Here is a 57,671-nt window from a genome sequence, read left to right on the forward strand (position 1 = left end):
AATTTATAAATCTGCCTTCCAAGGTGCCGGCGAGACCTTATATGTCCGTAAAGGCTATAGCCAACCTGCGAAAATTGATGAAAAAGCGCAAACGTTACAGTTAGCCGATGATGCCACTGCAGAAGGGGTTACCGATGACGCAGTGGGCGATATCATCGAGCATGTCATGCATAATGGGGGTGAGGTGGTATTCTTGCCTGAAGACATAATGGGTGATGACCAGCCAATCGCGCTAGTGACTCGCTACTAATAGATGGCTATTGATAAGATAAATGGTCACTAACAAATAGCCGTTAGCGTTTGTCTACGGAGGCGGTGGTGCAAAGTTTGCGACGGATCAAGCCAAGCTTTCGCCACACCTCTTGCTAGAAAAAGCATTGGTTCCTTGTGAGCCAATGCTTTTTTGTTTTCACACCTTTAGGTAATCTCTATCTTTATTTATTTAGTTAGTCATTGATAATTCTGGAGCTGTAATGATTTCACTACCTAAGCTTGGCACTATTGGCCATCATGTCAAAAGCCTGCAAGCCTTGACCACCACCATTTTGCGCGGCGGTCGCGGTAATATGGGGCCGGCACACCCTATCATACCCGAGAAGATGCTGGTGCTCTATGAGCATGAAGCCTGCCCTTATTGCCGGCGGGTGCGCGAAGTGATGACCCATCTGAATTTAGACTATGAAAGTCGTCCTAGCCCGCATAAAGGCCATGTCTATCGCGATGAGCTCAAAGCGATGACCGGTAAGACCCAGGTGCCGTATTTGATCGATGAGAATACCGGCACTCAGTTGCTTGAGTCGCAAGACATTATTGATCACTTGTATGCCCATTACTCTCCACAGGGCAGCACCCCTAAGCGTTATCGCGTAGCCAATGGCGATGGCGCTAGTTTAAGTAATAAGCTCGCGAGCGTGGCTTCGATGCTGCGCGGGGTCAAGGCGGCGCATCCTAAAAAGAATAAAGCCCGCGGCAAACCTGAGCAACTATTGCAGCTCTATAGCTTTGAGGCCAGCCCTTATAGTCGCCTAGTACGCGAAAAATTAAGTCAATTGGAAGTCGGTTTTATCAATCGTAATGTAGCGCGAGAGCGTCTGCAAGATAATGGGCTACCAGGGCTACACTTGACGTTAGGAAAGTACCAGCCGATTAAGGGAGGCAAACGTGACCGTATTATGACTGAAGTCATGCAGGGCAAGTTGCAATTTCCCTACCTAATTGACCCCAATACCACTATGTTTGAATCTCGAGCTATTATAGAGTACTTAGACAAAACATATGGTTAAGGCTAGGTTTTGCTGAGCTTTCTCTTCCTTATTTAATGGTGCCCCTGCGACTATGAGTTCTTTTACCATCACCAGCTATAATATTCATAAAGGCATGTCACCGCTCAATCGTAACGTGGTCATGCAAGGGATTGCCGACGCCTTAAATGAGGTCGGCCCTGACATTCTATGTTTGCAAGAAGTGCAGGGGCAAAACCTTAAGCGGGTGCTCAAGTATAATGAATATCCGGACCAATCCCAGCATGAATGGTTTGGCGAATACCTCTCCCTGAAGAACAGCTATGGCAAAAATAGCGAGTATGAAAATGGGCATCATGGCAATGCGGTATTGAGCCGGTTTCCTTTAGACCCCAAGCATAATATTAATATCACGGTCAATAAGATGGAGCAGCGCGGCGTCCTGCATTGTGAAGTCCAACCCGAGGGCTGGGAGGTGCCGGTCGTGGTGTTATGTGCGCATTTGAATCTGTTAGAGAATGACCGTAAAAAACAGTACGAAGCCATCTCCACTTACGTCAATGACTGTATTGATCAGACTCAGCCGTTGATACTGGCGGGCGACTTTAATGACTGGAAAAAGGTCTCTTGTATGCAGCTGGCCAAGCGCCTCAATATGACAGAGGCTTTTATGAGTTGTCACGATAAGCTGTTGCCGACTTTTCCCTCGCGCTTGCCCGTGTTAAGCTTAGACCGCATCTATGTGCGTAATTTAAAAGTAAAAAGAGCTTGGGTCCATAAAGGCAAGCCTTGGTCTACGTTATCGGATCATCTGCCTATCAGCGCTGAGCTGATTCGCGCTTAACTCATTTTACAGATTGATTATTTTTCTCAAATCAATTCTAACTATTAAACCCTAACTATCTAAGTTCTAACTCTATAGTTACTAGACTGAATGGCCTGGCTAGGGCATTTGGTCCTGTGCGTTATTTTTTCTAGCCAGTACTAATGCTGCCTGCAGTAAAAGAAAATAGTTTGCTATCTAAATTCCCTTATAAATCTTCTTATAAACTTCTCTTATAAACAACAAGGATCTGTTATGTCTCTACCTAAAACTCAAGCTGCCGTCACCATTACTCAATTTGGTGAGGCGGATGTATTGAAGTATCAAGATAACTTGCCTATGCCCACTATCGAAGCGGGCCAAGTATTAGTGAAAGTAGCTTACGCGGGTATCAATCCCGTCGATTATAAGACTCGCCAAGGATTGGGCTGGGGTGCACAAAGCATTAAAAACAATCAATTTGCCAACGATGAGCCTGCTATCTTAGGTTTTGATGTCGCGGGCACAGTGGTAGCTAGCGAAAGCTCTGACTTTCAAGTAGGCGATCGGGTAGCGGCGTTAAATTTCGCGGGCGGCTGTTATGCGCAGTATACGGTAGTCGCCGCTGACGTCTTGGCGAAGGTGCCTGATGCAGTGGACTTAGAGGTGGCAGGTGGCCTGCCTTGCGTGGGCATAACGGCTAAGCAAATGCTAGATTTCGCAGCGATTCAAGATGGTGATCATGTGGTCATGAGCGCGCCAGCTGGTGGGGTTGGCCATCTAACCTTGCAACTGTTAATGCATAACATAGCCGAAAATAATGTGAAAGTAACGGTCATCTGCTCACCAGAAAAATATCAAAAGATTGCGGCGTTAATAGATACCAGTAAGCTGACCGGTTGGATTGACTACACTAAGGATGAGGCTTTTCCTAATCTAGACGCGGATATCTTGCTAGATTTGGTAGGTGGGGCTGCGGGCGAGCGGGCATTAAGCGTGGTGAAGCAAGGCGGGCGCGTGGTGGTACTGCCATCGATTTGGGCGGAAAAACTTAAAGAAGCGGGTGCGGATAAACAATTGGACGTAGAAGGCTTTATCGCGAAACCGAATGCCGAAGACTTAAATGCGGTATTGAATGATATTGCAGATGGCAAACTGCAGCTACAAATTCAAGCGACCTATCCTTTATCACAAACTCAGCAAGCTCATAAAGATCTCGAGCAAGGCGATAGCTTTGGTAAGCTTATTTTAGAAGCTTAGCGGCTAGCGGCTACCTAAATAGCTTGTCTAATTCATTAATTGTAAAGGCATTTCCTTAATTTTATTCAATACGCACCGAGCTGGACTTAGTCTAGCTCGGTTTTTTAGGTCTAAAGATAAGTTTTTTGCTAATTGGGAGTATACTTTGGGGTATATGAGAATGATTATAGAAACTATTTAGTGTATCGTGCACTACAGTGACCCGCTTTGTGTTAGGATTTTGACTTATCGTTGCTGGCTGGTTGTATTGGGTAAGATGGGTCTTAGGTAAAAGCAGTCGGTTATTTAGTAGACAGACTCACGCCAGACCGTTGCTCAGTAAGAGAACTGTTATAAGGCACTCGTATTTTGTATTTAAGTGAAAGGTTTAGGAAAGATGTTGATGATTAGAATGACGGCAATACTCGCTTTTAGTACCAGTCTGCTACTGCTAGGCTGTGGCGGGTTTGATGACAGCACGTCAGCGCCTAATAACCCCCCTAAAGATGAGTCACAAGTCCCTGCCAATATCCAAGGCTATTATGAGACCACCGTCATCGCGGATAATGGGGATGAGATTCTGGTTAATCTGATGGTGAAACCGGATGGCGAGTATATCGGCCTCTATAACAATTCATTCTCTGGCGGCAGCTATACTTATAAGAAAGAAGTTTTGAGTCTGATTGCCGGTCAATTAAAGACCGCACCTGGTAATAAATTAGTGACGCAAGTGAGAGAGTTTGACTCGGCTAATAGCACTATGCGCAACTATAAGGCGACGGCGCAATATGCCCCCGACGCTAGGCTGACGCTAGATTTAACGGGTACTGATGCCACGATTGATAAAAAGGTCTATGACTTAAGGTATGTGGCATTAGACAGCCCTAAATTAGCAAAGTTACCAGGCAAGTATTCGGGCGCGCTCGGCACCTTAACCAAGTTTACTTTGGTAGATACGACTATCGCCAATACTTATGCGGCTGATACCAAAAAATTAACGATTAATATCGGCCAGAATTGTCAGTTTATCGGCAGTATTAAAGACGCCGGTTATGAGCTCAATTATTATCCCTATACGGGTACCATGATGGGCAAAGGCTGCGTCACTAAAGGCGATTTCTCAGGATTAGTGATTAAAATTAATGGGATGTTGATTGTTCATGGCACCAATACCACTAACAGCGATGTGATGCGCTTTAATACGGTCAGCTTTAACAATACCCAAAACGCTTCTTAAAACCGCTGTCATGCACCCTATGACTATAAAGATTCATGGGGCTATAAAGGATACATCTGACGAAAGGTTAGACTAATTCGGCCAGCAGCGACGGCTTTAGTCTTGGTAACGGTATGCTTCCAATAGCGTTGGGTAGCGCCGCTCATGACGATCAGCTGACCAGACTCAAGATGAAGGGCGACTTTATCTTGGGTTTTTTTATGCTTGAAGACAAACTTGCGGGTGGCGCCTAAGGATAAGGCGGCAATGATAGGGTTGGGGCCCAGTTCTTTTTCATCATCGGCGTGATAGCCCATGCCGTCACTACCAGTAGGATAGTAGTTCAACAAGCAGCTATTAAAGTTTGCGGTAATACCAATATCTGCCAATTGCTGCTCGACGCATTGTTTCACGTGAAACACGGCAGCAGACCAAGCGATGGCTTGGCGGCTATGACCAGAATAATAATAGCTAATATCGGGCTCACCCATCCACACAATCTGGCGGGTGGTCACATGGGTCTTACCAAATAGGCTGACCACATCTGCCTGCCAAGGTAGCTCGTTGTATAACTCCTCGTACAGTTGCTTAGGGCTATCAAGCACTAGCCCTAAATCATTAACAATACCGTCGTAGGGCAGCAGATTTTCAGTCGGCGCTGGCGCGAATAAGTCGCTCATAGTATGGTTCCGTAGTCAGGGTGTAACCTACTGCATCTGCCCATAAATTTCATACCATCTCTTCTATAGAAGCACTAGCTTAGCGAATAAAGCTAAGCTTTATTGAACCGCTCCATAATCAGCTTAGCACACTGCTCAGGGGCTTCCATCGGCAGCAGATGGCCATAGTCAGGCCAAGTAATAAGGTCATCTTCTGCTACTATACCTTGCCAACTGGCCCGCACTTTATTGCTAATAAAAATCGTTGGTTTACCCACGATAAGGGTATAAGGCAGCTTGGCTTTATTGAGCTTTTGCAAAGCGCCATTAATATAGGGGGTACCAAAATAATTGGCCATCTCTTGTGCAGGCGAGAACAGCAGCTCAAAACCGCCTTTTTTAGCAGGGACGAGACTATTGTGTGCGAAGGTATAGAGGTGATCGTCACTGATACGTTTAAAGGCACGGTGCGCGCGTAGATGCTCATAGTAGGCGGTCACGCTATCCCAATGAGTTTGCTTGACCAAAGTACTTTTAAACGGCTCTTGGCGCATTTTTAGCGCTCGCGGTAGCAAGTCATAGGCAATCTTTTGTTGCTTGGTAAAAGTGACCGGTTCGATGAGATACAGCTGTGAGAATAAGTCAGGGCGTTTCGCAGCAGCCAGCGCCGTAGCAGTCGCCCCTTGTGAGTGGCCAATACCAATCACCGGCTGGCTATACATCTGCTCTAAAAAGTCAATAAGCATATCCGCATCTTGCTCACGGGTCAGCGTAGGCTTTGTGGGCAAGTCATGCCAATAGCCGCGCATCGCCAGGCTGGTCACCGCAAACTGTTGGCTCAAATCAGTCAATAGCGGCTCATAGACTCCCGCCGTAAAGCCATTACCACCATAAAAGTGCGCTGGTGGCAGAGTGGCTGTTTTTACAGGCTTATCTACTACAGAGAGGTCGTAGTAGCGGGCTCGTTGACCCTCGATGACTACGGAGCGCTCCGTATCGGCAAACGGGGCTTCGGTCATAGTTATAGTGTTCGCTGTGTTAACAGTTAAGGTATTCTGGCTCATGCGTCCTCTCCTAAAAATCCACCGCTTTGGCGATGCCACAAGCGCGCATAAACTCCATCAAGGGCGAGCAGCTCATCGTGGCTGCCTTGCTCAATAATCCGGCCTTTATCCATTACTACCAAGCGGTCTAAGGCTGCAATAGTTGAGAGGCGATGCGCAATCGCAATGACCGTTTTGCCGGCCATCATATCGTTCAAACTTTGGGTAATAGCAAATTCAACTTCTGAATCTAGCGCACTGGTCGCCTCATCTAATAACAGAATCGGCGCGTTCTTTAGCATCACGCGGGCGATAGCAATACGTTGACGCTGACCCCCTGAAAGTTTCACACCGCGCTCACCCACTTGGGTATCTAGCGCGGTATTGCCCTTGGCATCGTATAAGTCTTGGATAAACTCCCAAGCCTGCGCCCGTTTTGCCGCTGCAATAATTTCCTCATCGGTCGCTTCTGGACGCCCATAAGCGATGTTTTCGCGGACGGTACGATGGAGTAAGGAGGTATCTTGCGTGACCATGCCAATCTGGCGGCGAAGGCTTTCTTGGGTCACAGCATCGATAGCTTGTCCATCGATACAGATAGTGCCTTTATTCACATCATAAAAACGCAGTAGCAAATTAACTAGCGTCGATTTTCCGGCTCCTGAACGGCCTACGAGACCAATCTTTTCACCCGAGCGAATATCGAGGTGGAAATTATCTAACAGTTTAATTTCATTGGTGGCCGGGCTGCCATCGCTACTGGCAGGCGCCGTGTCTGTTTGATTTATCAGCGTCAATTCGGTGCCTTCATAGCCGAAATCCACATGATCAAACACGATATTGCCCTCAGTCACTACCAACGGTTGCGCATCTGGTTTATCCGTCACTGTTTGCGGGGCGGAAAGCGTGCGCATACCGTCTTGCACAGTACCGATACTTTCAAAGAGGCTGGCAGTCTGCCACATAATCCAGTGGGTCAGCCCATTAAGACGCAATGCCATGGCTGTGGCCGCGGCAATAGCACCGACCCCGACATCGCCCTTAGTCCATAAATACAGCCCGATAAAAGCGGTACTACCGATTAAGACTACGCTGATGACATGGTTGCAGATTTCTAGCACACTTACCCAGCGCATCTGCGCATGCACCGTGTTTAAAAACTGCCGCATCGCTGACTTGGCATAGGTGAGTTCCCGCTGCGAATGGCTAAATAATTTCACTGTCATGATATTGGCGTAAGCGTCGGTAATCCGCCCGGTCATCAAGGCTCTAGCATCGGCTTGCGCGCTCGCCGTAATTTTTAATTTGGGAATGAAAAATCTAAGCGTTAGCGAAAACAGCACCAACCAAATGATAAACGGGATAAGCAGTAGGCTGTCCAGATTAAAGAGAATCACACCGCTAGTGATAAAGTAGACGGTCACATACATCAGCATATCGGTGACGGTCATCACTGTGTCGCGCACCGCTAAAGCGGTCTGCATCACTTTAGCAGAGACTCGGCCTGAAAACTCATCTTGATAAAACTGCATCGACTGACTAAGCATGCGCTTATGAAAGCGCCAACGCATCTGCATCGGGAACACGCCCTGCAATACCTGAAAATGCACCAGAGAGGTCGCGCCAATCCATAGCGGGCTGAGGATCAAGACGGCAGCCATCAACAGCAGCAAGTCGCCTTTGTTGGTCCATAAGCTTTGCGGAGTATAAGTGCCTAGCCAATCGACTAGATTACCTATCCACGCAAATAGCATCGCTTCATAAACCCCGATACCCGCCGTCAAGATCATAAATAGCAATAACCAACCACGTAGACCGGCAGTACAGGCCCACAAAAAGGCCAGTAGCCCATCTCTAGGTAAGGGAATAGGGGTGTCGGGGAAGGACGTCAGACGGGTTTCAAAGTAGGAGAAGAGTTTATTCATAGCAGGCTTACAGGGCAGCTTTTTTATTGGATTATAGCCCAACAGTTTAGCAAAATTGAGGCTCTAATCCTGCTCATTGTTTGTAATCTAGACTGCCATTCTTAGTGGCCTTTTTTATAAACGACTTTGTATTATTATTGGTGCTTTGAACGCTATCTGGCGCTAAAATTTCGTTGGCTAGAGAGTATAGTCAATCCTATTTAAAACGGATACAACATGAGCTACTAATATAGATTTTCTGGCTAGGAATCATGATATGACTGAGGTTGGCGTAAATTTATATCAGTAGCGCTGTGTGAAATCTCGAGTGGATTGACTATAGCGGTAAATCGTTAAAGATAGCGAAAAGTATTGCGGCCTATGACATACCTTGTTACATTCACCGCCATAACTTTATAAGGCGAATAACGATGATTTATTTGGTCATAGCAGTGCTGTGCAGTGTGGCGGTGTCAGTCTTATTAAAAATACTGCGGCAACGCCAAGTGGATATTCGCCAGACCATTGTCGCCGGCTACCCGGTGGCTTTTTTATTAACTTGGTGGTTGCTAAGTCCAGAGTTAAGTGCGGTTGCAGAGTTGGGCAGCGCTTGGGGTATTATCTTCGCTTTAGGCATTTTATTGCCTCTCGTCTTTGTGATTCTGGGTCATGCCATTGAGTCAGTGGGCATTATTGCTACGGATGCGGCGCAGCGTTTGTCGTTAATTATTCCTATCGTCGCCGCTTTTTTACTATTTGGTGAGGTGTTAACGACGCAACGGGTTATCGGGGTGGCCATTGGTTTCTTAGCGCTGGGACTGTTGGTTTATCGAACGCCGAATTCATCTTCTATAACTGCAGCAGCTATAACGGCACCAGCTTCTACCTTAAGCGGTCATTCAGCTGTCGCTATTCCAACTAGTACTGCCTTTAGAATACCAACGTGGGGCTGGTTGCTAGGCGTCTGGCTAGGCTACGGCGTTATTGATATTTTATTCAAACAAGTCGCCAAACAAGGGGCCGCTTTTCCCCTGACTTTATTTTTAAGTTTTGGACTGGCAGCGCTGCTATTATTGGGCTATCTTATCAGTCAGCGGGTGCGTTGGCAGCCACGAGCCCTGCTGGCAGGACTGCTCTTAGGCGGGTTAAATATGGGTAATATTTATGCTTATGTGCGCGCCCATCAAACCTTAGCAGAGTCGCCAAGCATCGTGTTTACGGGCATGAATATTGGCGTCATCGCCGTGGCGACCTTAGTCGGCGTGGTGGTCTTTAAAGAGTCGCTAAATAAGATAAATATGCTAGGTTTATTGTTTGCCGTAATCTGTGTGGCCGTTTTATTCTTAGCGTAATATCGCTAGGGTAGAATGACAAAATATAGACTGCTAGATAGTGGCTACAAATCTAAAAACCTAACGTTAAGCCGCTATTTTATTAGCATCGTCTTTGTTAGCACGGTCATAAAATTTTTAGCAAACTCAATACGGAGTTTGCAGTATAGCTATGCTATATTTATTCCCATAAATGCCACCTTTAACTATGGTAAGAGCTAACCTTCACTTGTTAATATAATTATTAATAAAGGTTTCGCTAGCCAAGTTAATGTACTTTTACCTTTTCTCTTAGTTTTTATTTTATTGACCTTTTACCCTGATTTTATTTATTGAATAGGATATTCATATGAGCTATCAACAACAATTAGAAAGAATAAAAAACGACACGGGCTTTATTGCGGCACTTGATCAAAGTGGCGGTAGTACCCCAAAAGCACTACGTATGTATGGCGTTGAAGAAAGCGACTACGACAATGACGACGAGATGTTTGCCCAAGTTCACGAAATGCGCTCGCGTATCATGACCTGTAAATGTTTCTCTAGCGAGCGCGTCCTCGGTGCTATCTTATTCGAAGATACGATGGACCGCGAAGTGAATGGTAAGGCCACCGCCGCTTATCTTTGGGAAGATAAAAATATCGTTCCTTTTTTAAAGGTAGATAAAGGCTTAGCAGAGCAAATGGATGGCGTACAAGTCATGCTACCTATTCCCGGTTTAGACGCTTTGCTAGACAAAGCCAAAAATTCGCCAGTCTTCGGCACCAAAATGCGTTCTGTGATTCACAATGCTTCAGCGGATGGTATTGAAACCGTCGTACAGCAGCAGTTTGATGTGGCCAAGCAAATCATCTCTAAAGGCTTTATGCCCATCGTTGAGCCTGAAGTCAATATCGAAAGCCCTGAAAAATCAGCCTGCGAAGTGCTGCTAAAAGCTGAGATTTTACGCAATCTAGAGCGTTTAGACGGCGATCAGCAAGTCATGCTAAAACTGACGCTGCCTGAAGAAGCTGGCTTTTATAAAGACTTGGTAGACCATCCTAAAGTATTGAAAGTCGTCGCATTATCGGGTGGTTATAGCCGTGATGAAGCTTGTGATAGATTGGCGCAAAACCCAGGCATGATTGCGAGCTTCTCGCGTGCCTTTACTGAAGGGCTGAGCAAACAGCAGACAGACGAAGAGTTTGCTAATACGATTGATGCTTCTATTGATAAGATTTACTCGGCGTCAAAGGTATAGTCATTAGCGCATTAAGTTGCCGCTCTGCTATGGTTTTATAGTGAAGCTAATGCGGTAAATGAACGTTAGAGCCTCGATAAATTATCGGGGCTTTTTGCTATCTGGAGATAGAATCTTTGTAGTATGGAAGGAGGTTTTTTATTATCTTGGAACTGATAAACGTAAAAAAGCGCGACCCTAATAAATAGAATCGCGCTTCTTAGAAATTAATAATCACTAGCTCTTAGACGGCTATTAAGTCAAAGTAACTAGACTTCTTTATACAACTGACGGCCTTCAGCATGATATTTCTCGGTCATCTCAGCCATACCTTTTTGCACATCATCGTAGCTCGCTTCGCCCACCTGTCTAACCAACTCAGTATCCACTTCTTTAATCAGATGGTTCTCATCTTTTAAGTCACCGCTGCTCGGCGTTACCGCAGTAGTAGATTGTTTGGTCGGTAGCCCTGCTGCATATTCACGTACGTTTTGGGTAATTTTCATCGAGCAGAATTTTGGTCCACACATTGAGCAGAAATGTGCCGATTTATGCGCGTCTTTAGGTAGGGTTTCGTCGTGATATTCACGCGCCGTATCCGGGTCTAACGCTAGATTAAACTGGTCGTCCCAGCGGAATTCAAACCGGGCTTTAGACAACGCATTATCACGTGATTGTGCCCCAGGATGCCCCTTCGCCAAATCTGCAGCATGAGCCGCAATCTTATAGGTAATGATGCCATCTTTGACGTCCTTTTTATTCGGCAAACCTAAGTGTTCTTTGGGCGTCACATAGCACAGCATCGCTGTACCAAACCAACCAATCATCGCAGCACCAATGGCACTGGTAATATGATCGTAGCCGGGCGCGATATCCGTCGTTAACGGCCCTAAAGTATAGAAAGGGGCTTCATGGCACATCTCTAATTGCAGGTCCATATTCTCTTTAATACGGTTCATTGCCACATGACCAGGCCCTTCAATCATCACCTGCACGTCATGCTGCCAAGCGACTTGGGTCAGCTCGCCTAAAGTACGTAATTCGCCAAACTGTGCTTCATCATTGGCATCTTGCAGACAGCCAGGTCGCAAGCCATCACCCAAGCTAAACGCCACATCGTACTGCTTCATAATCTCGCAAATATCTTCAAAATGCGTATATAAGAAGCTCTCTTTATGATGGGCAAGGCACCACTGCGCCATGATAGAGCCACCGCGCGACACGATACCCGTTAAGCGATTGGCAGTCAGTGGCACATAGCGCAGTAGCACGCCCGCATGAATCGTAAAGTAGTCGACGCCTTGTTCGGCTTGCTCGATTAGCGTATCGCGGAAGATTTCCCAAGTCAGGTCTTCTGCCACCCCATCGACTTTTTCTAGGGCTTGATAAATCGGTACCGTACCAATCGGTACCGGCGAGTTGCGGATGATCCATTCGCGGGTTTCATGGATGTGTTTGCCGGTCGATAAATCCATGATGGTATCGCCGCCCCAGCGTGTGGCCCAGGTCATCTTAGCCACTTCTTCATCAATACTGGAACCGAGCGCAGAGTTACCAATATTCGCGTTAATTTTGACTAAAAAGTTACGGCCAATAATCATCGGCTCTGATTCAGGGTGGTTGATGTTATTCGGAATAATAGCGCGACCCGCGGCGACCTCAGAGCGGACAAATTCAGGGGTAATAATCTTCGGAGTATTGGCGCCGAACGTCTCACCATCGTGTTGGCGCATGTCCGTGAGCTCGTGCTGTTTTTGCGTCTCACGGATGGCGATATATTCCATCTCAGGGGTGATGATACCTTGGCGCGCATAGTGCATTTGCGTGACGTTTTTGCCCTTTATCGCGCGGCGTGGTTTATCAATATGGGCAAAACGTAGGTTGGCGGTAGTGATATCTCGAGCACGCTCTTTGCCGTAATTACTAGATAAGCCAGATAATACTTCGGTATCGCCACGCTCCTCAATCCAAGTTTCACGCAGTTTGGGCAAGCCTTTGGTGAGGTCAATTTCGACTTCAGGATCAGTATAGACGCCCGAGGTGTCATACACGTAGAAGGGTGGGTTGTATTCAGCCGTCTCACGACCGAAACCGCCGATAGGGGTATCCGTTAAGGTAATTTCGCGCATAGGCACGCGAATATCAGGGCGCGAACCGGTGACATAAACTTTGCGTGAGGCGGGCAGGTTACGGGTTAAATCACGTGCTTCTTCATCAAAGCGAGCGTCGGTAGTTTTGCGATGAGCAGGGGTTTTTAGCGGATTGGGTTTATCTGCTTTGCTAGCGTTTTGCGCAGGCATTGTCTCTGTATTGGCAGGCACTTGCTCTGTATTAAAAGCTTTTTGGTCAACAGGAGAAGTATTGGCTGGGATATCAGAAGTGATAGACATGGCGAGTCCTCATTTTATAAGCAATATAAAAATTAAAGACTCGGTGTCGGTAGGTTTTCAGCGATTAAGACCAGTTATCTCAGGGCTGTCATCAAGGTGGCTAATACTGTTGGTGACAGTATGAGCTAAAGGTGATGATTTTACAGGATACTGGCAGATAAACGACTTAGCGTTATTGATGGTATAGCGGGCCAGTACTTGGCCAAACCATAGCAATAAGTAAGACGGAAAACGGCGACTTTGACTTCCCTACGGTGGTACTAACCACATCAGGTGCAACGGGTGATGTCTCAGCAAGCGTCGTAAACAAGGTCAGCAATTATCGTAATAACTGCCTACTGGTTACGGCCTGCACCCCGAGTCTTAAAAATAAGAACCCTTATCTTAGCAGAGTTTATAACCGATAGGGGCTTTATCCCCTTTTTTAGCCTTAATTTCTTAACGCTAATGAGTCAACCCCTACCTAATAGGTCAGCGACGAATAAGCAGGTTGGTGCAGCAATGTCGCCAGCAGCTTCGTCAACAATGTCACTGCGCAAAAACCACCTTATAGCAGCGAAATTTTAAGGGTGCTGAGCTAAGCCCATAAAAATCAGTACCTAGCCATCATTACGGCAATTAAGAAGTTTTCTCAACAACAGGGATTTTACAAAAAACCTTTATTTTCATCAAATTGTCATATTCAACCGTCAATATATGCCCAGTAGCGATTGGGGCAGCTTACCAAGTATGTCGACTTCCAAGGCGCCGGGCCAAGGTCTCATTAGCGCTTTATTCTACCCACTAAAATTTAGATAAAAAATAAATGTTATTTAGGAGATACGCATGCGTTATTCATTACTAGCTGTAGCTATGGTCAGTGCCCTTACTTTGGCGGCCTGTGACAAAAAAGAAGCCACGGACGAGACCACAGTCGTTGAGCCTGCCGGTACTGCCCCTGCAGAGACCGCAACCCCGACTACGGCGAGTGCCACGCCAGCAGGAGCGTTTAAGTCTGCTGAAAACATCGCTATGAATATTACGGGTGCCGGCGCGTCTTTCCCGCAACCTATCTATGCTAAATGGTCAGCAGATTATAACGCTGCTACCGGTGGCCAAGTGAATTATCAGTCTATCGGTTCGTCAGGTGGTATCAAGCAAATTATCGCTAAGACCGTAGATTTCGGGGCTTCTGATGCGCCAATGACTCCAGAAGAATTGGCTGAAAATGACCTTATCCAGTTTCCAACAGTCATCGGTGGTGTAGTGCCAGTCGTGAATATCGAAGGCGTTGAACCCGGCCAATTAAAGCTAGATGGTGAAACTTTAGCGAATATCTACTTGGGCAAAATCAGCAAGTGGAACGACCCTGCCATTACCGCGCTAAACCCAGACTTAACGCTGCCGGATGCGCAAATTACTACGGTGTTCCGTTCAGACGGCTCAGGCACGACCTTTAACTTTACCGATTACTTAGCCAAAGTGTCTAGCGATTGGAAAGACAACGTCGGCGTTGATAAAACCATCAAATGGCCAACGACGTCAACAGGGGCGGGTGGTAAAGGCAACGAAGGTGTCGCGAGCTATGTCAACCGTATGAAAAACTCTATCGGTTATGTCGAATACGCTTACGCCAAGCAAAACAACATGTCGCATACTGCCTTGCAAAATGCAGCGGGCAATATCGTCCAACCTTCTGCAGAGACTTTCGCGGCGGCTGGTGATATCGATTGGTCACAGCAAGAAGGCTTCTATAAGGTCATCACTAACTCAGAGACTGAGCAAGCTTGGCCGATCGCTGCCGCTACTTTCATCTTAGTGCATAAGCAACCACAAGATGCGAAGCAAGTGGCAGGCGTCTTAAACTTCTTTGATTGGGCTTATAGCCAAGGCGATGACTCAGCCATGTCACTCGACTACGTGCCATTCTCTGACACCGCCGTAGCTTTATTCAAAGAGAAATGGAAAGACGTTAAAGGTAGCGACGGTCAGCCGGTCTATACCCCAGCGCAGTAGTCTCCACCCTTATAAAAATCTTGTTTTAATTTAACTCATCTTTTATCACAGTCAGTGCTTTTTAGAAAGGCGCTGACTGACTCCCTTCCAAGTTACCAGCTATATTCAGGTATAGCCGCTATAGCTGGTGACTTGGGAAGTTTTACCCCAGTGAATTGGGCTACTAGCTTGCGTAATAGCCCCGGCAGTTGACTGCGATAAGACTTTTATCAATTTCGTACTACCGTCATTTTGACGCTGCTCCCGCTACCCAATGCTCTACTATTTAATGATGAGGCGCTCATGGCAGACCTACACTCGCAACTGGCCAAACAGAAACGCTACGATGCCATCTTCGTCAATGCGACCAAAGCATTTGCGATTTTAGTGCTGCTGTCGTTAGGCGGTATCTTACTGTCATTAATCGTCGGCGCTTGGCCGAGCATTCAAACGTTTGGTCTTGGCTTTTATACCAGTAACAACTGGGATACGGTCGCCGATGAATATGGGGCATTAGCACCCATTTACGGCACGATAGTGACTTCTATCATCGCCATTGCCATCGCTGTTCCCGTCAGTTTTGGTATCGCCATCTTTTTGACCGAATTGTGTCCTGCCTTCTTAAAGCGTCCTTTGGGTATTGCCATCGAGCTACTCGCGGGCATCCCTTCCATTATTTATGGCATGTGGGGCTTGTTCGTGTTCGCGCCTTGGTTTGGCGACAATGTCCAGCCTTGGTTTATCGAGCATGTGGGTCCTTTACCTATCATCGGTAAGCTTTTTCAAGGCGCACCGATGGGGCTAGGCATGTTTACCGCTTCGTTAGTCCTCGCCATCATGATTATTCCCTTTATCGCCGCCACTATGCGTGATGTCTTCTCTGTGGTGCCCGACTTACTCAAAGAGTCGGCTTATGGGATGGGTGCGACGACTTGGGAAGTGATGTTTAAGATTATCTTGCCCTATACCAAAGCCGGGGTAGTGGGCGGCGTCATCCTAGGATTAGGTCGTGCTCTAGGCGAGACCATGGCGGTAACTTTCTTAATTGGTAATGCTTTCAACCTAAGTCCTAGCTTATTTACTTCCGGGGTCACGATTACCTCAGCGCTGGCCAACGAGTTTGCGGAAGCCTCGAGCGAATTGCACTTAGCATCGCTATTACACTTAGGCCTGATTCTGTTCGTTATTACCTTTATCGTGCTGTCTATCTCAAAGCTGATGCTGATGCGTATCGACCAAAAAGCGGGCAATTAAGCCCAGTAGTGATGCCAATAGCTCGCTCACTGAGCCGTAACCCCAGTCGCTAGTCTCAGCTATATCATAGGAAAAATTTATGTCTACTGCCCATGCCATAGTCCAGCCAGAGCCACGTTTTGAGGATCGTTATAACAAGAGCCTCTATAACAAGCGTCGTTTAATTAATAAGTTGGGTCTTGGGTTTGCCTTATCTGCTATGGCCTTTGGTTTGTTTTGGTTGCTATGGATTTTATTCACGCTATTCGTCGAAGGCTTTCAAGGCATGGTAGAGATGCCGATCTTTATGGCCGATACGCCACCGCCTATGGGCGAGGGTGGGTTACGCAACGCCATTGTCGGTTCTGCCATGTTGGCCTTTTCGGGGCTATTTATCGGCGCGCCAATCGGCTTAATGACGGGTATTTATCTGGCGGAATTCTCTCATGGCAGTATGCTCGGCAAAGTCACTAGATTCTTAAACGATATTTTGCTGTCCGCCCCTTCTATCGTCATCGGTCTCTTTATCTATGCGTTAATGGTGAAAGGCAGTAGTTTTTCTGGTTGGGCGGGCGCATTAGCCTTGGCTTTAATCGTCGTGCCGGTCGTAGTTCGTACTACTGAAAATATGCTCAATTTAGTCCCAAATACTTTACGCGAAGCCGCTTATGCTTTGGGTACGCCAAAATGGCAGTTGGTGACCAAGGTCACTATCAAGGCAGCAAAAGCGGGCTTAACGACCGGGGTATTATTGGCCTTTGCCCGCATTACTGGCGAGACCGCTCCGTTACTATTTACTGCCCTGAATAACCAATACTTTAGTACTGATATGAGTCAGCCGCTAGCCAACTTGCCGAATACTATTTATCAATTTGCCATGAGCCCCTATGACAATTGGCATGCGCTAGCTTGGGCCGCCGCCTTACTGATTACTGCCACGGTGTTAACACTCAATATTATCGCCCGTATTATCGGTGGTAAAGACCATACCCGCTAAGCATTACCGCCATACCCATAACCAATGAACCACCAAATTTTTAGCTTTATCAAATTGTAGTACCCCCATTAAATTGGATACCCATTATGAATGATGTTGTAGAAAAAACCCGCAAGCAAACGCCTGTTACCAGCCCGGTCACCCCGAGCACGGCAAAGCCAAAAAGCAGCTTGCTCGATAGACCGATGTCAACGGCGACCCAGATAGATCAGCCGGATACCGCTAGCTTTAATACCCAAACGGTAGCAGATATGCCCGCTGGGATGCCGCCGGCTAAGATGGAAATTCGCGATTTGAATTTCTACTACGGTGATTTTCAGGCATTGAAAAATATCAATATTGATATTCCAGAGAAAAATGTGACGGCCTTTATCGGGCCATCGGGCTGTGGTAAGTCTACTTTATTGCGCACCTTTAACCGCATGTATGACCTGTATCCCGGTATGCGTGCGGAAGGGGCTATCAATATGGGCGGGCAAAATGTCTTGGGCAAAGAAGTGGATGTCAATTTACTGCGGGCGCGCGTCGGTATGGTCTTCCAGAAACCTACGCCATTCCCCATGTCGATTTATGACAATGTTGCCTTTGGGGTGCGCTTATACGAAAAACTTAGCAAAGCAGAGATGGATGAGCGCGTAGAGTGGGCACTAAAAAAATCGGCGTTATGGCCAGAAGTGAAAGATAAGCTCAAAGCGTCAGGCCTGTCTTTGTCAGGGGGACAGCAGCAACGGTTGTGTATCGCACGCGGCGTGGCGACTAAGCCAGAAGTACTGCTGCTTGATGAGCCCACGTCAGCGCTAGACCCTATCTCCACAGGCTCGATTGAAGATTTGATTGAAGACCTAAAGCAAGACTATACCATCGCTATCGTCACGCACAATATGCAGCAAGCGGCGCGGGTTTCTGACTATACCGTGTATATGTATTTGGGCGACATGGTCGAAATGGGCGAGACAGATCAAATCTTTACCAACCCCGCGCAAAAGGCAACGGAAGACTATATTACCGGCCGTTATGGTTAATCGGTTTGACGGGGCAGTTTAGCCAGTAGCTTGCCTGCAGTGGGTTACATTTAACTCATAACCACTACCTTGTGGCTACTCAGGCATAAATAGACTGGCTTTTGCCGTCAATAAGCGAGCTTATTGTGAATGAAGATCAGCAAGAGATAATGGCCCAAGCTTATCAACAGCTGGGGTTTGCTTTGGTTAATCAGACCGCCGTTGCTAGGTCGTCACCGCGTCGTCAGGGAGTACCCGCTATGAGTATCTACGAAAAACATACCTCAAAGAGCTTTGATCAGGAGTTAGAGACCGCTACCCGCTTATTTTTGCAAATGGGCGAGAGTGTGGCCGCGCAAGTTGCGAAAGCCATTCATGCGCTCATTGATGCGGATGAAGTTTTGGCGCGTGAAGTGATTAATACGGACCACGCTATTAATCAGAGAGAATTAGAGCTCGATGAGCATATTTTGCTAATCGTAGCCAAACGCCAGCCTACTGCTAGCGACCTAAGGTTGGTAATGGCGATTAGTAAAGGGGTAGTGGACTTAGAGCGGATTGGCGATGAGGCAGTAAAGATTGCCCAAATGGCTTGCCAAATTAGCGCTGAGGGCAATGCGCCACGCGGCTATGCGGAAGTTCAGCATTTAGGCAATCAAGTGCGCCTGATGGTACACAATGCTTTGGATGCTTTTACCCATCTCAATGCTGAACAAGCCTTTGAGGTCATGCGCAATGATGGCGTTATCAATCGCGAGTATCAGTCAGCCACCCGCGCGCTGATGACTTATATTATGGAAGACTCGCGCCACGTCTCTAATGTCATTAATATTATGTGGGTGCTACGGGCGTTAGAGCGTATCGGTGACCATGCTCGCAACGTGGCAGAATTGGTCATCTACTCTATCAGTGGTGAAGACGTCCGTCATACTGACCATGCGCAAGTGGCCAAGACGGTACAAGAGGCCAGCGAGCTCATGGCTGCGCGTGAAGCCAGCGCCCCTCAAGTCGCTAGTTTCGAAGCCCCAAGCTATAATGAACATAGTGCTGCCAATCAGAAAAAGTAAGCCAGTTCACGGGTTAAAAAACCCAAGCTTTAACCTTAGTTTTAGAAAGCATAAGTTTTAAAAAGTACAGACAATAAAAAACGCGCTATTAAGCGCGTTTTTTTATAATTTACAGAGTAGTTAAATTAAGCAGCTCTTTGCCGCTTTATTTAGCTTGCGGTGTCCAGCCTTGTGGGCGCTCATAATCCGCATTGTCTAGAAATTTATCACGTTGTTCGTTCAGAAATTTCTTTGCTTCCGGGTCCATCATACTCAAATGATTTTCATTGATCAGCATGGTTTGATGCTCTAACCACTCATCCCAAGCTTTTTTAGAGACGGTATTTTGCAGCGCTTCACCGGCTTTATTAGGGAACGGCGGGTACGGCATCTTCGGCAGTTCTTCTTGGTATTTACGGCACATTACCAAGTTGGCTTTCGGATCAAAAGTAGCAGTCATATCGAGTTCCTTAATGCGGGTTAATGCCAGTTGGCAAATACGTCCTATTATAAATATTAATAACTAGTCGCGTTTACCAACCGAGTTTTACAATGAGCTAAAGGCTGTAATGGCTTGGGCTTACTATTGAGCAGGAGCGAATTTTTTCAGACGCTCACGGCCTCTGGCTACAGCTTGGCGAACTTGATTGGGCGCTGTGCCTCCTAAATGATCACGGGCAGCCAAAGAGCCTTCTAAAGTCAGGTAATCAAAGACATCCTCACCAATAGCATCGCTAAATTGCTGCAATTGCGCCAATGACAATTCGCTAAGATCTACCCCTTCATTGATACCTAGCGCGACTGCATTACCCACCACTTCGTGGGCATCACGGAAAGCCACGCCACGACGCACCAGATAATCGGCAAGGTCGGTCGCAGTTGCATAGCCTTTCATAGTGGCGGCGCGCATATTGTCTTTATTCGGGATGATGTTCGGCAGCATATCGCCAAAGGCGAGTAGCGAACCAGTTAGGGTGTCGACGCAATCAAATAGAGGCTCTTTGTCCTCTTGGTTGTCTTTGTTATAGGCTAACGGTTGGTTTTTCATTAAGGTTAATAGCGTAATCAATTGACCAAAGACGCGTGCAGCTTTACCACGGACCAATTCTGGCACGTCCGGGTTTTTCTTTTGCGGCATGATAGACGAGCCGGTACAAAAGCGATCAGGAATCTGCACAAAGCTAAATTGAGCGGACATCCATAGAATAATCTCTTCGCTCATGCGCGATAAGTGCATCATTAAAATAGACGCGGCTGAAGTAAACTCAATAGCAAAGTCACGATCAGAGACGGCGTCTAGCGAGTTTTGACAGATGCCTTCAAACCCTAACAGTTCAGCGGTAATGGTGCGGTCAATCGGGAAGGTCGTGCCAGCGAGGGCCGCGCTACCCAAAGGCATTTGGTTCATACGGCGACGTGCATCGATTAGACGCTCAGTATCGCGATTTAACATTTCAAACCAAGCCATCACGTGGTGACCAAAGCTGACCGGCTGGGCGGTTTGTAGATGGGTAAAGCCAGGCATAATTGTGTCAGTATGCTGCTCAGCCAAATCCAGTAAGCCCGACTGCAAGCGCACGAGCAAATTAACAATATTGTCCGTCTCTTCGCGTAACCACAGGCGAATATCGGTCGCTACTTGGTCATTACGGCTACGACCCGTATGCAGTTTTTTACCGACTGTACCAATGATGTCTGTCAGACGCGATTCAACGTTCATATGCACGTCTTCTAGCGCGATCGACCACTGGAATTCACCGTTATCAATCTCTTGTTGAACTTGCTGCAAGCCTTCAATAATAGTGGTGACTTCAGCGTCCGTTAAGATATCGCAGCGGCCTAACATCGTGGCATGAGCAATAGAGCCTTGGATGTCTTGACGGGCAAAGCGTTGGTCAAAGCCGACAGAGGCGGTAAAGGCCGCCACAAAGCTGTCAGTAGCCTCGCTAAAACGGCCGCCCCACATCTGCTGGCCAGGGGCAGTGGATGTGGTAGAATCAGCGCCTGATACGTGAGACGGTGAGTTAGGATGGGTGTTATTTGAAGAATTGGTGGCAGTCATATTGGTCTAAATTAGGTCATGAGGATAAGGGCAGTATAGCAAACGATGAGGCTACCTTACTAGCCGAGCGTTTAGAGTTTTTTGTGCCCAAACTCATGAGCTTATGTACGCCATGGCAGGGCCTACTCTATATGTTTTGCTGGTCGATATTTTTGACGATTCTAGCGCGCTATAGTTTGTTCAGTTGGCATGAAGTGCTGCAACGGCTATTGATAGATATGTTGCAGACCCTCTTGACGGTGTTGCCCGGCTTGATACTCAGTGATTACTTGCGTCCCATCTTAAAGCGTCTGTCCCATTTTGCCGTCAGCCTGCGTTTGGTATTACTCCTAAGCGCATGTGGCGCTGTGGCTAAAGTCAGCGCTATGCTCATAGAAATGGGCTTAGGGTGGGCGATGTATTCTAGTACGCAAGTATTGGTAGAGGTATTGATTGCCACCTTAATCACTGGTGGCCTCACGCTTATGTTTTTACTGCATTTTTCTCAGCAATACCGAGCGATTAGGGCGTTGAAGCTAGCTTTTGATAAAGAGATGGCCATACAAAACAATCAGATCAAAGCGCGGATTGCCCCGCATTTCTTTTTTAATACCATTAATACGTTAGTGTCCTTAGTAGAGTCGGAGCCCAGTAAAGCCTCTGAGCTGCTGCATCATGTCTCGGCCCTGTTCCGAGCCAGCTTTAATGATTTAAAAGAGATCAGCTTTGAAGAGGAGTTGGCCCTATGCCAGCATTATTTGGCCATCGAATCCTTCAGACTGGCGGGTAAATTGCACGTGGATTGGCAGGTACCTGATGACGATACGGTTTATGACATGGTGATCACCACCCTGACCTTACAAAGTGTGCTTGAGCAAATGCTACTCAATGTGGTGGAAATGACCACAGAAGCTATCTACATGAGAGTCAAGGTCACTTGGCATAGGCACCGGGTAGAGATTAAAGTCACAGTCACTTTACCCAGTAAAACTTTATTTATTAAGCAAGACTTGCGCCGGCAGATTAACTTTCACACACAAACTCAGCGCTTACAGCGTCACTTTGGTAGCAGCTCCTATATAGACAGTCAGATTACACAAAACCATGTTGAGGCCACGATTAACTATCCGCTACACGATGCAGGCTCATTGGTAGGCGACTTTTAACCGTAAAAAAGCAGCAAAAACAGTCATAAAGACCATAGCGTCAACAGGATTGTCATAGCTATTTTATAACGCCATGACTTAGTTAAAGTCTGACTTGTACCCCCTTATATGAGGGGTTTGTGTTGCTAATTAGAGGGCTTTAGTCACCTTGAATATAACTTTAGTTTATTTTTATAGTAAGTCCATATCGCAACCTACTAAAAAAACATAAATATTTTTCGATAATAATTAACTTATGTTGGTTTTTATTATTGGCATAGTACTTGCTTTATTTAGCGCTTGCTGCCTGCTATAACTACTACTGTAACAATGATTTCATTTGTCAGTTTATTATTTAATCGATTGTTAAAGTAAACAGACGGTATAGTATTGATTAATAATAATCGACAATAATCAATAGTTTGTAGCAAGCAAATTCACTGTGTTGACACGGAAATCGTGATAATATGTGACAAAAGTAAAATGTTATTGCTAGATACTAAAAGGAGTTATGCATGCGAATTGTGGTTTGTGATGACGAGCCATTAGCGCGCGAGCGTTTGGTGAGGATAGTACAGGATGAAAAACACGAAGTAGTCGCCCAAGCCATGACCGGCCTTGAAGCTATCGCTGCCGTGAAACAACATCAGCCTGACGTTATTTTATTAGATATTCGTATGCCAGAGATGGACGGGGTTCGCTGTGCGCAAGCGATCAACGAACTAGAAAACCCGCCAGCGATTATTTTCGTTACGGCGTACGACCATTATGCAATCACAGCTTTTAAAGCCCATGCTATTGGCTATTTGCTCAAGCCCGCTAATAAAGATGAGCTATTAGAAGCGTTAGCGAAAGCTAAGAGCCTGAATGCGGCGCAATTAAATGAGTTGCGTAAGCTTGCTGATCCGACTGCCAGTGCCCCGCGCCGTCAGCATATTGCTGCTCGCACGCACCGTGGGGTAGAGCTGATTCCTTTATCCGACATCTATTATTTCACTGCCGATCAAAAGTATGTGAAAGTGCGGCATAAAGAGGGTACCGTACTGATTGATGAGACTTTAAAAGAGCTCGAAACGGAGTTTGCTAATGAGCTATTTCGCGTCCATCGCAATGCGCTCATCAATTTAGATTATCTTGACCTGTTAGAAGCGATAGATGCCGGACAGTACCAAGTACGCTTTAAAGGCATCGATGAGGCCTTAGCTGTAAGTCGTCGCCATTTACCAGTATTGCGCGATAAGATTCAGAATATGTAAATGGCACTCATTAATGGGTGCTCGTTAAGTCTTACCCTTATAGAGGGAGCGAGCCGCAGCGTCCTGCTAGCTATAACATTGCATACTTTTTAACGCGACCTTTTACCAACACGCTACTCTCTATGACAGTTTTTTCTATAAGACCACTTTTTTTACCAGTTTAACGCTAATATGGCATGGTGGTTACTTTTAAATCTGTAGCCTAGTTTCTCTTGGTTAATCATGAATCAAAAGCGCTGCAACCCTAGAGTTCCTCTGGCGTTAACGCTGCCTTTATATCATCTCACCCTTATTTATGATTAAATAGGGGTGTTTTTTTTGTCTTTGTAATCATCAGATAAGCTGCTTCCTGTAGCTGTCCAACCTTATGCGGTAGTGGGTTATCCCTCAAGCTGACGAAGAGCCGTTGGTTTAGTGGCTGCTATAACTGGATTGGATACTGATGAGATTATTATGGATGTTTGAGTTTTATGACCGATTCTAATGTGACCACCCCATCTGCGCTGTCAGGTGATTCGTTGAGCCCTAAAGCGACGGCTTTGACCACGTTGAATATTGCAACGCGCCAAAGCCCGCTAGCACTATGGCAGGCTGAGCATATCAAAGATCGCTTGAGCGCTCTGTATCCTGACTTGACGATTAATCTTCTCAAGATAGTCACCAAAGGCGATAAGATTTTAGACACGCCTTTGGCAAAGATTGGTGGTAAAGGGTTGTTCGTGAAAGAGCTCGAACAAGCGATGTATGATAAAGAGGCCGATATCGCGGTGCATTCTTTAAAAGATGTGCCTATGCTATTGCCAGCGGGCTTGGTGTTAGGTGCCTATTGTGAGCGAGCGGCTCCGACCGATGCTTTTGTGTCAAACACTTATAACTCGCTGGCAGAATTGCCGCAGGGTGCAGTGGTGGGTACCTCTAGCCTACGCCGTGAGTGCCAATTAAAAGCGCATCGACCAGACCTAGTGATTAAGACGTTACGTGGCAACGTGGGCACGCGATTGGGCAAGCTAGATGCTGGCGAGTACGATGCTATTATCTTAGCGACTAGTGGCCTGCAGCGTATTGGCCTAGATGAGCGTATTCGTAGCGAGCTAGACATCGATATCAGCTTACCTGCGGTGGGCCAAGGCGCCCTAGCCATTGAGTGTCGTGACAATGACCCTGAAGTCTTAGCATTGCTCGCGCCTTTGAATGATAACGAAGCGCGTCTGCGCCTGATTGCAGAACGAGCGCTCAACCGTCATCTTGAGGGCGGTTGCCAAGTGCCTATCGCCGCTTATGCGGTGCTCGATACCGCTACGAATGAATTATGGTTGCGTGGCCGTGTGGGTAAAACGGATGGCAGCCTATTGCTCAAGGCTGAAAAGCGTATCACTTTGGCGGCTAATGCGGATGCAGTGGCGACTATACAAGCAGACAATGAACAGCTGGCTAATGATTTGGGTATAGCAGTCGCCCAACAGCTATTGGATAAAGGCGCCCAAGAAATCTTACAAGCGATATACGCAGACTAAGATAGCTTTGGTGGGCTACTGTGTCTTGATTGGTTCCTGAGTCTTAATAGGCTTAAGGGTGTGACGGACAAAGGCTAGAGCGGCAGTGCTCGTGCTATTTGGGTCTGTTTTAGCCACAGGTATTTATCCCGTGGTCTAATGATACGTGGTTATTGGTTTAGTGGGGGCATAGTGGCGGGTATACGCGCAACAACAGCTTGTCCAAGAGTGGTCATCAATACGCGACCGCTAGAGCGGGCAGCGCCTTTGAGTACTGCTTTAGCGGCTAGCAAGCATACGGTCGTCGAGTTGCCTTTATTAACGCTGCAGCCCCGGCAAGCCAGTCAGCATGATGCGTTGCTAATGCAGCGCTGGTTGCGGGGCGCTTATGCCGTCACGGTGGTGGTAAGCCCGACTGCGGCAGCGATGGCGCTTGAGTATTGGCAGCAAGCTCAGCGTCAGGTAGACGTAGCTGCGGCTACCACGGTGAGTCAAATAGCCGCGAGCCCGCAGCCCAGTCATATCATTGCTGTAGGTGATGCTACGGCTGCGGTCTTGCGCGATCATGGCTTAACGGTGCAGCAACCGCTTATGGCCAATAATGAAGGCATGCTACAAATGCCGCTCATCGCAGAGCTAAAGCCTAGCGATCAGGTGCTCATGTGGCGGGGTCTTGGCGGGCGTCGACTGTTGGTCGAAACCTTAAGACAGCGCGGTATCAATGTCGATAGTATTGCTTGGTATGAACGCATCTGGCCGCCGGCCTCCGCGCCACTATATCAGCAATGGTTGAGCGATTATCTGTCAGCTCAGTCAATGGCATCCGCAGCTCACCAGTCTGCAGATGCTGTAGCGCTAGCTCCTGTGGTCATTATTAGCAGCGGCGCGGCTTTTGAATATTGGCAGCATTTAGTGGCTCAAGCTAATGTTGATGCCGATCTTAATACTAGTACCGACTTTAATACGAATGGCGATGTTAATAATGATGCCAATATTGACCTTGATAAAATAACAGGTAATGCGCCGCGGCCCACCAGTCAAACGCAGCCCACCTTACAGTTGGCCGATTTTGACTATATTGTTTTGGGAGACCGCTTAGCCGCTTTCCTCCACGAGCAGCACCTGATTTATCATCAAGTAGAGACCTTAGATCCCGCCACTATAGTGGCTGCAGTCGCTCAGCTCTCTCCCCCTCTTTAATTTGCAGGATATGGTTGTATGGCTATTGACCCAACACCCGATGAGGCCAAGCAAACGCCCTCTGAGCCTTTTACAGACTCGATTTCGTTAGACGATACTACGACGGATATGACCCCGCGGCAACAGCGCCGTAAAGCGGGTCAGTTGCTATTATGGATTCAATGGCTGGTGATTTTATTGTTGGCCGCCATGATAGGTTGGATGCTGCTGTCACAGCAGAGCTTTGAGCAGGAAGTGCAGACGCGTTTGCAAAATAGCGAGCAAGTGACTACGCGTCTAAATGAGATGGACGATCGCTTGTATGCTATTAGTCAACAGACTTTGCCCACTCAGCCGCAACCGGCCGGTAGTCAAGCTCACAATCAGTTAGAGATGCTGCGGATTCAACTGCAAGCCGCTGATCGGCTGTTGACAGACAGCAACTATAAAGCGGTGATATCGTTACTGCGCGGCTTATACTGGCAGCTGTCGCAACAGAGTAATGAGATTGCGCCTGCCTTAACCATCGTGATTAAGCAAAGCCTAGAGCAAGATATCGAGCGTCTGCAAGCCCAAAGTGCCCAACCAAACGCTTGGCAGCTACAAAATTTGGCCATTGCCGACATTCAAGCCTTCTTACGGGAGCAAGTAGCCACCCGAGATACGACCAGTCAACCGTCAAACCCCAAGCAAGCGCGTAAGCCTGCGCAAAATGTGCAACAACTTGCCACTTATGATGTGTTGGTCCATGAAACCATTATGACGCTGAACTTAGCCATGCAGGCGAGCAATATGCGAGATAACGCGCTGCTGCTAATGTATTTACAACAAGCTAAGGCCCAATTGCAGCCGCTGAAAAATATGACCAGTGGCAGCGCTAGCCTCAGTGCCTCGCAATTGACGGATACGGCTAAAGCCACCCGCAATCTCAGCCAGCGTCCAGCCAATGGCGAGTCTGCAGCCCAGACAGCAGCTATAGAGCTGGAAGATTTAGCGACTATGCAAGATGCGCTTAACTGGTTGAATAAATTGCTGGCTGATCCGCCTAAGCCAATGACCTTGGTCACCACCCAGGTTTTAGACAATGCCAAAGACCCAGTGAAAAAATAGCTGCTTTTTTGGTAGGATTTGCAATCCCTTTCTTGATGAGCTATGTCGGTATTCTACATAAGCTCTATTTCCATCCCACACATCGCTAGTGCGTCGGGTCCATTAAACTCGAATCACGAGCGCTGCTAATAATCTATAATTCTGCGAGTATTTATGCCAAGCCCTACTGATATCACCAGCTCCACCATCTCAGACTATCCGCTGACTTTTAAGCAAATCGTGGCTTGGGGTGATATGGATGCCCTTAACCATTTGAATAACGTCGTGTATTACCGTTATGCTGAGTCAGCACGGATCGCCTACTTAGAGGCCATCAATCTTTTTAATGCGGATGTGCAAGTCGTACTGGCGCATTCTAGTTGCCAATATATGCTGCCAGTCGTTTTTCCTGACACCTTATCGATAGGCGTGCGTTGCAAACATTTGGGCGACAGCAGTATGGTGACTAGCTATGTTTTTTATAGCCATTATCAACAAGCTATCGTAGCTACTGGCGAAGCGGTGATGGTACGTTTAGATGCTAAAACCAAGCAGAAAGTGTCTTGGAGCGAGCAAGAGCGCCAGCAGATTACCAATTTTGAAGCCACAGGTCACGCTGCTGTTATAGAGAAATAGCGGTTATAGAGATACAAGAGCAGGGATTCGTGATGTTCCGGCTGTAAGCAGAATTGACGGTAGTATTGCAAAAATAGCATTTTTAAGCTGTTGCTTTTATAAATAAAAAAGCGCCAAACAATTTAGTTTGGCGCTTTTTTTATGGACTGCTTTTAGGCTTGTCGCAGCAAGGAAAGCTGGTATTAATACTGGTCTGAATAAGAGCTAGCCTTGATAAGCGTCGCCTAAAACCAGTTAAACGCTAGGCGACGTTACAAAATCAATAACGTTCAAATCAAAGCCTGATAAAGCGTGGAACTTCATCGGTGACGACAATAGACGCATGTCGCGTACGCCTAAATGGCGTAAGATTTGCGCCCCAACGCCGATGCTGCGGTAAGGCTGCTCCGTGATGGTTGAGTCCGCTTGATTGTTAGCGCTTTTGTCTAACACTGCGCCTAAATCGATAGGGTTATGGTTGCCAATCCAAACCAAGGCCCCGCGCTCCGACTGACTGATTTCTTTTAAAGCGGATTGCACGCTCCAGCCACTACGACCGGTCTCGTCACAAGTAGCGGCAAACAAGTCTCTTAAAGGATGGAAGCCATGGACGCGAATGGTGCTGACGCCTGCGCTTAAGTCGCCTTTCACCAACGCCATATGCGTTTCAGTAGCGCCAAACTCACGGAAGCGATGCAAAGTGAATGGACCAAACTCAGTATTAAATTCGCGCGTTTCGACTTCTTCGACCGTTTGCTCATTGGCAATACGATAGGTAATTAAATCGGCGATCGTCCCCATCTTTAAGTCGTGCTCAGCCGCAAATTTCTCTAAGTCATCGCGGCGTGCCATTGTACCGTCGGCATTGATAATCTCAACGATGACCGCGGCAGGCTCAAGACCCGCTAAGCGCGCCAAGTCACAGCCCGCTTCAGTATGACCAGCGCGGTGTAGGACGCCGCCTTTTTGCGCCATGATTGGGAAGATATGACCCGGCTGCACAATGTCTTCGGGCTTAGCAGCAGCAGCGACGGCCGCTTGTACGGTACGGGCACGATCACCGGCAGAAATACCGGTGGTAACGCCTTCAGCGGCTTCGATAGAGACAGTAAAGTTAGTACTGAATTTGGCTTCATTCCGATCCGACATCAGTGGCAAGGCCAACTGCTGACAGCGGGCTTCTGATAAAGTCAGACACACCAAGCCGCGCGCGTGGGTAATCATAAAGTTAATGTCATCGGGGCGCACATGCGTCGCAGCCATGATGATATCGCCTTCGTTTTCGCGGTCTTCATCATCCATTAAGATGACCATTTTGCCAGCGCGAATATCTTCAATAATTTCAGGAATTGTATTTAAAGCCATGAGGAATCTCTTGTCAGTAAAGGTTTTAATTAAGAATAGCGATCAGTAGCTAGTGTTATTGTCAGCTAAAGGGAAACCGTAAAATCTGGGCGTCCGTTAAGATCTTAAAATAAATAGTAGGGTAATTATGAGGGCAATAGGATTAGATTGTAAGGGGTTAACGCAAAGATGCGCAAAACTTCCTATTGGCTATCAATCATTACTGGCGGACTGGGACCGAAGCCAAGCCATAAATTGTTGGCTGTGCTGCTCCCTTTTATTGTCAGCATATTGATAAAACGTTGTGCCTATCAGCTCATTAGGCAGGTAACTCTGCGGATAATAATGATTAGGATAGTCGTGTGGGTAGACATAACCCTCACCATACCCTTGTGACTTCATGAGTTTAGTGACGCCATTTCGCAGATGCAAGGGTACTGGAGAGGCGTCACTTTGTGCCAGTTGCATAGCCGCATTAATCGCTTTATAGGTGCTGTTACTTTTGGCGCTGGTCGCCAGATAGACGATGACCTGACCTAAAATAATACGCGCTTCGGGCATACCAATAGACTGCACACTGCGTAAGGCAGCATCGGCAAGCAGTAAAGCATTGGGGTTGGCATTACCGATATCCTCAGAGGCTAAAATGACGAGACGCCGAGCAATAAAGTCCGCGGGCTCGCCACCTACTAACATTCTTGCCATCCAATACAGCGCTGCATCCGGGTCTGAGCCGCGCACTGATTTAATCATGGCTGACACCATATCATAATGCTGCTCGCCATCTTTGTCATAGCGCACCATAGCACTCTGCGCGACACTAGCGACCAAGTCAGCATCCACGACAATAGGGGTGTGGTTGGGGTCAGCAGTTTGTATCGCCAGCTCTAGTAAATTTAAGGCTTTACGAGCATCGCCATGCGCCATTTGGCTAATAAAGTCAGCGGCGGTCAACTCAATCTGTAAGTCTTTTAGAATGATATCCGTGCTGATAGCGCGCTGCAGAACTGTGGCAATCTGCGTGTCATCTAACGGCTCTAAACGATAGACCTGACAGCGGGACAGTAGGGCATTATTGACGCTAAAAGAAGGGTTTTCAGTGGTCGCGCCAATCAGGGTGATGTCACCTGCTTCGACGGCGCCCAATAAAGCATCTTGCTGCGCTTTATTAAACCGATGAATCTCATCAATAAAGACTACGGGCGAAGCAAAACTAAAGCCCCCAGCATTGCCGTTACCGGCTTCCAAGACTTCACGCAGTTGTTTGACCCCGGTAGTCAACGCCGATAGCGCATGAAAAGGCCGGCCTACTGCATCGGCTAATAGCATAGCAATGGTGGTTTTACCAATACCCGCTTCGCCATGGAGAATCAAAGAGGGAAGATGACCCTGCGCAATTAATCGTTGTAGCGGCGCTCCTGGCGCTAGTAAATGGGTTTGTCCAATAACTTCAGCCAGCGTCTTAGGACGCATACGTCCCGCTAAAGGCATATCAGAAGGGGTTGCCATACACATACTCAATGAATAACTCAGCTAACCAAGCAGAGGTTAACGACAGGATTAAAATAGCCTTTAGCTTAAGCAAGCTATGGCCCCATTACAATTTAGGTTATGTTAATACGGGCTGCATGGTCGGTAAGGACTTAGATTGGTAAGCTCTTAAATCAGCAAACGCTTAGGTCAGCAAACGCTTAGGACAATAAGACGCTGCTAGACGGCTACCCTAACTCCGTGCTATTTTTGCTAATAGGGAATACAACCAATAACTTGTTTGGCTTATCAAGTAAGGAGCTAAGGTTGATGCTGCCTGACTGGGATGTCGACTGAATGAGCGCGGCATATTGATTAGCAACTAGTGATTAGCAGCGGTCTTATTATTATTTAAAAAAGAGTAAAACGATAGAATGACTAAAAAACCATATGTATGGTCGCGAGTGTCGCAGACTGTGGCTGAGTTTAGCACGGCCTGTCGTATGCAATTTAACGAACCAAAATCGCGTAAGCTGACCCAAGGTGAACTAGCGTTAGCGCAAAGTGTCTTTGGCGAGCACATCCGTCTAGAGGACGTGCAATTAAAGACGGCTTGGTGGGTGTTAAAAAACTATGCGGTCAGCCCCAATGGTAATATTTATTTTCATCCTACAGATTGGACAGCGGACTTCGCTAGTGAAACTTTAGGCAAGCAAAGCTGGTTGATCCATGAGCTCACCCACGTTTGGCAACTGCAGCAGGGTCTAAAAGTAGTACGCGGAGCGCTCATCAACCGCCGCTATGATTACGTTTTAGAGACTGGCAAGTCGTTTTTTGCTTATGGTATCGAGCAGCAGGCACGTATGGTGCAGGATTATTTCATCCGGCGTCAGCGTGGCGAAGACTGCCGCCCTTGGCAACAATGCATCCCTTTTTTGGCATTAACCACAGCAGAAAGTGATTTACATGGAATGACCTAAACAAAATGGTTTAAATGGAGTGGTTTGAGAGCAAAAACACTTAACTCCTTAATCAATAATAATAAATAACGCAAATAAACGAGCTTTCATAGTAGCCGTAATAAAGAGCTAAGCTAGCAACACTATACTGTGGTGGCTTAGCGTAACGCTGCTCACTTCATTATTCATCATTAGGAATTTACCGTGATTAGGACTAGATCCCCCTCGGGAAAACCCAGTCAAGCTGACGCCACCTCGGGCAGCTCATGGCTCACTTTGACGCCGAAAGCAGTCACTTTAGGGCTAGTACTCAGCTTGGGTGCCTTGAGCGGTTGCCAGCCGGCCCCTAATGCTAGCGATAAAGAAGTCAGTAGTGAAAATAAGCCGAAAGACGAAAATGGTGATGTGGCTTTAGAGACCAAACCTAGCCCAGAGGCGCAAGCGCAAATTGACGCTTATGAAGAAAAATTTGTCGCGCAGATGCTCAGCCTACAACAACGTCTGCAGGCCGAGTACGAGTCCTTACAAGCGGCAGATGCGGCCGAGCATCCGGACGCGCAAGAGCCTACTACTGTAGAGAAGGGGGCAACATCTGCTGCGACGGACAGTTCGGCTACGGCGACTCCACCCGCTGCAGGGACTATTACGAATCCCGAAAGCACAGAGGCTACTACCGCCACAGGGACAGCGCCAAATGCAAATACTGCCTCTACCCAAGCCGATGTTAATACTCTGATTACCAATGGCACGGAGGCGGATACCCCCACTTCGCTGAGTACGGAAGTCGGTGAGCGTGATTTAACGGTATTGAAAAAAGTGACGTTAGAGCCGCGTGCGCCTGAAATCTTAGATGAGGCGCAAATTAAGGCCCGTTATCGCCAAGCGTTTGCCGCGATTTATCAAGCAGACCCGCTGTCGGCTGAAGAGGTCGATACCTTTATTAATATGACCACGCTATTGCCCGATTTGTTTGAGGAGCCTGAGCTGGCACGCCAGTTGAGCGATAAGAGCCCTGCCTTAGCGCGATTGATTGTACAGCATCAGATTTGGCGACAGATTGAAGCGCAACAGGTCAAAGATATGCAAAATATGAAAATTGAACAGCAAAAAGAGTTTGAAGCCTTGTTGGCCAAGTTTAATGAGACTATTGAAGGCTACGATGAACAAATTGCTAAATATGAGCAAACGCTAAAAGAGTTTGATAAATAACGTCTATACGCCCCATTGTATACGTTAGCCTCTAGACGCTAGTGTGCTCAACTGCGGACACGCTCTAAGAAGACCCTTAGAAATTCAGACCATAAAAAATCCCGCTCGTAGGCGGGATTTTTTAACGCAAAAATTTGTAGTATGGTAAAAGGGCTAACCGACTATTTGCGGTCTTCCATTTTTACAAACTCGCGACGTTTTTCGCCAGTGTAAAGCTGACGTGGACGGCCGATGCTGAAAGGTGCGCTATGCATCTCTAACCAATGGCTGATCCAACCCGCAGTACGTGCTAGAGCGAAGATAACCGTAAACATTGACGTTGGGATACCTAAGGCTTTTAAGATGATGCCTGAGTAGAAGTCAACGTTTGGATACAGGTTACGCTCAACGAAGTACTGGTCTTCTAAAGCAATTTTTTCAAGCTTCATAGCCAGTTCAAGTTTAGGATCATTGATGCCTAAAGCTTCTAGGACTTCATCACAAGTCTCTTTCATAACTTTAGCGCGTGGGTCAAAGTTTTTGTAAACGCGATGGCCAAAGCCCATTAGTTTAACTTCTTTACGCTTCACTTTTTCCATGAACTCAGGCACGTTTTCTACCGTACCGATTTCGTCTAGCATCTCAAGGACGGCTTCGTTAGCGCCACCATGTGATGGACCCCAAAGTGCGGCGATACCAGCAGCGATACAAGCATAAGGGTTTGCGCCCGTAGAGCCTGCAAGACGTACAGTAGAGGTCGAAGCATTTTGCTCATGATCTGCGTGTAAGGTGAAGATTTTATCCATAGCTTTTGATAGCACTGGGTTGTCTTCGTAGTTGACATCAGCAGGGGTGGCAAACATCATGTATAGGAAGTTTTGCGCGTAGTTAAAGTCGTTACGTGGGTACATGAACGGTTCGCCACGTGAGTACTTATAGCTCATGGCTGCCAAAGTTGGCATCTTAGCGATTAGGCGGATAGCTGTGATTTCACGATGACGCTCATCGCTCACATCTAGACCTTCATGATAAAAAGCAGATAAAGCACCGACTACGCCAACCATAATGGCCATAGGATGCGCATCACGGCGGAAGCCTTCAAAGAACTTACGCAGTTGGTCGTGGACGCCTGAGTGCTTTTGGATTTTGTCATAAAAAGCTGTTTTTTGCTCAGCGTTTGGCAGGTCACCATGCAATAGGGCATAGCAGACTTCTAAGTATTCAGCATTGTTTGCAAGCTCGTCGATAGGGTAGCCGCGATGTAATAATTCGCCCTTGCCACCATCGATGAAAGTAATCTTTGATTCAACAGGCGCAGTTACTTTAAAGCCTGGATCGTATGTCCAATAACCAGCTTCTTGAAAAGCGGCAATATCAATAACCGGGCGACCCAAGGTGCCTTTGATAATTGGTAGGGCATAATCATTGCCATCGACGGTTAACGTCGCAGTACTGTTAGACATAAATTCCTCTCGTTGTTGTTAAATAAACGTTGAGTTTGCAAAGTCGCCAAGCAAGTTTACCTCGCCTGTCGTTTGATTCAATACGGATTGAATTAAAGATAGAGATAAGACGATCAGTATAATAATAGATAAACACAAATAGCTATCAGCAAAATAAGCTCAAGATTCCGCTAGCCGCTCAAACTAAAAGACAGTAACGTTACGAGCTATAAAGGAGCGCTGATATTAGAGGTGTCGCCCATAATAATCGCAAAATATATAGTTTGGGGATGCGAATAGATGACGGTCTACCTGTGCAGGCTAGGTATTTTTAGCCACTATAACATAGTGATATAAAATTTCGGACCCCAGTATCATTCTCGCCTGCAGCGCAAAACTCACCCGCTACAAACACATGATTATTCTATATTACCAGTTATTCTATGTAATTTGAAAATATTCTTTATGCGTGCTAAGCCTACGTTTTAGGGTGTCATTACCTCTAATTATAGGTAAGTAGTCCAAAGTTTAGAGAATTATAGCGGGCTAGACGGGCAGTCACGAGCGTAGTGATTATCAGCGAAAAAATACCGGTAAGCGCCTAAACCAATACAGTCTGTATCAATAACACAGGATTCAAAGGCCGTTATATTAAATGGGCTATGAGGTAGGCAGGCTATTATAAACAAAGAAGATCGCATTATTGATTAATACGGCATGGTACAAGGTTAAGTAAAAACAGGGTTATAAGATAATATTTTGATACACTTTTTTTAAGGGTATCAGCATATTTAGGGGCATATTAGTATCGAAGTGGACGCGCAGTAGTTAGTAGCCCTTAGAGAGGCGCAACATTTGCTATAGATTTTTTGCTATAGATTATGGCTGCTACAGTTTATAGATAGGCAATAAAGAATAAGGTCGGCAAGAGGGCGTCTAAAACCCTGCATCTAAAACGCAGAAATGAGGGTTCGATTTAAAACCTTTACATGGTTAATCTAAATGATTTATAGGGAAAGTTTAAGTAATATATTTGTAATTAGTGTCTAGCCCTTTTATAATTAACCTATTGTCAAGAATTCGTTACATTGACAGGCAATAATGGGATTCACCGCTATTTAGCCCCTATTAAGGCAAAGTCGGAGTATAATAGCTCGACAAAATAGCCCTCATTGCTTAACTGTCGCGTATTATTAGGCTTAAGATTGCCTAATTCATACTGTATTACTGCTTAATTGCTGTAAAATGCTGCGATTAGTTACCCCTATATAGACACACATTTATAGAGTTAAAGCGTATTCCAGTTATCTCAGTGCATTGTATTAATAGTGCTTAGGGGTGTCTCTAGGCGCATACGGGTGCCCAACTATAGACTGACTGATAACGCCTATGCAATTAGATAGAGCTTGGCATTAGCTAAAGATAAGTAGGACAGACGCTGTATTAAGCACTGTTCGTGCCAGTTGTAAGTTATGCGGTTAAGTTATACGGTTAAGTTATGCGATTAAATTGCGGGTTGCTTAAGCCCTAGACCAACACCGTTATAAAAATTGCTAAGAGTGGCAAAGTAGCGCAAGTGTTATGACCACACCAGAGGTGATTGCTGACAGCGCTTGTAAGCGAATAACGACATAGAGTAAGACTCAGTCCTCAGTCAGTCAGCCCCAACCTATAAAAAAGTAGTGCCTAACTACAGTGCCTAAGTAAGACCTTTAGTAAGACGTTATTAGATAGAAAGCTTTGAGTAAAAAGCTATTAAGCAAAGAGGTACATAGTGATCTGATGGCCAGAATTTGACTACTCTGAATGCCACACTGTCGTACATTATATTAGCGAAGTCAGCTAGCTCTTCCTTACACTATTCGTCGCTTGTGCGTAGTAAAAGAAAGTATACCGCCGCTACTGAGCCTAGTAGTGCCGTCTATTTTCTTTTTGGTATAAGCGTCATAACCGCAAAAAGGATGCCCGCTGTGAAAAGCAACCGACCGATTAACCTGCCTTTAAGCCAAGTGATTAGCGTCAATGCTAAATCACCTATTGCGATAGCCTCAATCCTACATCGCATCTCTGGTATTATTTTATTTTTACTTATCCCTGTCATGCTTTGGCTGCTACAGACTTCATTGGCGTCGCCAGAAAGTTTTGCTACCGTATTTGACAATGTCATAGTACGTTTTGTGGCTTGGGTATTCGTTGCCTCTATCGCCTTCCATTTCGTCATGGGCATGAAGCATTTGTTTGCCGATATGGGCATGAATGAAGAATTACAATCGGGTCGTACGGCTGCGTTTGTGAGCTTCGTAATCGCTGCGGTATTAATTGTGGCTTCGTTTGTATGGGTGATGTTCTAATGATTAAAAATGACTCAGGAGTTAAAAGTGCTACGGGCCTAACCGGTTCAGGGTCACGCGATTGGATCGTACAGCGTATTAGTGCTGTCGTCTTAGCGGTCTATAGTATAGTGCTATTGGGCTTTTTCTTGACCCACGGTCAAGTGTCTTATGTGGAGTGGGTAAACTTCATGATGAGCCTGCCGATGCGCCTATTTAGCTTGGTAGCTATCTTGGCACTAGCAGGTCACGCTTGGGTAGGTATGTGGACGGTATTTACTGACTATATCACTACGGGTCAAATGGGTCCTTCAGCCGGTCGCCTACGCCTTATCTTACAAGCCGCCATGATCATCGCCATTTTCGTCTTTGTATTCTGGGGCATCATGATTTTTTGGGGACTTGGCTTAAATACGGTAGTGGTCGCTTAACTTAACCGCCATGCTGACTGTTATGGTTAGTCCCATTATGGTTAGTTTGCAAGCTTAAGTTGGGTATCTCTAAACGTATTTCTAGATTATTTATCCAACCAAGTACACCCCATTGCTGATTTAGTGAGCAATCGCCCCAACTTTTATGATTACCGACTCGTTTATATGGTCATAGCACCTCTAATTGAGAGCGACATATAAGCAAGATAGGGTAAGACGAAAAGTAGGGGTCTAGATTGACTTTACCGCCCTTATTTTGTATTCATTAGGAAACCGTCATGGCTACTAGACAAGACAATACCATTAGCAATATCAAAACCCTAAACTTTGACGCGGTCATCGTTGGTGGTGGTGGCTCAGGCATGCGTGCCTCGCTACAACTGGCCGAAGCGGGTATGAAAGTTGCGGTTATTACTAAAGTATTCCCAACCCGTTCGCATACCGTTGCCGCTCAAGGTGGCATTGGCGCCAGCTTGGGTAACATGAGTAATGACAACTGGCACTTTCACTTTTACGACACCGTAAAAGGTTCAGATTGGCTCGGCGACCAAGACGCTATCGAATATATGTGCCGCGAAGCACCGCGCGTCGTCTATGAGCTTGAGCACATGGGCATGCCATTTGACCGTAACGAAGACGGCACGATTTATCAGCGTCCTTTCGGCGGTCACACGTCAAACTACGGCGAAAAAGCGGTACAACGTGCTTGTGCTGCTGCTGACCGTACAGGCCACGCACTTCTACACACGCTTTATCAGAAAAACTTACAGCAAGGTGCGCAATTCTTTATCGAATGGATTGCCCTTGATTTGATTAAAGATGATGAAGGCAATATCAACGGTGTTATCGCCCTTGAGCAAGAGACCGGTACAGTTGCCGTATTCCAATCGCCAATCACTGTCCTAGCGACCGGTGGTGCTGGACGTATCTTTGCAGCCTCAACCAACGCTTATATCAACACTGGTGATGGCCTAGGTATGGCCGTACGCGCAGGTATTCCATTACAAGATATGGAATTCTGGCAGTTCCACCCAACGGGTGTAGCGGGCGCTGGCGTACTGCTTACTGAAGGTTGCCGTGGTGAAGGAGCTATTCTACGTAACAAAGATGGCGAAGCCTTCATGGAGCGTTATGCGCCTACCGTTAAAGACTTGGCACCGCGTGACTTAGTATCGCGCTCAATGGACCAAGAGATTAAAGAAGGCCGTGGCTGTGGTCCTAACGGTGAATATATCGTGATGGACATGACCCATTTAGGTGTTGACACGATTATGAAGCGTCTGCCTTCAGTATTCGAGATTGGTAGAAACTTTGCCAACGTCGATATTACTAAAGAGCCTATTCCGGTTATCCCGACTATCCATTATATGATGGGCGGTATTCCAACCAACATTCATGGTCAGGTGACGATTCCTGATTTAGAAGCAGGTACGGATGACGAAGGTCAATACACCGAAGGCAAAGTCGTTAAAGGCTTATACGCTATCGGCGAATGTGCTTGTGTCAGTGTCCACGGTGCCAACCGTCTAGGAACCAACTCCTTGCTTGATTTGGTGGTGTTTGGCCGTGCTGCTGGTAAGCATATTGTTGATGAATATCATCATGCTGACCATACTTACAAGCCATTAGACCCACGCGTTCTTGATTTCACAGTCAACCGTTTGAACAAGCTGCAACAGTCTACCGGTGGCCATAATGCCCAAGACGTCGCTGACGAAATTCGCGCTACTATGCAAAAACACGCCAGTGTTTTCCGCACCCAGGCGTTGATGGACGAAGGGGTTCAGAAGATTTTAGCCCTAGAAAACAAAGTCGATAACATTCACTTAGCGGATAAGTCACAAGTCTTCAACACAGCGCGTATCGAAGCGTTCGAAGTGGCCAACCTGTACGAAGTGGCGAAAGCGACTATGATTTCAGCGGCCCATCGCCATGAGTGCCGCGGTGCCCATACGGTACTGGATTATGACCGTCCTGAAGATGACACAGTCGCTCCGAATGGTCGTAACGATACTGAGTGGATGAAGCATACTTTATGGTACTCAGAAGGCAACCGTATCATCTATAAGCCAGTGCGTAGAATTCCGCTAACGGTCGATTATATCGAGCCTAAAGTTCGCGTTTACTAATTTAAAGCTGAGCAAGAGATCGCGAGCTTATTAGGAGCCAGTAGGGTTATATAGATGATTAACCCTACGGCTTATTGAATACAGCAAGAATACCGCGTCGTTTGGTGAGAGCTACCGGCTTACCCAAACGGCCAATCCCCCCTTTATTATTGGTGATCGCACGCCCGCAACGATGGTCTGACAGCAGCAATTGTCCGCCATCTCCTCAGTTGCTAGCCCGCTATCACCGCCGTGTGGAGTTAAGCATTATGAGCCGAGGTACTCGCACCATCGAGATATACCGCTATGATCCTGATAAGGACGCAGCCCCTTATATGCAGTCGTATACGATTGAGTTGTTAGACTCTGACCGTATGCTACTAGACGTGCTATTGCGTCTAAAAAAGCAAGACGAAGGCATTACTTTCCGCCGCTCATGCCGTGAAGGTATTTGTGGATCGGATGGCGTGAACATCAACGGTAAAAATGGTCTAGCGTGTCTCATTAACATGAACACCTTGCCAGAAAAAATTACTGTGCGTCCCTTGCCAGGTCTGCCGGTCGTACGCGATTTAGTCGTCGACATGAACCAGTTTTATGAGCAGTATGAAAAGGTACACCCATTCCTAATCAACGATCAGCCAGCGCCACCAACTGAGCGTCTACAGACGCCAGAGCAGCGTGAGAAGTTGAATGGTCTGTATGAGTGTATTCTATGTGCTTGCTGTTCTACCAGCTGCCCATCGTTCTGGTGGAACCCGGATAAATTCCTAGGACCATCTGCGCTACTGCACGCTTATCGCTTTGTGGCGGACAGCCGTGATAGCGATACCCAGGCTCGTTTAGCGCGCTTAGACGATCCGTTCAGTCTGTTCCGTTGCCGCGGTATCATGAACTGTGTAGCGGTATGTCCAAAAGGTCTAAACCCAACTAAAGCCATTGGTCATTTACGTAGCTTGCTACTTGACCAGGCGGGTTAATTAGCATTTAGCATGGGGTAGCTTTATTAGCGCAGTCAGTTAGTATTTAATGCCTGCTACCTAAAATTTATTTTATAGTCTTAATATTGCCTTTATCTGTCGATAAGGGCTTTTTTTATGAGTGCTGTTTATGACTAATAGCTTGCTTAGCACAGTTGATATAAAGCTATTGGTTATAGGAGTGCGTTATTCTTGTGATAGAGCCGTTATTATTGCAAAGAATAGGGCTGTTTATGCAAATTTTAGGCATGATTTATGCATCAGAGTCTAAGGTGACACTGGCTTAAGTTAATTTAATGATAATGGTTATTTACTAGGTAAATACCTACTATTGAACAAACAAACTATGGCAAGTTGAGCGGTCGTGATACCCTAACAAGCGGTAGAGGTAGGCTAAGCTAAGTACATAAATAGCCAATCATATTTGACAAATTGCTAAATATTTCCAATCATTATTTTGTAGCGCTTTTTTAGTGGCCAAACTGTGTTGGTTTGGGTTGGTTAACGCCTATTAGCGATTGAGTAGCTGCTAGTAAGTTAATAGTGGCTAGTAATTTAATAGCGAAGAAGTACTATTTGCCCTTTACTGTAAGTTTAAGTCAGTGATGACTTGCCCAAATATAAATAGCGTTACTAAGTTAAGCATTAAATAGCAGCAACGAGCGTAAAGAATAGCGGATTTAGCAAAGCAACACGCGCGGGTAGGACAGTTGCTGTCATATAGATGAATTAACGATAGGTTACCGATAGCCTACATTAAACGGTATCCACAGCCTTTAAAATTAACACATTCATTTTTTTTAGAAAACTTAAGCAAATTTATAAAACTAAGCAAACCTTCTCTTCACTCAATTCAAATAGAAACTACTATGACTACGATCACTAATGACGTCGGAACGTCTGTCCTTACTGAGCTGTCAGCAGATAATGCCAGTTATATAGAAGCCCTCTACGAACAATACCTAGTCGACCCGGACAGTGTCGATGCCCAATGGCAGAGCTACTTTGAGCAATTCAAAAGCGAAGATGATGCGCTGCATAATGCGATTCAAGAGCAGTTTTTACTGCTAGCGCGCAATCAAACCGCCAATAAGGGTAGTGCTCCAGCAGCGGATGCTAATGCAGCAGACTGTGCTGATCCCAAGCAAATGGGCGTACAAAAACTTATTTCTGCCTATCGCCGCCGTGGCCATCGCCGCGCCCAATTAGACCCTTTAAAACTGCATCCACGTGCAGAAGTCGAAGATTTGAAACTTGAGTTTCATGGTCTGTCTGAAGCCGATTTAGATACCGTTTTTCCAACGAGCGATTTAAACATCGGTAAGGCGCAAGCCCCTCTACGTGAAATCATCGAAATTATGGAGCGCGTTTATTGCCGCCATATCGGTGTGGAATATATGCACGTTACCTCGTTTGAAGAAAAACAGTGGATGGAGCAATACCTAGAAGAAAACCTAGGCTACATCAAGTTTGACGACGAGAAAAAACGCGCCATTTTAGAGCGTTTAACCGCAGCTGAAGGCTTAGAGAAATATCTTGCCCGTAAATACACTGGGGTAAAACGTTTCGGTCTAGAGGGCGGTGAAAGCTTTATCCCGGCTATCAACGAATTGATTCAACGCGCGGGTAGTGTTGGTACCAAAGAAATGGTTATCGGCATGGCTCACCGTGGTCGTCTAAACCTATTGGTCAATATCTTAGGTAAGAACCCAGCCGATTTGTTTGACGAATTTGACGGTAAGATTCAGCCTACCAAAGGTTCAGGCGATGTCAAATACCACAACGGTTATTCGTCTAACGTAATGACCCCAGGCGGTGAGGCGCATCTAGCTTTGGCCTTTAACCCCTCGCATCTTGAGATTGTCTCGCCAGTATTAGAAGGTTCGGTTCGTGCTCGCCAAGTCCGTCGTAATGACACAACCGGTGAAGTCGTCTTACCTATCGTGATTCACGGTGATGCGGCCTTTGCGGGTCAGGGCGTAGTACAAGAAACTTTCCAAATGTCACAAACTCGTGCTTATACCACGGGTGGCACGCTGCACATCGTTATTAACAACCAAGTGGGTTTCACGACTAGCCGTCAAGAAGATGCCCGTTCTACAGAATACTGTACTGACGTGGCAAAAATGGTGCATGCGCCTATCTTGCACGTGAATGGTGATGATCCAGAGTCTGTGGTATTCGTTGCGCAGTTGGCCTTAGATTATCGTCAGAAGTTCCATAAAGACATCGTTATCGACTTGTTCTGCTACCGTCGTAACGGTCATAACGAAGCCGATGAGCCGTCAGCTACTCAGCCATTGATGTATTCAGTCATCAAAAAGCTGCCTTCAACCCGTGCTATATACGCACAAAAATTGTTGGAAGAAGGCGTCATCGAAGCCGCTTTTGAACAGCAGCTTGAAGATGAGTATCGCGAATCTTTAGACAAAGGTGAATACGTGGCCAGCGCTTTAGTGCGTGAGCCGAATAAAGACCTGTATGTCGATTGGTCAGCCTATTTAGGCCATGAGCTTAAAGACGAGTGGGACACCAGCGTTGATATCGAAAAGCTAAAAGCTTACGGTCGCCGTATGGCTGAATTGCCTGAAGGCTATAAGCTACAGCGTCAAGTACAAAAAGTCGTCGAGCAGCGTCTGGCCATGCAAACTGGTGAAGAGCCACTGAACTGGGGTGCCGCTGAAACTTTAGCGTATGCCACTTTAGTTGAAGAAGACTATTTAGTCCGTATTACTGGTGAAGACGTAGGTCGTGGTACTTTCTCCCATCGCCATAGCGAACTTTATAACATGACGGATGGCAGCATGTATGTGCCGTTGGCGCATATGAGCGACACTCAAGCACGCTTTGCTACCTATAACTCGCTATTGTCAGAAGAAGCGGTGCTAGCCTTTGAATATGGCTATGCCACGACGGTACCGAAAGCCTTAGTTGTTTGGGAAGCCCAGTTTGGTGACTTCGTCAACGGTGCTCAAGTCGTTATCGACCAGTTTATCTCTAGTGGTGAGACCAAATGGCAGCGCGTCTGTGGCCTCACGATGTTATTGCCGCATGGCTTTGAAGGTCAAGGTCCTGAGCATTCATCAGCCCGCCTAGAGCGTTTCTTACAGCTGTGTGCTGAAGACAACATGCAAGTCATCACACCAACGACGCCTGCACAAATATACCATGCGTTACGCCGTCAAGCGGTTCGTCCTATCCGTAAGCCTTTGGTGGTTATGTCACCGAAGAGTCTATTGCGCCATAAGTTAGCCACTTCTAATTTGGAAGAGTTAGCCAATGGTAAGTTTGAGACGGTATTGCCGGAAGTCGACGCTCGTGATAATGACAAAGTGACCCGTTTGGTCCTGTGTGGTGGTAAGGTTTATTACGACTTGCTAGAGCAGCGTCGTGAGCTAGGTCTTGAGCACGTGGCTATTGCCCGTATCGAGCAGCTGTACCCACTACCTGAAAAGCGTCTGATGGAAGAGTTTGAAAAATATCCAAACCTCGAAGAAATCGTTTGGACGCAAGAAGAGCCACTGAACCAAGGGGCTTGGTACTATTTAGCACCGCATATGTTCCGTATTGTCGTGCCGCATCCAACCCGTGCGAAAGTTATGGACCCGGTAGCTCGTCCACCTTCTGCCGCACCAGCTACGGGTTCGCCGAAGATTCACGCTCAACAACAACGTGATTTGGTCGCGGGTGGCCTAGGGGTCAGCGTAGACCAGCTGGTATAAGCATAGAGTATTGTTATAAGCGTACAAGCAGCGGCCGTTACGGTCGCTGTTTATAACGCCATCATTTTTAAGACCTAAGATCGAAGTAAAGAATTTACTGTATTTAAGCTAGTGAGCTGTTTCTTCATTATGGGTACGTTTAATAAGCTTTTATAAAGCCTTTAAGCCGTATTTATAACTACTTATTAAAAGTACAGCAGCCTACTGCCGCCTCTATCGCCTATAAGAATTTATATCATAAGGAGTACTTCCATGGCTGAAATTAAAGCCCCCGTCTTTCCAGAGTCAGTCGCTGACGGTACGATCGTTGAGTGGCATGTTAGCGAAGGCGATCAAGTTAATCGTGATGACGTCCTAGCAGAAATTGAAACTGATAAAGTAGTATTAGAAGTTGTTGCTCCAGATAATGGTGTCGTTACCAAAATTGTTAAGCAAGTAGACGACGTGGTTTTATCTGACGAAGTTATCGGTGAGTTTGAAGCCGGTGCTACCGCTAGCACTGATGCTCCTGCCGCTGCTAAAGAAGACAGTGCAGAAGCCGCTCCTGCACAAGCTGCGGATGGTGGTGAGCCAAAACAAGCTGCTGCACCAAGCGACAGCGAGCAAGACCATAAAGACCAAAGCCCAGCAGTCCGTAAAGCGGCGAAAGAGTCTGGTGTTGATCCAAAAGCAGTCGAAGGCAGTGGCCGTGATGGTCGTGTGACTAAGTCTGATATGGCCAGTCCAAAATTAAAAGCAGACCCTTCTATCAAGTCAGATAGCGGTCGTCCGGTCGCAGAATCTGTAGGCGAGCGTACTGAAAAACGTGTACCCATGACTCGTCTACGTAAGCGTGTGGCTGAGCGTCTATTGTCAGTAACGCAAGAAACGGCAATGTTGACCACGTTTAACGAAGTGAACATGAAGCCATTAATGGACATGCGCGCTAAGTATAAAGACCAATTTGAGAAGCGTCATGGCACGCGTCTTGGCTTTATGTCTTTATTTGTGAAAGCCGCGACTGAAGCGCTAAAACGTTTCCCAGCCGTGAACGCATCTATCGACGGTGATGACATCGTTTATCATGGTTACTACGATATTGGTGTTGCCGTATCTTCAGACCGTGGTTTATTCGTACCGGTGCTACGTGACACAGATCGCATGAGCATGGCTGACGTTGAAGGCGGTATCCGTGAATTTGCGGGTAAAGCTCGCGATGGTAAGTTATCGCTTGATGACATGACTGGTGGTACTTTCACTATCACTAATGGTGGTGTGTTTGGCTCATTAATGTCAACGCCTATCCTAAACGCTCCACAAACGGCTATCTTAGGTATGCACGCTATCAATGAGCGTCCTATGGCTGTCAACGGCGAAGTGGTTATCTTGCCAATGATGTACCTAGCCCTATCTTATGACCACAGAATGATTGATGGTAAAGATGCGGTACAATTCTTGGTCACTATTAAAGAATTGGTCGAAGACCCCACCTTATTACTACTTGACCTATAAGGTCCTAAGGCTTGTATCGGCGACAATCGATACAAGCTTTTTGCATTAATGCGGGTTCAATTATTTTTTATTCTTATTAATAATAGGTAGAACTATGAAAGATAGTTATGATTTAGTCGTTATTGGCGGTGGTCCTGGTGGTTATGAAGCCGCTATTCGTGCCGGCCAATTGGGTATGAGCGTTGCTTGTATCGAAAAACGTGTTTATAAAGGCGAGCCTGCTCTAGGCGGTACTTGCTTAAACGTTGGTTGTATCCCTTCAAAAGCCTTGCTAGACAGCTCACATCGTTACGAGTCTGCCAAGCACGAGTTGGGCGACCACGGTATCACTACTGGTGATGTCAACATCGATATCGCCAAAATGCTTGAGCGTAAAGAAGGCATCGTGAAACAACTTACTGGCGGTGTCGCTATGTTGCTAAAAGGCAATGGCGTAGACTGGCTACAAGGCTGGGGCACATTGCTTGACGGTAAAGGCGATGAAAAGAAAGTCAAATTTACTGCGCTTGCCGATGAAGCTGAAACTACAATCACTGCTAAATACGTTATCTTAGCAGCGGGTTCAGTACCGATTGATATCCCAGTGGCTAAAACTGACGGCGAATATATCGTTGATTCAACCGGAGCCTTAGATTTCACTGAAGTACCTAAGCGTCTAGGCGTGATTGGTGCTGGTGTTATCGGTCTAGAGTTGGGTTCAGTTTGGCGTCGTCTAGGGTCTGAAGTGGTGGTGTATGAAGCCCTGCCAGAATTCCTAGCTGCTGCTGATAAAGAAATCGCTAAAGAAGCCGGCAAAATCTTGAAAAAACAAGGCTTAGACATTCGCGTTAATACGAAAGTCACCAACGCTGAAGTCAAAGATGGCCAAGTGGTTGTGACTAGCGAAAAAGGTGGCGAAGCTGCTGACGAGACTTTCGATAAATTAATCGTGTGTGTCGGTCGCCGTGCTTACTCTGAAAAATTATTAGCGGATGACTGTGGTATCCAATTGACTGAACGCGGTCTAGTGGACGTCAACGAGCAGTGCAAAACCAATTTAGATGGCGTCTATGCTATCGGTGACTTGGTTCGTGGCCCAATGCTAGCGCATAAAGCGATGGAAGAGGGTATGATGGCGGTCGAGCGCATCCATGGTGAAAAACCACAGGTCAACTACGATACTATCATCAACGTCATCTATACCCATCCAGAAATCGCATGGGTTGGTCTGACTGAGCAAGAAGCACAAGCCCAAGGCTTTGAAGTTAAGACTGGTTCATTCAGTCTAGCGGCCAATGGTCGTGCCCTAGCGCAAGGCGAAGGTCAAGGTTCAATCAAAGTGGTTGCCGATGCGAAAACAGACCGTTTACTCGGTATGCATGCCATCTCAGCCGGTGCGGGCGATATCGTCCACCAGGGTATGATTGCGATGGAATTCGTCTCTAGCATCGAAGATCTACAGTTAATGACGTTTGCGCATCCAACCATCTCTGAAGCCGTCCATGAAGCCGCACTATCTGCTGATGGCCGTGCTATCCATGCGATTCAGCGCAAAAAACGTAAATAGTTTTATAAGTAGCTACTGGCTATCCTCTATAATGACGCTTCATTATAGCGCCAGTAGTGCTTTACGTATGTTCTAGTCAATGAACCTATTGATTTAACGTGTTATTGCTTACTCCTGACCCAGCAGCCAGATAACTAGGTTACGATTTAGGTAGCCGCTGCTGGGTACGGATGGTAATTTATTATTCTGCTTAATTTTTATAAGTGAATCAGAGGCTATAGAGCTGTCATTGGGCCTGGTGATTGGGCCTAGGGTATAAGGCTGTGCCAATCGGTTAATTAGCGGCTTTGTTAATTAGCCGAGCTAATAGCAGTCAACTGCCCATAAGCTCTGCATTAATCTGACTTCGCTTGTGTTAACAATAAGGAAATAGTCCATGAATTTACATGAATACCAAGCTAAAGAATTGCTAGCAAGCTATGGCTTGCCAATCCAAAAAGGTATCATTGCTTATAGCGGTGACGAAGCCGCTGCTGCTTTTGATAAGACGCCAACTGATATGGCCGTTATCAAAGCACAGGTACATGCTGGTGGCCGTGGTAAGGCTGGCGGTGTAAAGATTGCTAAGACTCGTGAAGAAGCTAAGCAAATCGCTGAAGAATTGATCGGTACTAACCTAGTAACGTATCAAACTGATGCTGAAGGCCAACCGGTTAAATTCGTCCTAGTTGCGGAAGACATGTACCCAGTACAAACTGAATTGTACCTTGGTGCTGTGGTTGACCGTGCTACTCGCCGTGTAACCTTCATGGCCTCTACTGAAGGCGGTGTTGAGATTGAAAAAGTGGCAGAAGAAACGCCAGAAAAAATCTTTAGCATCACTGTAGATCCTTTAGTAGGTCTGCAGCCTTACCAAGCACGCGAAGTTGGTTTTAAATTAGGTCTAGAAGGCAAGCAAATCAATCAGTTCGTAAAATTGATGAGCGGCGCTTACCAAGCCTTTATCGACAATGATTTTGAAATGATCGAAATCAACCCACTAGCCGTGCGTGAAAATGGCGAATTGGCTTGTGTTGATGGCAAAATCGGTGTGGATTCAAACGCCCTATATCGTCTACCAGAAATCGCTAAATTGCATGATCCTTCACAGGAAAATGAGCGTGAGCTAAAAGCAGCTGAATTTGATCTGAACTACGTTGCTCTAGAAGGCAACATCGGTTGTATGGTCAACGGTGCTGGCCTTGCTATGGCCACCATGGACATCATCAAACTATACGGCGGCAAGCCAGCTAACTTCCTAGACGTTGGCGGCGGGGCTACTAAAGATCGCGTTGTTGAAGCCTTCAAAATCATTTTAGAGGACAGCAGCGTAGAGGGTGTTCTAATCAACATCTTCGGTGGTATCGTACGTTGTGACATGATTGCTGAAGCTATCATCGCAGCTGTTAAAGAAGTCGACGTAAAAGTACCTGTAGTCGTGCGTCTGGAAGGTAACAACGCTGAGTTGGGCGCTGAGCTACTAGAAAAGTCTGATGTGAAAATCATCTCAGCTCAAGGCCTATCTGACGCTGCACAGAAAATTGTTGACGCCGTTAAAGCTTAATTAATAGCGATTTTTCATACTGGTGCGGGCCCTTAATTAGTAGGGTCACGCATTCTTGAAGTCACGCTATTAACAGAATATATAAGCCTCGACCGAGATCATGGCGGGGCAACCAATTAGGAGTAATAAATGAGTGTATTAATCGACAAAGACACCAAAGTATTGGTGCAAGGTTTCACCGGTAAAAACGGTACTTTCCATTCTGAGCAAGCGATCGAATACGGCACCAAAGTAGTCGGCGGCGTAACCCCAGGTAAAGGCGGTCAAACGCACCTAGGTCTACCAGTATTCAACACGATGTCTGAAGCTATGGCAGCTACTCAAGCTGACGCTAGTGTTATCTACGTACCTGCACCCTTCGTACTAGATTCAATCATCGAAGCAGTAGACGCTGGTGTGAAGCTAATCGTGGTCATCACTGAAGGCGTACCTACGCTAGATATGTTGAAAGCGAAACGCTACATCGAAGAAGCTGAAGGCGTAAGAATGGTTGGTCCTAACTGCCCAGGCGTCATCACGCCAGGTCAGTGCAAAATCGGCATCATGCCAGGCCACATCCATTTACCAGGTAAAGTAGGCATCATCTCACGCTCTGGTACTTTGACTTATGAAGCAGTAGCTCAGACTACTAAGCTTGGCTTTGGTCAGTCGACTTGTATCGGTATCGGTGGTGATCCAATCCCAGGTATGAACCAGATTGATTGCTTGAAATTGTTCCAAGAAGATCCACAAACGGAAGCTATCGTCCTAATCGGTGAGATCGGTGGTACTGCTGAAGAAGAAGCGGCTGCTTATATCAAAGAGCACGTAACTAAACCAGTTATCGGCTACATCGCTGGTGTTACTGCCCCTAAAGGTAAGCGTATGGGCCATGCTGGCGCCATCATCTCTGGTGGTCAAGGTACTGCTGAAGAGAAATTCAAAGCGTTTGAGGATGCTGGTATCGCTTACACGCGTGATCCATCTAAGATCGGTGAGAAATTGAAAGAAGTTACTGGTTGGTAATCACAACCATTAAATAGTACCGTTAAGGTAATAGTGCCTTGATATTCCGATGAAAACACCCCTATAATTATGGGGTGTTTTTTTACAATATAATTGATTTAAATATATGCTTAGGTGAAACTGATGTTTGAAAATTCAACAATCTTAGTGACAGGTGGAACAGGTTCTTTTGGCCACAAATTCATCCCAATGACACTTGAAAAGTATAATCCTAAAAAAATTATTATATTTTCGCGTGACGAAATGAAGCAATGGGAAATGGCTAAGCTTTTTGAAGGCGATGATAGAGTAAGATTTTTTATTGGTGATGTTCGCGATAAAGAACGTTTGTATCGTGCTCTAGATGGCGTAGATTATGTTGTACATGCTGCAGCAACTAAGATTGTACCTACAGCAGAATATAATCCATTTGAATGTGTTAAAACTAATGTGCATGGCGCTATGAACCTAATTGATGCTTGCATTGATAAATGTGTCAAAGGAGTTGTTGCTCTTTCTACTGATAAAGCAAGCAGCCCTATTAATTTATATGGCGCTACTAAGCTTACCTCTGACAAGCTTTTTGTAGCAGGTAATGCCTATAGTGGACAGCATAATACAAAATTTAGCGTTGTTCGCTATGGTAATGTTATGGGTTCACGTGGCTCTGTAATTCCTTTCTTTTTATCAATCCGAGAGAAAGGTGAATTACCAATTACTGATGAACGTATGACGCGATTTATGATTACATTAGAACAAGGCGTAGAATTAGTATGGCATGCTTTTGAAGATATGGAAGGTGGCGAGATATATGTTAAAAAGATCCCTTCTATGAATATTATGGATGTGGCAAAAGCAGTTGTTCCTGAGGCTACTACTAAAGTTATTGGTATTCGCCCGGGAGAAAAACTCCATGAACAAATGATTGGTGCTGAAGATTCTTACTATACCTATGAATATCCTGAACATTTCAAAATTCTTCCTACCATTAATAACTGGGGACATTCACCTGAACGAGTAAAAGATGGTAAATTAGTACCAGAAGGTTTCGTATATTCTAGTGATAACAATACAGAATGGATGCCAATTCAAGAACTTGAAGAATGGGTAGAAGATAATAAGAATAAGATTGGTAAAATATAATGAATTTTATACCATACGGTCGTCAAAATATTACAGAAGAGGACATCAACGCTGTAGTTGATGTTCTAAAGTCTGACTTCTTGACACAAGGACCTAAAGTACCAGAGTTTGAGCAGGCAATTAAGGATGAATGTGATGTAGATTATGCACTAGCAATGAACAGTGCAACTTCAGCTTTACATGTGGCTTGTTTAGCTTTGGGAGTGCAAGAAGGAGACATCGTATGGACAACTCCTATCACTTTTGTAGCTTCAGCTAATTGTGCACTATATTGTGGAGCCTCAATTGATTTTGTAGATATTGATCCTAAAACCTATAATATATCAATTCTTGCTCTGAAAAATAAGCTTGAGGATGCAAAACAGCAAGGTCAACTGCCAAAAGTAGTGATTCCTGTCCATTTATGTGGTCAATCCTGTGATATGGAGAGTATCTATCATCTATCGCAAGAGTATGGCTTCTCAATTATAGAAGATGCATCTCACGCTATTGGCGGAAAATATAAAGGGAAGGCAATAGGTAATTGTGCTTATTCTGATATAACCATCTTTAGTTTTCATCCTGTTAAAATTATTACTACAGCTGAAGGTGGTGTAGCCACTACTAATAATGCCGATTTATCTCAAAAAATGGACTTATTACGTAGTCATGGTATTACTCGCAACTCTGAGTTAATGACTAATGACCCCGATGGTCCCTGGTATTATCAGCAGATTGAGTTAGGATTTAATTATCGAATGACCGAAATGCAGGCAGCACTAGGAGTTTCGCAAATTAAGAGACTAGCTGATATTACAAGTGCACGCCATGAGATTGCAAAAAGGTACAATATGCTTTTAGAGAGCATTCCTGTAGTGATACCCTATCAATTACCAGATAGTTATTCAGGATTGCACCTTTATGTGATACGTCTCAAGCTTGAGAAGATCGACAAGTCTCACCTAGAGATTTTTGAAGCTTTGCGAGCAGCAAATATAGGAGTAAATTTACATTATATTCCTGTTCATTTACAGCCTTATTACCAAGAGAATTTTGGTTTTAAAGTAGGAAATTATCCTGAGGCTGAAGCTTATTATTCTACAGCTATTAGTTTGCCCATGTATCCTGATCTTACTGAGGAGCAGCAGCAATACATTGTTGATTCTTTGAAGAGTATCTTAAAAAATGACTAACGTAGCCGTTATACCAGCTCGTGGTGGTAGCAAACGCATTCCTCGCAAAAATATTAAAGATTTTTATGGCAGTCCTTTAATTTCATATTCTATAAAAGCGGCTATAGATAGTAATTGTTTCGATAAAATTATTGTTTCTACCGATGATGAAGAAATAGCTGAAATAGCGCTTAGATATGGGGCCGAAGTTCCTTTTATTAGAAATAACGAACTTTCTAATGATTTTACTGGTACGACGCCTGTTATAAAAGACGCCATTGATAGGTTGAATATAAACGATTTAGAGCATGTTTGCTGTATATACGCCACTGCGCCTATGTTGGACTCTATATATATTCAAAAAGGTTTAGAAGCTCTGAAAGGAAATAAAGGATTGCACTATGCCTTTAGTATAACAAGCTATGCCTTTCCTATTCAGCGTGCCATTACGTTATCTTCTGATAGTCATGTGTCAATGATTAACCCTGAAAATTTAAAAGTTCGTTCTCAAGACTTAGAAGAGTGTTGGCATGATGCTGGACAGTTTTACTGGGGAACAAAGGAAGCATGGGAACACGATTTACCTATTTTTGATAATCACTCTATTGGGATAAAAATACCACGCTATCTTGTTCAGGATATTGATACGCTAGAAGATTGGGAGACAGCAGAATTGTTATACAAGGCTTGGAGTAATAGTTGAAAACAGTAGGTTTTAGAGTAGATGTAGCTACTCATATAGGTACAGGTCATCTACAACGATGTATTACATTAGCCAAAGAGTTTAAAAAACTTTCAATAGATAGTATTTTTTTTGTCAGAGAGTTTGATGAAAGTTTTTTTAAAATTATTGTAGATTCTGATTTTCGATATAAAGTTATTGGCAATGCGAGTGTAACAAAAATTTCTGAAAATCATTGTGAGTGGTTAGGAGTATCGCAACAGCAAGATGCTGAGGATTTTTTGCATTCAATTTCAAACTCCCCTATAAACGCACTCATCATTGACCACTATTCTATTGCTTACATTTGGCAAGATATCGTGAGGAAACATCATTTATTTCCTATTGTAATAATTGATGATTTAGCAAATCGAGTTCATCATTGTGATTTACTTATCGACCAAAACCTTTGGCCTAAAATGCAAGATAGATATGATGATTTAATACCTTTAGGATGCTTACGGTTATTAGGACCTGAGTATGCTTTATTAAAACCTCAATTTCATAAATTACGTAAATTAACGTCCCAAAATAAACATGAATCAAAAAAAGTATTAGTTAATTTTGGTGGAGTAGGTAATATTGATTTATGGTGTAAAGTGATTCCTGCTTTAATAGATAGTAATAAATTCAATTTCCATATTATTACGGGTAAGTTACCTAGTAATGATTATAAGATATTATCAAATTTAGTTTCAGATTCAACACATATTTATATTGAGGAATCAACTAGCCAGATGGCTGAACTTATGAGTAAAAGTAATTATTGTTTAGGTGCGTGCGGTTCAACAGTGTGGGAAAGATTCTGTCTTGGTATAAATTCTGCCTTAGTAGATATTGCTGATAATCAAACGGAACTAGTTAATTATTTGTACCAACAAAATCTTATCGATTATCTCGGAAATCTCCAATCTATCTCTTATTCTTCTGTCTATAATTTTCTGCAATTCTTAGAAATCAATGACGAAACATATAATAACCGCAGATACAAAATTATGTCACTTGTAGATGGCTTTGGAGCAAAGAAGGTGGCTGCCAGTATTATAAATATTACATAGCATTTCTACATTACATAGAGGGCAGTGAGCAATGATTTTGGTTCCTATATCAGAAAAAGATAAAGAGTACTTGTTTGATTTGCAGAATATAAATGGGATTAGAAACTATGCGTTAAATACTAAATATCCTACTGCTGAAGAACATAATATATGGTTTTCTAGCAAACTTAATAGTCTAGATACAGAAATATATAAAATTAATGCGGAAGACTCTACAATTGGCATTATTAGAGTAGATAAGCAGATTAAAAATATTAGAGAATGTGTAGAAATATCATTAACTATAGATCCAAGTTATTCAGGTAAAGGTTATGCTAAAGAGGCGATTTCCAAAGTAGTTAATCAGACTAATTTTTGTATATACAATGCAGTGATTCATAAAGATAATATCGCTTCTATCAAGGCTTTTTTAGCTAATAGTTTTAAAAAAGTAGGAATTTACCAAGGTGATTTTGAAACCTACGAATTTATTAAGGAATAGACTATGAACGTTTTAAGTATCAACGGTAGAGAAATAAGTAAGAATTCTTCACCATATATAATTGCTGAAATGTCTGCCAACCATAATGGTAATATCGAGACTGCTTTTAAAATTATTGAGATGGCTAAAAAATGTGGTGCTGATGCAGTAAAAATGCAAAGCTATACCGCAGATACAATTACGCTTAATTCAGATAATGATGATTTTAAAATCAAGGGTGGGCTATGGGATGGTCAAACTTTGTATGAGCTCTATCAATCGGCTTATACACCGTGGGAATGGCATAAACCCCTATTCGAGAAAGCTAAGCAAGTAGGCATCACTATGTTTAGCTCTCCGTTCGATAACACTGCTGTAGATATGTTGGAAGACCTAAATGCACCTGCTTATAAAATAGCAAGTTTTGAAGCTGTTGATTTGCCACTCATAAAATATGTGGCTAGTACCGGCAAGCCAATGATTATATCTACTGGTATGGCAAATGATATAGAGATAATGGAAGCTATTGAAGCTGCAAGAGAAGGCGGTTGTAAAGAATTAGCTGTTTTACATTGTGTAAGTGGCTATCCTGCACCATCAAGCGACTATAATTTAAGAACATTACAAGACATGCAAGAGAGATTTGGCTTAGTCACTGGGTTATCTGATCACACATTAGATAATACTACCGCTATCGCTAGTGTGGCTTTGGGAGCTAGAATTATTGAAAAGCATGTCACCCTTGATCGTAATGGTGGGGGACCTGACGATAGTTTTTCACTAGAAGAGGCTGAGCTACTACATTTATGTCAAGCAAGTCGCACTTGTTGGGAGGCTTTAGGCAAGGTTGATTATGGCAGAAAATCTAGTGAGCAAGGTAACGCACAGTTCAGAAGATCTCTTTATTTTGTCAAACCAATGAAAGCTGGAGAAGTTATTACTCCAAATTGTATTCGCAGTGTTAGACCTGGGTATGGTCTACCCCCTAAAATGTATAATGATATTATTGGTAAAAGAGTGAGTGAGGATGTGGATTTTGCTACTCCTCTGAGCTTAGAAATGATTAATTATTAAGATCACAGAGTAGTCTAAGTATGTTTAATAAATTTATTTTAAAAGATGAGAAAGCTAAATTAGCTGAATATTTCAATAGACGCACTCAAGATTATTGGAAAAAAAAGCTACCTAAAGATAAAGGTTATAATTTTATTGTCCATGATCCTTACGAAATTTTTGGTGAAGATAGTGGTTATGAAAAACTATATCTTGTGGGGGAAAATTGGTTAAGTGGACATGAAAAGCCTATAGTTATAGCTATAGGCTTTAATGATTGGAAATTTGGATTTATAGCTGATTATTTGTCAGATTTTAGAGTGGCTTTTGCTCCTCGTAAATTGATAGATTATAAAACGATAAATGTAATTAGGCACTTATCCATACAGCCAAGTATTGTGGCAATTTGGGGGTATAATGAAAGCAAGGCACTTAATAGGTATTTAAAATATAAAAAATTCGAAATTTGGCGCATAGAAGATGGGTTTATACGTTCAGCTGATTTAGGAGCGAGTGGAGCAACGCCTTACTCTTTAGTTATTGATAAATCAGGTTTGTATTATAATCCTAAAGAATCATCCGATATTGAGAATATTCTAAACACTTTTAATTTTTGTAGTTCAAAAATTTTGGAAAATCAATCAAAGGAATTACTCAGCTTAGTAATTGAGTCAAAAGTATCAAAATATAATCCTCCTGTTATTTTTAAGGAAAAAAGTCTAAATTTAAAAAAGAGTATATTGGTTATTGGTCAGGTAGATAATGATGCTTCGATTAGATATGGAAATCCTAACAAATGGACTATGGAGGATATGGTTCGATTAGCAAAATATGAAAATCCTAAGGCTGAGATTTTTTATAGACCTCATCCTGAAATTTATAGGGGTTTCCAAGATTCAAACTTTAAAAATATCAACGTTGATTCGTTTACAAAGATATTATCACCTGACGAACATATTATAGATTTAATTGAGCGCGTAGATCATGTGTATACGATAACTTCCTTAACCGGTCTAGAAGCTTTAATTCGTGGTAAAAAAGTAACCGTATTAGGTAAGCCTTTTTATGCGGGATGGGGACTTACAGACGATAGAGTAATTTTTGAAGATAGTCAAAGAGTAAGAAAGTTAAAGTTATGGGAGTTATTTGTAGCCACATATTGCATTTATCCAAAATATCTTAACACTACTATATTTAATGAAAAGAAAGAAATAAATATGGTAGGTATGCTTGCTGTTATTGGAAGAATAAACTCTGAAAGAATTGAAATAACTAATACTTTAATAAAAGAAGAAAAGCTAAATACTAATATACCAATGATAAAACTAGCTAATGCTCTTCATACTAAAGATGTAAGTATTTTAAAAGGTGAGCACTTAGGTGAATTGTACAGTAAAAGAACTGATTATTTTAATAGTATTTTAAGTTTAATATTAATATCTTTAGCGAAAAATAATAAGGTAAGAGAGAGTGTTTTAAATAATATAAGAGTATTTTTATCAGTTGAAGTCTTTAATAATATTTTATTGATTACTCAGCAGTTTTATCCCGGCAACTACCTAATACTTCAATGGAATTGGTTACTTTCTGAGCAATCAGAGTTTCAAGAAGCTCGTAATAACATACTAGATAATATTAACTCAGTATATGAGTTTAAAGATAATAAAAATATTTCTAAAGATTTTAATGATAATTTATTTGCTATTAGCATGTCTGGTAAGAAATTCGATGATGCTAAAGAAGCGTTATCATTATTAATAATGTCAGGAGATTTTATTTTATTAGATGTTATAAAGAAAGGTATAGCTATATCAAATATAACGTTTGATTTCTATAGTGCTCAATTATTAGCTGATTTACTTGTTAATTTAGATGTTTACTATGCAAATCGAGTAGGCATATTAGAGAGGTTCAGATCAGCAATTCATTTCGAAAAAGATTTATATAATTTAACAAGCTTGAGTTTTGATATAGCTACCTATAAACCAGATAAAATATTTTATACTAATTTCTTATTGAGTAATCTTAACGATAAGAAAACTGAGAATGATATAAAAAATGCTTTAACTACTTCACTTCGTCTAGATAATAATATTACAATTAGAAAAGTGAATGGATATATTGCTGCTGAGATTTTCGAAGAAGCGGAAAAATTAGCTTGTAAGTTAGTTATAGCTAATAAATATCAAGAGGGTTATGTTGTAGTATATAGCCAAGCTTTATCCTACAATAACAAGCTTAAAAATGCTGTTAATCTGATAGAAAAATATATCGAAGTAAATGGGATAAGCAAGCAAATAGCTACGGAGGCTATGCGTCTATATGTTCTTGACTCACAATATTCTAAGAGCTTAACAATACTAAATAAATGTATATCTAAAAATGTAGATATAGGAGAAATGCATAAGCGTAAGGCTTACTTTGGAAATCGTTT

45 protein-coding genes and 1 riboswitch (2 of these 46 running past the window's edge) are annotated in these 57,671 nt (G+C 44.7%); of the genes, 36 read left to right on the top strand and 9 right to left on the bottom strand.

All coding sequences use genetic code 11. The features are described from left to right. The 5 genes from ACZ2XM_RS03870 to ACZ2XM_RS03890 form a co-directional block, all read left to right on the top strand. Positions 1-250 carry the 3' end of an AOC03_06830 family ribosome hibernation factor gene (locus ACZ2XM_RS03870; RefSeq protein ID WP_490587071.1) on the top strand. It extends 860 nt beyond the left edge of the window, so 250 of the gene's 1,110 nt are visible here — the last part of the coding sequence; its start codon lies off the left edge, out of view; its stop codon occupies positions 248-250. Between the two features lie 223 nt (positions 251-473). Beyond that, positions 474-1,283, top strand: a complete 810-nt coding sequence (locus tag ACZ2XM_RS03875) for a glutathione S-transferase N-terminal domain-containing protein (protein ID WP_490587072.1) — start codon at positions 474-476, stop codon at positions 1,281-1,283. A 52-nt stretch (positions 1,284-1,335) separates the two neighbouring features. Further along, a complete protein-coding gene (locus ACZ2XM_RS03880) occupies positions 1,336-2,085 on the top strand; it encodes an endonuclease/exonuclease/phosphatase family protein (RefSeq protein ID WP_490587073.1) in 750 nt (249 codons plus the stop codon). Between the two features lie 234 nt (positions 2,086-2,319). Next, positions 2,320-3,303: an NADP-dependent oxidoreductase gene (locus ACZ2XM_RS03885; protein ID WP_490587074.1), complete on the top strand. Its 984-nt coding sequence runs from the start codon at positions 2,320-2,322 to the stop codon at positions 3,301-3,303. A 376-nt stretch (positions 3,304-3,679) separates the two neighbouring features. Continuing rightward, complete coding sequence (locus ACZ2XM_RS03890) at positions 3,680-4,519, top strand: hypothetical protein (protein WP_490587075.1); 840 nt, start codon at positions 3,680-3,682, stop codon at positions 4,517-4,519. 41 nt (positions 4,520-4,560) lie between these two features. On the opposite strand, the gene ACZ2XM_RS03895 is transcribed toward ACZ2XM_RS03890, so the two are convergent. The 3 genes from ACZ2XM_RS03895 to ACZ2XM_RS03905 form a co-directional block, all read right to left on the bottom strand. Continuing rightward, positions 4,561-5,178, bottom strand: coding sequence for an alpha-ketoglutarate-dependent dioxygenase AlkB family protein (locus ACZ2XM_RS03895; RefSeq protein WP_490587076.1), 618 nt, complete (start codon positions 5,176-5,178; stop codon positions 4,561-4,563). Between the two features lie 92 nt (positions 5,179-5,270). Beyond that, entirely contained in the window at positions 5,271-6,221 is a 951-nt protein-coding gene (locus ACZ2XM_RS03900; RefSeq protein ID WP_490587077.1) for an alpha/beta fold hydrolase, read from the bottom strand. Then, positions 6,218-8,125: an ABC transporter ATP-binding protein gene (locus ACZ2XM_RS03905; protein WP_490587078.1), complete on the bottom strand. Its 1,908-nt coding sequence runs from the start codon at positions 8,123-8,125 to the stop codon at positions 6,218-6,220. The genes ACZ2XM_RS03900 and ACZ2XM_RS03905 overlap by 4 nt, the downstream gene beginning before the upstream one ends. A 410-nt stretch (positions 8,126-8,535) precedes the next feature. Here ACZ2XM_RS03905 and ACZ2XM_RS03910 point away from each other — a divergent pair, with 410 nt between their 5' ends. Both ACZ2XM_RS03910 and ACZ2XM_RS03915 read left to right on the top strand, forming a co-directional pair. Then, complete coding sequence (locus ACZ2XM_RS03910) at positions 8,536-9,456, top strand: EamA/RhaT family transporter (RefSeq protein ID WP_490587079.1); 921 nt, start codon at positions 8,536-8,538, stop codon at positions 9,454-9,456. A gap of 328 nt (positions 9,457-9,784) precedes the next feature. Next, positions 9,785-10,675 (top strand): fructose bisphosphate aldolase, encoded by an 891-nt coding sequence (locus tag ACZ2XM_RS03915; protein WP_490587080.1) that lies wholly within the window; start codon positions 9,785-9,787, stop codon positions 10,673-10,675. A gap of 248 nt (positions 10,676-10,923) precedes the next feature. Here ACZ2XM_RS03915 and thiC read toward each other — a convergent pair whose 3' ends face one another. Next, the gene (gene thiC / locus ACZ2XM_RS03920) at positions 10,924-12,954 is read right to left on the bottom strand and encodes a phosphomethylpyrimidine synthase ThiC (protein WP_490587446.1); all 2,031 of its coding nucleotides are present in this window, start codon (positions 12,952-12,954) and stop codon (positions 10,924-10,926) included. Positions 12,955-13,273: 319 nt separating this feature from the next. Beyond that, positions 13,274-13,413, bottom strand: a riboswitch (TPP riboswitch). 456 nt (positions 13,414-13,869) lie between these two features. Between thiC and pstS the strand changes: the two genes are divergently transcribed. From pstS to phoU, 5 genes are all read left to right on the top strand, one after another. Continuing rightward, positions 13,870-15,039 carry a phosphate ABC transporter substrate-binding protein PstS gene (gene pstS, locus ACZ2XM_RS03925; RefSeq protein ID WP_490587081.1) on the top strand — a complete coding sequence of 390 codons (1,170 nt, stop codon included), beginning with the start codon at positions 13,870-13,872 and terminating at the stop codon, positions 15,037-15,039. 282 nt (positions 15,040-15,321) lie between these two features. Further along, positions 15,322-16,272 carry a phosphate ABC transporter permease subunit PstC gene (gene pstC, locus ACZ2XM_RS03930; protein WP_490587082.1) on the top strand — a complete coding sequence of 317 codons (951 nt, stop codon included), beginning with the start codon at positions 15,322-15,324 and terminating at the stop codon, positions 16,270-16,272. Positions 16,273-16,351: 79 nt separating this feature from the next. Further along, positions 16,352-17,248: a phosphate ABC transporter permease PstA gene (gene pstA, locus ACZ2XM_RS03935; protein ID WP_490587083.1), complete on the top strand. Its 897-nt coding sequence runs from the start codon at positions 16,352-16,354 to the stop codon at positions 17,246-17,248. An 86-nt stretch (positions 17,249-17,334) separates the two neighbouring features. Then, the gene (pstB, locus tag ACZ2XM_RS03940; protein WP_490587084.1) at positions 17,335-18,270 is read left to right on the top strand and encodes a phosphate ABC transporter ATP-binding protein PstB; all 936 of its coding nucleotides are present in this window, start codon (positions 17,335-17,337) and stop codon (positions 18,268-18,270) included. A 239-nt stretch (positions 18,271-18,509) separates the two neighbouring features. Then, the gene (gene phoU, locus ACZ2XM_RS03945; RefSeq protein WP_490587447.1) at positions 18,510-19,316 is read left to right on the top strand and encodes a phosphate signaling complex protein PhoU; all 807 of its coding nucleotides are present in this window, start codon (positions 18,510-18,512) and stop codon (positions 19,314-19,316) included. Between the two features lie 145 nt (positions 19,317-19,461). Here the strand turns inward: phoU and ACZ2XM_RS03950 are convergent, their stop codons facing one another. After that, positions 19,462-19,755: an oxidative damage protection protein gene (locus ACZ2XM_RS03950; RefSeq protein ID WP_490587085.1), complete on the bottom strand. Its 294-nt coding sequence runs from the start codon at positions 19,753-19,755 to the stop codon at positions 19,462-19,464. Positions 19,756-19,878: 123 nt separating this feature from the next. Further along, positions 19,879-21,357: an argininosuccinate lyase gene (gene argH, locus ACZ2XM_RS03955; RefSeq protein ID WP_490587086.1), complete on the bottom strand. Its 1,479-nt coding sequence runs from the start codon at positions 21,355-21,357 to the stop codon at positions 19,879-19,881. Here argH and ACZ2XM_RS03960 point away from each other — a divergent pair. From ACZ2XM_RS03960 to ACZ2XM_RS03985, 6 genes are all read left to right on the top strand, one after another. Then, the gene (locus tag ACZ2XM_RS03960; RefSeq protein WP_490587087.1) at positions 21,336-22,502 is read left to right on the top strand and encodes a histidine kinase; all 1,167 of its coding nucleotides are present in this window, start codon (positions 21,336-21,338) and stop codon (positions 22,500-22,502) included. The two genes, argH and ACZ2XM_RS03960, sit on opposite strands and share 22 nt — an antisense overlap. A gap of 494 nt (positions 22,503-22,996) precedes the next feature. Beyond that, on the top strand, positions 22,997-23,737 hold the full coding sequence (locus ACZ2XM_RS03965) for a LytR/AlgR family response regulator transcription factor (RefSeq protein ID WP_490587088.1): 741 nt from the start codon (positions 22,997-22,999) through the stop codon (positions 23,735-23,737). 539 nt (positions 23,738-24,276) lie between these two features. Continuing rightward, positions 24,277-25,251 carry a hydroxymethylbilane synthase gene (hemC, locus tag ACZ2XM_RS03970; RefSeq protein WP_490587448.1) on the top strand — a complete coding sequence of 325 codons (975 nt, stop codon included), beginning with the start codon at positions 24,277-24,279 and terminating at the stop codon, positions 25,249-25,251. Positions 25,252-25,422: 171 nt separating this feature from the next. Next, complete coding sequence (locus ACZ2XM_RS03975) at positions 25,423-26,430, top strand: uroporphyrinogen-III synthase (RefSeq protein ID WP_490587089.1); 1,008 nt, start codon at positions 25,423-25,425, stop codon at positions 26,428-26,430. An 18-nt stretch (positions 26,431-26,448) separates the two neighbouring features. Next, on the top strand, positions 26,449-27,519 hold the full coding sequence (locus tag ACZ2XM_RS03980) for a hypothetical protein (RefSeq protein ID WP_490587090.1): 1,071 nt from the start codon (positions 26,449-26,451) through the stop codon (positions 27,517-27,519). Positions 27,520-27,672: 153 nt separating this feature from the next. Then, positions 27,673-28,134, top strand: a complete 462-nt coding sequence (locus tag ACZ2XM_RS03985; protein ID WP_490587091.1) for an acyl-CoA thioesterase — start codon at positions 27,673-27,675, stop codon at positions 28,132-28,134. Between the two features lie 234 nt (positions 28,135-28,368). Here the strand turns inward: ACZ2XM_RS03985 and ribBA are convergent, their stop codons facing one another. Next, positions 28,369-29,478, bottom strand: coding sequence for a bifunctional 3,4-dihydroxy-2-butanone-4-phosphate synthase/GTP cyclohydrolase II (ribBA, locus tag ACZ2XM_RS03990; protein WP_490587092.1), 1,110 nt, complete (start codon positions 29,476-29,478; stop codon positions 28,369-28,371). A gap of 192 nt (positions 29,479-29,670) precedes the next feature. Beyond that, on the bottom strand, positions 29,671-30,966 hold the full coding sequence (locus ACZ2XM_RS03995; protein WP_490587093.1) for a replication-associated recombination protein A: 1,296 nt from the start codon (positions 30,964-30,966) through the stop codon (positions 29,671-29,673). Positions 30,967-31,430: 464 nt separating this feature from the next. Between ACZ2XM_RS03995 and ACZ2XM_RS04000 the strand changes: the two genes are divergently transcribed. Then, positions 31,431-31,907, top strand: coding sequence for a type IV secretion protein Rhs (locus tag ACZ2XM_RS04000; RefSeq protein ID WP_490587449.1), 477 nt, complete (start codon positions 31,431-31,433; stop codon positions 31,905-31,907). A 183-nt stretch (positions 31,908-32,090) separates the two neighbouring features. Continuing rightward, complete coding sequence (locus ACZ2XM_RS04005; protein ID WP_490587094.1) at positions 32,091-33,095, top strand: hypothetical protein; 1,005 nt, start codon at positions 32,091-32,093, stop codon at positions 33,093-33,095. A gap of 161 nt (positions 33,096-33,256) precedes the next feature. Here the strand turns inward: ACZ2XM_RS04005 and gltA are convergent, their stop codons facing one another. Next, positions 33,257-34,537, bottom strand: coding sequence for a citrate synthase (gltA, locus tag ACZ2XM_RS04010; RefSeq protein WP_490587095.1), 1,281 nt, complete (start codon positions 34,535-34,537; stop codon positions 33,257-33,259). 1,940 nt (positions 34,538-36,477) lie between these two features. Between gltA and sdhC the strand changes: the two genes are divergently transcribed. The 16 genes from sdhC to ACZ2XM_RS04090 all read left to right on the top strand — a co-directional run. Further along, the gene (sdhC, locus tag ACZ2XM_RS04015; protein WP_490587096.1) at positions 36,478-36,867 is read left to right on the top strand and encodes a succinate dehydrogenase, cytochrome b556 subunit; all 390 of its coding nucleotides are present in this window, start codon (positions 36,478-36,480) and stop codon (positions 36,865-36,867) included. Continuing rightward, positions 36,867-37,277 (top strand): succinate dehydrogenase, hydrophobic membrane anchor protein, encoded by a 411-nt coding sequence (sdhD, locus tag ACZ2XM_RS04020; protein WP_490587097.1) that lies wholly within the window; start codon positions 36,867-36,869, stop codon positions 37,275-37,277. The genes sdhC and sdhD overlap by 1 nt, the downstream gene beginning before the upstream one ends. A 278-nt stretch (positions 37,278-37,555) precedes the next feature. Beyond that, positions 37,556-39,406 (top strand): succinate dehydrogenase flavoprotein subunit, encoded by a 1,851-nt coding sequence (gene sdhA / locus ACZ2XM_RS04025; protein ID WP_490587098.1) that lies wholly within the window; start codon positions 37,556-37,558, stop codon positions 39,404-39,406. 248 nt (positions 39,407-39,654) lie between these two features. Further along, entirely contained in the window at positions 39,655-40,365 is a 711-nt protein-coding gene (locus ACZ2XM_RS04030; RefSeq protein WP_490587099.1) for a succinate dehydrogenase iron-sulfur subunit, read from the top strand. An 869-nt stretch (positions 40,366-41,234) separates the two neighbouring features. Next, on the top strand, positions 41,235-44,087 hold the full coding sequence (locus tag ACZ2XM_RS04035; protein WP_490587100.1) for a 2-oxoglutarate dehydrogenase E1 component: 2,853 nt from the start codon (positions 41,235-41,237) through the stop codon (positions 44,085-44,087). Positions 44,088-44,339: 252 nt separating this feature from the next. Next, positions 44,340-45,578, top strand: coding sequence for a 2-oxoglutarate dehydrogenase complex dihydrolipoyllysine-residue succinyltransferase (gene odhB, locus ACZ2XM_RS04040; RefSeq protein ID WP_490587101.1), 1,239 nt, complete (start codon positions 44,340-44,342; stop codon positions 45,576-45,578). Between the two features lie 94 nt (positions 45,579-45,672). Then, positions 45,673-47,124 (top strand): dihydrolipoyl dehydrogenase, encoded by a 1,452-nt coding sequence (gene lpdA / locus ACZ2XM_RS04045; RefSeq protein ID WP_490587102.1) that lies wholly within the window; start codon positions 45,673-45,675, stop codon positions 47,122-47,124. Positions 47,125-47,500: 376 nt separating this feature from the next. Continuing rightward, positions 47,501-48,667 carry an ADP-forming succinate--CoA ligase subunit beta gene (sucC, locus tag ACZ2XM_RS04050; protein ID WP_490587103.1) on the top strand — a complete coding sequence of 389 codons (1,167 nt, stop codon included), beginning with the start codon at positions 47,501-47,503 and terminating at the stop codon, positions 48,665-48,667. A gap of 129 nt (positions 48,668-48,796) precedes the next feature. After that, positions 48,797-49,672, top strand: a complete 876-nt coding sequence (sucD, locus tag ACZ2XM_RS04055) for a succinate--CoA ligase subunit alpha (RefSeq protein ID WP_490587104.1) — start codon at positions 48,797-48,799, stop codon at positions 49,670-49,672. A 123-nt stretch (positions 49,673-49,795) separates the two neighbouring features. Next, on the top strand, positions 49,796-50,794 hold the full coding sequence (gene pseB, locus ACZ2XM_RS04060) for a UDP-N-acetylglucosamine 4,6-dehydratase (inverting) (protein ID WP_490587105.1): 999 nt from the start codon (positions 49,796-49,798) through the stop codon (positions 50,792-50,794). Then, entirely contained in the window at positions 50,794-51,966 is a 1,173-nt protein-coding gene (gene pseC, locus ACZ2XM_RS04065; RefSeq protein ID WP_490587106.1) for a UDP-4-amino-4,6-dideoxy-N-acetyl-beta-L-altrosamine transaminase, read from the top strand. Before pseB ends, pseC begins: the two co-directional genes overlap by 1 nt. Further along, positions 51,959-52,648, top strand: a complete 690-nt coding sequence (gene pseF, locus ACZ2XM_RS04070) for a pseudaminic acid cytidylyltransferase (protein ID WP_490587107.1) — start codon at positions 51,959-51,961, stop codon at positions 52,646-52,648. Before pseC ends, pseF begins: the two co-directional genes overlap by 8 nt. Beyond that, positions 52,645-53,724, top strand: coding sequence for a UDP-2,4-diacetamido-2,4,6-trideoxy-beta-L-altropyranose hydrolase (gene pseG, locus ACZ2XM_RS04075; protein WP_490587108.1), 1,080 nt, complete (start codon positions 52,645-52,647; stop codon positions 53,722-53,724). The genes pseF and pseG overlap by 4 nt, the downstream gene beginning before the upstream one ends. 31 nt (positions 53,725-53,755) lie before the next feature. Then, complete coding sequence (locus ACZ2XM_RS04080) at positions 53,756-54,205, top strand: GNAT family N-acetyltransferase (RefSeq protein WP_490587109.1); 450 nt, start codon at positions 53,756-53,758, stop codon at positions 54,203-54,205. A 3-nt stretch (positions 54,206-54,208) separates the two neighbouring features. Beyond that, a complete protein-coding gene (pseI, locus tag ACZ2XM_RS04085) occupies positions 54,209-55,258 on the top strand; it encodes a pseudaminic acid synthase (RefSeq protein ID WP_490587110.1) in 1,050 nt (349 codons plus the stop codon). A gap of 20 nt (positions 55,259-55,278) precedes the next feature. After that, positions 55,279-57,671: the 5' portion of a capsular polysaccharide export protein, LipB/KpsS family gene (locus tag ACZ2XM_RS04090; protein ID WP_490587111.1), read on the top strand. Its footprint extends 1,009 nt past the window's final position; 2,393 of the gene's 3,402 nt are visible here — the first part of the coding sequence; it begins with the start codon at positions 55,279-55,281; its stop codon lies off the right edge, out of view.

This window comes from Psychrobacter sp. CoH-33_TS_01 (assembly GCF_058189395.1).

Bases quoted from the DNA above. Each gene is read 5' to 3' on its own strand.
- ACZ2XM_RS04000 (WP_490587449.1), top strand. From the start codon at position 31,431: ATGCAATTTAACGAACCAAAATCGCGTAAGCTGACCCAAGGTGAACTA.
- ACZ2XM_RS03980 (WP_490587090.1), top strand. From the start codon at position 26,449: ATGGCTATTGACCCAACACCCGATGAGGCCAAGCAAACGCCCTCTGAG.
- ACZ2XM_RS03915 (WP_490587080.1), top strand. From the start codon at position 9,785: ATGAGCTATCAACAACAATTAGAAAGAATAAAAAACGACACGGGCTTT.
- lpdA (WP_490587102.1), top strand. From the start codon at position 45,673: ATGAAAGATAGTTATGATTTAGTCGTTATTGGCGGTGGTCCTGGTGGT.
- pstS (WP_490587081.1), top strand. From the start codon at position 13,870: ATGCGTTATTCATTACTAGCTGTAGCTATGGTCAGTGCCCTTACTTTG.
- sucD (WP_490587104.1), top strand. From the start codon at position 48,797: ATGAGTGTATTAATCGACAAAGACACCAAAGTATTGGTGCAAGGTTTC.
- ACZ2XM_RS03890 (WP_490587075.1), top strand. From the start codon at position 3,680: ATGTTGATGATTAGAATGACGGCAATACTCGCTTTTAGTACCAGTCTG.
- ACZ2XM_RS03965 (WP_490587088.1), top strand. From the start codon at position 22,997: ATGCGAATTGTGGTTTGTGATGACGAGCCATTAGCGCGCGAGCGTTTG.
- gltA (WP_490587095.1), bottom strand. From the start codon at position 34,537: ATGTCTAACAGTACTGCGACGTTAACCGTCGATGGCAATGATTATGCC.
- ACZ2XM_RS04030 (WP_490587099.1), top strand. From the start codon at position 39,655: ATGAGCCGAGGTACTCGCACCATCGAGATATACCGCTATGATCCTGAT.
- pseC (WP_490587106.1), top strand. From the start codon at position 50,794: ATGAATTTTATACCATACGGTCGTCAAAATATTACAGAAGAGGACATC.
- ACZ2XM_RS03885 (WP_490587074.1), top strand. From the start codon at position 2,320: ATGTCTCTACCTAAAACTCAAGCTGCCGTCACCATTACTCAATTTGGT.
- ACZ2XM_RS04080 (WP_490587109.1), top strand. From the start codon at position 53,756: ATGATTTTGGTTCCTATATCAGAAAAAGATAAAGAGTACTTGTTTGAT.
- odhB (WP_490587101.1), top strand. From the start codon at position 44,340: ATGGCTGAAATTAAAGCCCCCGTCTTTCCAGAGTCAGTCGCTGACGGT.
- sdhC (WP_490587096.1), top strand. From the start codon at position 36,478: ATGCCCGCTGTGAAAAGCAACCGACCGATTAACCTGCCTTTAAGCCAA.
- sucC (WP_490587103.1), top strand. From the start codon at position 47,501: ATGAATTTACATGAATACCAAGCTAAAGAATTGCTAGCAAGCTATGGC.
- ACZ2XM_RS03900 (WP_490587077.1), bottom strand. From the start codon at position 6,221: ATGAGCCAGAATACCTTAACTGTTAACACAGCGAACACTATAACTATG.
- pseI (WP_490587110.1), top strand. From the start codon at position 54,209: ATGAACGTTTTAAGTATCAACGGTAGAGAAATAAGTAAGAATTCTTCA.
- ACZ2XM_RS03875 (WP_490587072.1), top strand. From the start codon at position 474: ATGATTTCACTACCTAAGCTTGGCACTATTGGCCATCATGTCAAAAGC.
- pstB (WP_490587084.1), top strand. From the start codon at position 17,335: ATGAATGATGTTGTAGAAAAAACCCGCAAGCAAACGCCTGTTACCAGC.
- ACZ2XM_RS03950 (WP_490587085.1), bottom strand. From the start codon at position 19,755: ATGACTGCTACTTTTGATCCGAAAGCCAACTTGGTAATGTGCCGTAAA.
- ACZ2XM_RS04035 (WP_490587100.1), top strand. From the start codon at position 41,235: ATGACTACGATCACTAATGACGTCGGAACGTCTGTCCTTACTGAGCTG.
- ACZ2XM_RS03905 (WP_490587078.1), bottom strand. From the start codon at position 8,125: ATGAATAAACTCTTCTCCTACTTTGAAACCCGTCTGACGTCCTTCCCC.
- sdhA (WP_490587098.1), top strand. From the start codon at position 37,556: ATGGCTACTAGACAAGACAATACCATTAGCAATATCAAAACCCTAAAC.
- pstA (WP_490587083.1), top strand. From the start codon at position 16,352: ATGTCTACTGCCCATGCCATAGTCCAGCCAGAGCCACGTTTTGAGGAT.
- pseF (WP_490587107.1), top strand. From the start codon at position 51,959: ATGACTAACGTAGCCGTTATACCAGCTCGTGGTGGTAGCAAACGCATT.
- ACZ2XM_RS03895 (WP_490587076.1), bottom strand. From the start codon at position 5,178: ATGAGCGACTTATTCGCGCCAGCGCCGACTGAAAATCTGCTGCCCTAC.
- pstC (WP_490587082.1), top strand. From the start codon at position 15,322: ATGGCAGACCTACACTCGCAACTGGCCAAACAGAAACGCTACGATGCC.
- pseB (WP_490587105.1), top strand. From the start codon at position 49,796: ATGTTTGAAAATTCAACAATCTTAGTGACAGGTGGAACAGGTTCTTTT.
- sdhD (WP_490587097.1), top strand. From the start codon at position 36,867: ATGATTAAAAATGACTCAGGAGTTAAAAGTGCTACGGGCCTAACCGGT.
- ACZ2XM_RS03880 (WP_490587073.1), top strand. From the start codon at position 1,336: ATGAGTTCTTTTACCATCACCAGCTATAATATTCATAAAGGCATGTCA.
- ACZ2XM_RS03985 (WP_490587091.1), top strand. From the start codon at position 27,673: ATGCCAAGCCCTACTGATATCACCAGCTCCACCATCTCAGACTATCCG.
- argH (WP_490587086.1), bottom strand. From the start codon at position 21,357: ATGACTGCCACCAATTCTTCAAATAACACCCATCCTAACTCACCGTCT.
- thiC (WP_490587446.1), bottom strand. From the start codon at position 12,954: ATGCCTGCGCAAAACGCTAGCAAAGCAGATAAACCCAATCCGCTAAAA.
- ACZ2XM_RS03910 (WP_490587079.1), top strand. From the start codon at position 8,536: ATGATTTATTTGGTCATAGCAGTGCTGTGCAGTGTGGCGGTGTCAGTC.
- ACZ2XM_RS03995 (WP_490587093.1), bottom strand. From the start codon at position 30,966: ATGGCAACCCCTTCTGATATGCCTTTAGCGGGACGTATGCGTCCTAAG.
- phoU (WP_490587447.1), top strand. From the start codon at position 18,510: ATGAGTATCTACGAAAAACATACCTCAAAGAGCTTTGATCAGGAGTTA.
- ribBA (WP_490587092.1), bottom strand. From the start codon at position 29,478: ATGGCTTTAAATACAATTCCTGAAATTATTGAAGATATTCGCGCTGGC.